57 protein-coding genes (2 of these 57 running past the window's edge) are annotated in these 55,587 nt (G+C 71.1%); 35 read left to right on the forward strand and 22 right to left on the reverse strand.

Annotation, left to right across the window (positions count from 1 at the left end; all coding sequences use genetic code 11):
* The 4 genes from frr to rpsB all read right to left on the reverse strand — a co-directional run.
* A protein-coding gene (gene frr / locus HCU62_RS06420) for a ribosome recycling factor (RefSeq protein ID WP_163299242.1) crosses the window boundary here: on the reverse strand, positions 1-188 show its beginning. It extends 370 nt beyond the left edge of the window; 188 of the gene's 558 nt are visible here — the first part of the coding sequence; the start codon lies at positions 186-188; its stop codon lies off the left edge, out of view.
* Positions 185-919, reverse strand: coding sequence for a UMP kinase (gene pyrH, locus HCU62_RS06425; RefSeq protein ID WP_163299243.1), 735 nt, complete (start codon positions 917-919; stop codon positions 185-187). Before pyrH ends, frr begins: the two co-directional genes overlap by 4 nt.
* A complete protein-coding gene (gene tsf, locus HCU62_RS06430) occupies positions 916-1,521 on the reverse strand; it encodes a translation elongation factor Ts (RefSeq protein WP_163299244.1) in 606 nt (201 codons plus the stop codon). Before tsf ends, pyrH begins: the two co-directional genes overlap by 4 nt.
* Before the next feature lie 172 nt (positions 1,522-1,693).
* Positions 1,694-2,512 (reverse strand): 30S ribosomal protein S2, encoded by an 819-nt coding sequence (rpsB, locus tag HCU62_RS06435; RefSeq protein WP_163299245.1) that lies wholly within the window; start codon positions 2,510-2,512, stop codon positions 1,694-1,696.
* A gap of 251 nt (positions 2,513-2,763) precedes the next feature.
* Between rpsB and HCU62_RS06440 the strand changes: the two genes are divergently transcribed.
* Positions 2,764-3,384, forward strand: a complete 621-nt coding sequence (locus HCU62_RS06440; RefSeq protein WP_163299246.1) for an L-threonylcarbamoyladenylate synthase — start codon at positions 2,764-2,766, stop codon at positions 3,382-3,384.
* Between the two features lie 2 nt (positions 3,385-3,386).
* Here the strand turns inward: HCU62_RS06440 and HCU62_RS06445 are convergent, their stop codons facing one another.
* The 6 genes from HCU62_RS06445 to cmk form a co-directional block, all read right to left on the reverse strand.
* Positions 3,387-3,668, reverse strand: a complete 282-nt coding sequence (locus tag HCU62_RS06445; RefSeq protein ID WP_163299247.1) for an HU family DNA-binding protein — start codon at positions 3,666-3,668, stop codon at positions 3,387-3,389.
* Positions 3,669-3,681: 13 nt separating this feature from the next.
* Positions 3,682-4,629, reverse strand: coding sequence for a signal peptide peptidase SppA (gene sppA, locus HCU62_RS06450; RefSeq protein WP_163299248.1), 948 nt, complete (start codon positions 4,627-4,629; stop codon positions 3,682-3,684).
* 75 nt (positions 4,630-4,704) lie between these two features.
* On the reverse strand, positions 4,705-6,423 hold the full coding sequence (locus tag HCU62_RS06455) for a 30S ribosomal protein S1 (RefSeq protein WP_169755522.1): 1,719 nt from the start codon (positions 6,421-6,423) through the stop codon (positions 4,705-4,707).
* A gap of 351 nt (positions 6,424-6,774) precedes the next feature.
* Positions 6,775-7,161, reverse strand: a complete 387-nt coding sequence (locus tag HCU62_RS06460; RefSeq protein WP_163299611.1) for a hypothetical protein — start codon at positions 7,159-7,161, stop codon at positions 6,775-6,777.
* Positions 7,162-7,264: 103 nt separating this feature from the next.
* On the reverse strand, positions 7,265-7,690 hold the full coding sequence (locus tag HCU62_RS06465; protein ID WP_163299609.1) for a MarR family winged helix-turn-helix transcriptional regulator: 426 nt from the start codon (positions 7,688-7,690) through the stop codon (positions 7,265-7,267).
* A gap of 109 nt (positions 7,691-7,799) precedes the next feature.
* Positions 7,800-8,501 (reverse strand): (d)CMP kinase, encoded by a 702-nt coding sequence (gene cmk / locus HCU62_RS06470; protein ID WP_246325330.1) that lies wholly within the window; start codon positions 8,499-8,501, stop codon positions 7,800-7,802.
* A gap of 164 nt (positions 8,502-8,665) precedes the next feature.
* Between cmk and HCU62_RS06475 the strand changes: the two genes are divergently transcribed.
* From HCU62_RS06475 to HCU62_RS06545, 15 genes are all read left to right on the forward strand, one after another.
* Positions 8,666-9,262, forward strand: a complete 597-nt coding sequence (locus HCU62_RS06475; protein WP_163299605.1) for a hypothetical protein — start codon at positions 8,666-8,668, stop codon at positions 9,260-9,262.
* A 52-nt stretch (positions 9,263-9,314) separates the two neighbouring features.
* Complete coding sequence (locus tag HCU62_RS06480; RefSeq protein ID WP_309474752.1) at positions 9,315-10,673, forward strand: B12-binding domain-containing radical SAM protein; 1,359 nt, start codon at positions 9,315-9,317, stop codon at positions 10,671-10,673.
* A gap of 10 nt (positions 10,674-10,683) precedes the next feature.
* Positions 10,684-11,124, forward strand: a complete 441-nt coding sequence (locus tag HCU62_RS12595) for a 3-hydroxyacyl-ACP dehydratase FabZ family protein (protein ID WP_163297565.1) — start codon at positions 10,684-10,686, stop codon at positions 11,122-11,124.
* Between the two features lie 469 nt (positions 11,125-11,593).
* On the forward strand, positions 11,594-12,673 hold the full coding sequence (locus HCU62_RS06490; protein WP_163297564.1) for a LuxE/PaaK family acyltransferase: 1,080 nt from the start codon (positions 11,594-11,596) through the stop codon (positions 12,671-12,673).
* Complete coding sequence (locus tag HCU62_RS06495; protein WP_246325346.1) at positions 12,670-14,061, forward strand: acyl-CoA reductase; 1,392 nt, start codon at positions 12,670-12,672, stop codon at positions 14,059-14,061. The genes HCU62_RS06490 and HCU62_RS06495 overlap by 4 nt, the downstream gene beginning before the upstream one ends.
* On the forward strand, positions 14,058-14,813 hold the full coding sequence (locus HCU62_RS06500; RefSeq protein ID WP_163297562.1) for an SDR family NAD(P)-dependent oxidoreductase: 756 nt from the start codon (positions 14,058-14,060) through the stop codon (positions 14,811-14,813). The genes HCU62_RS06495 and HCU62_RS06500 overlap by 4 nt, the downstream gene beginning before the upstream one ends.
* A 29-nt stretch (positions 14,814-14,842) precedes the next feature.
* On the forward strand, positions 14,843-16,027 hold the full coding sequence (locus HCU62_RS06505) for a U32 family peptidase (protein WP_163297561.1): 1,185 nt from the start codon (positions 14,843-14,845) through the stop codon (positions 16,025-16,027).
* Positions 16,024-17,613 carry a B12-binding domain-containing radical SAM protein gene (locus HCU62_RS06510; RefSeq protein ID WP_163297560.1) on the forward strand — a complete coding sequence of 530 codons (1,590 nt, stop codon included), beginning with the start codon at positions 16,024-16,026 and terminating at the stop codon, positions 17,611-17,613. Before HCU62_RS06505 ends, HCU62_RS06510 begins: the two co-directional genes overlap by 4 nt.
* Positions 17,614-17,620: 7 nt before the next feature.
* A complete protein-coding gene (locus HCU62_RS06515) occupies positions 17,621-20,071 on the forward strand; it encodes an MMPL family transporter (RefSeq protein WP_163297559.1) in 2,451 nt (816 codons plus the stop codon).
* Positions 20,068-21,168 (forward strand): hypothetical protein, encoded by a 1,101-nt coding sequence (locus HCU62_RS06520; RefSeq protein WP_163297558.1) that lies wholly within the window; start codon positions 20,068-20,070, stop codon positions 21,166-21,168. The genes HCU62_RS06515 and HCU62_RS06520 overlap by 4 nt, the downstream gene beginning before the upstream one ends.
* Positions 21,165-22,091, forward strand: coding sequence for an acyl-CoA dehydratase activase-related protein (locus tag HCU62_RS06525; RefSeq protein WP_163297557.1), 927 nt, complete (start codon positions 21,165-21,167; stop codon positions 22,089-22,091). Before HCU62_RS06520 ends, HCU62_RS06525 begins: the two co-directional genes overlap by 4 nt.
* Positions 22,072-23,052 carry an acyl-CoA dehydratase activase gene (locus HCU62_RS06530; protein ID WP_163297556.1) on the forward strand — a complete coding sequence of 327 codons (981 nt, stop codon included), beginning with the start codon at positions 22,072-22,074 and terminating at the stop codon, positions 23,050-23,052. The genes HCU62_RS06525 and HCU62_RS06530 overlap by 20 nt, the downstream gene beginning before the upstream one ends.
* Entirely contained in the window at positions 23,045-24,538 is a 1,494-nt protein-coding gene (locus HCU62_RS06535) for a phytoene desaturase family protein (protein WP_163297555.1), read from the forward strand. The genes HCU62_RS06530 and HCU62_RS06535 overlap by 8 nt, the downstream gene beginning before the upstream one ends.
* A complete protein-coding gene (locus HCU62_RS06540) occupies positions 24,535-25,458 on the forward strand; it encodes a lysophospholipid acyltransferase family protein (protein WP_163297554.1) in 924 nt (307 codons plus the stop codon). The genes HCU62_RS06535 and HCU62_RS06540 overlap by 4 nt, the downstream gene beginning before the upstream one ends.
* A complete protein-coding gene (locus tag HCU62_RS06545) occupies positions 25,427-26,881 on the forward strand; it encodes a B12-binding domain-containing radical SAM protein (protein ID WP_163297553.1) in 1,455 nt (484 codons plus the stop codon). Before HCU62_RS06540 ends, HCU62_RS06545 begins: the two co-directional genes overlap by 32 nt.
* A 395-nt stretch (positions 26,882-27,276) precedes the next feature.
* Here the strand turns inward: HCU62_RS06545 and HCU62_RS06550 are convergent, their stop codons facing one another.
* The 5 genes from HCU62_RS06550 to HCU62_RS06570 form a co-directional block, all read right to left on the reverse strand.
* Complete coding sequence (locus HCU62_RS06550; protein WP_163297552.1) at positions 27,277-28,155, reverse strand: DUF3034 family protein; 879 nt, start codon at positions 28,153-28,155, stop codon at positions 27,277-27,279.
* Positions 28,156-28,386: 231 nt separating this feature from the next.
* Positions 28,387-29,328 (reverse strand): sulfurtransferase, encoded by a 942-nt coding sequence (locus HCU62_RS06555; RefSeq protein WP_163297551.1) that lies wholly within the window; start codon positions 29,326-29,328, stop codon positions 28,387-28,389.
* Complete coding sequence (locus tag HCU62_RS06560; protein WP_163297550.1) at positions 29,325-30,320, reverse strand: sulfurtransferase; 996 nt, start codon at positions 30,318-30,320, stop codon at positions 29,325-29,327. Before HCU62_RS06560 ends, HCU62_RS06555 begins: the two co-directional genes overlap by 4 nt.
* Positions 30,321-30,376: 56 nt before the next feature.
* Positions 30,377-31,522 (reverse strand): cytochrome c3 family protein, encoded by a 1,146-nt coding sequence (locus HCU62_RS06565; RefSeq protein WP_163297549.1) that lies wholly within the window; start codon positions 31,520-31,522, stop codon positions 30,377-30,379.
* 18 nt (positions 31,523-31,540) lie between these two features.
* Positions 31,541-31,735, reverse strand: a complete 195-nt coding sequence (locus HCU62_RS06570; protein ID WP_163297548.1) for a hypothetical protein — start codon at positions 31,733-31,735, stop codon at positions 31,541-31,543.
* 445 nt (positions 31,736-32,180) lie between these two features.
* On the opposite strand from HCU62_RS06570, the gene HCU62_RS06575 reads away from it, so the two are divergent.
* Complete coding sequence (locus HCU62_RS06575; protein ID WP_246325331.1) at positions 32,181-32,555, forward strand: helix-turn-helix domain-containing protein; 375 nt, start codon at positions 32,181-32,183, stop codon at positions 32,553-32,555.
* 81 nt (positions 32,556-32,636) lie between these two features.
* Here the strand turns inward: HCU62_RS06575 and HCU62_RS06580 are convergent, their stop codons facing one another.
* From HCU62_RS06580 to HCU62_RS06590, 3 genes are read right to left on the reverse strand one after another with little or no spacing between them, the layout of a single operon-like run.
* The gene (locus HCU62_RS06580) at positions 32,637-33,068 is read right to left on the reverse strand and encodes a hypothetical protein (RefSeq protein WP_163297546.1); all 432 of its coding nucleotides are present in this window, start codon (positions 33,066-33,068) and stop codon (positions 32,637-32,639) included.
* 4 nt (positions 33,069-33,072) lie between these two features.
* On the reverse strand, positions 33,073-33,735 hold the full coding sequence (locus tag HCU62_RS06585) for a cation efflux transmembrane domain-containing protein (protein WP_163297545.1): 663 nt from the start codon (positions 33,733-33,735) through the stop codon (positions 33,073-33,075).
* A gap of 6 nt (positions 33,736-33,741) precedes the next feature.
* Positions 33,742-34,410 (reverse strand): HAD family hydrolase, encoded by a 669-nt coding sequence (locus HCU62_RS06590; protein ID WP_163297544.1) that lies wholly within the window; start codon positions 34,408-34,410, stop codon positions 33,742-33,744.
* Positions 34,411-34,552: 142 nt separating this feature from the next.
* Between HCU62_RS06590 and HCU62_RS06595 the strand changes: the two genes are divergently transcribed.
* Complete coding sequence (locus HCU62_RS06595; protein ID WP_163297543.1) at positions 34,553-35,026, forward strand: hypothetical protein; 474 nt, start codon at positions 34,553-34,555, stop codon at positions 35,024-35,026.
* Complete coding sequence (locus HCU62_RS06600; RefSeq protein WP_163297542.1) at positions 35,023-35,370, forward strand: YtxH domain-containing protein; 348 nt, start codon at positions 35,023-35,025, stop codon at positions 35,368-35,370. The genes HCU62_RS06595 and HCU62_RS06600 overlap by 4 nt, the downstream gene beginning before the upstream one ends.
* Positions 35,371-35,479: 109 nt before the next feature.
* Here the strand turns inward: HCU62_RS06600 and HCU62_RS06605 are convergent, their stop codons facing one another.
* Together HCU62_RS06605 and HCU62_RS06610 are read right to left on the reverse strand one after the other, a co-directional pair.
* Entirely contained in the window at positions 35,480-36,298 is an 819-nt protein-coding gene (locus HCU62_RS06605; RefSeq protein ID WP_163297541.1) for an NAD(+)/NADH kinase, read from the reverse strand.
* A gap of 367 nt (positions 36,299-36,665) precedes the next feature.
* Positions 36,666-39,329 (reverse strand): M16 family metallopeptidase, encoded by a 2,664-nt coding sequence (locus HCU62_RS06610; protein ID WP_163297540.1) that lies wholly within the window; start codon positions 39,327-39,329, stop codon positions 36,666-36,668.
* Between the two features lie 530 nt (positions 39,330-39,859).
* On the opposite strand from HCU62_RS06610, the gene HCU62_RS06615 reads away from it, so the two are divergent.
* From HCU62_RS06615 to HCU62_RS06665, 11 genes are all read left to right on the forward strand, one after another.
* Complete coding sequence (locus HCU62_RS06615) at positions 39,860-41,053, forward strand: YeeE/YedE thiosulfate transporter family protein (protein ID WP_163297539.1); 1,194 nt, start codon at positions 39,860-39,862, stop codon at positions 41,051-41,053.
* Positions 41,054-41,122: 69 nt separating this feature from the next.
* Positions 41,123-41,380 (forward strand): sulfurtransferase TusA family protein, encoded by a 258-nt coding sequence (locus HCU62_RS06620; protein ID WP_163297538.1) that lies wholly within the window; start codon positions 41,123-41,125, stop codon positions 41,378-41,380.
* A gap of 57 nt (positions 41,381-41,437) precedes the next feature.
* Complete coding sequence (locus HCU62_RS06625) at positions 41,438-41,770, forward strand: hypothetical protein (RefSeq protein ID WP_163297537.1); 333 nt, start codon at positions 41,438-41,440, stop codon at positions 41,768-41,770.
* Between the two features lie 16 nt (positions 41,771-41,786).
* Positions 41,787-42,125 carry a hypothetical protein gene (locus HCU62_RS06630; RefSeq protein WP_163297536.1) on the forward strand — a complete coding sequence of 113 codons (339 nt, stop codon included), beginning with the start codon at positions 41,787-41,789 and terminating at the stop codon, positions 42,123-42,125.
* Positions 42,126-42,138: 13 nt separating this feature from the next.
* On the forward strand, positions 42,139-42,330 hold the full coding sequence (locus tag HCU62_RS06635; protein ID WP_163297525.1) for a hypothetical protein: 192 nt from the start codon (positions 42,139-42,141) through the stop codon (positions 42,328-42,330).
* A 151-nt stretch (positions 42,331-42,481) separates the two neighbouring features.
* Positions 42,482-42,988 carry a nitroreductase family protein gene (locus tag HCU62_RS06640; protein ID WP_163297535.1) on the forward strand — a complete coding sequence of 169 codons (507 nt, stop codon included), beginning with the start codon at positions 42,482-42,484 and terminating at the stop codon, positions 42,986-42,988.
* A gap of 79 nt (positions 42,989-43,067) precedes the next feature.
* The gene (locus tag HCU62_RS06645; RefSeq protein WP_163297534.1) at positions 43,068-43,550 is read left to right on the forward strand and encodes a hypothetical protein; all 483 of its coding nucleotides are present in this window, start codon (positions 43,068-43,070) and stop codon (positions 43,548-43,550) included.
* Between the two features lie 16 nt (positions 43,551-43,566).
* Positions 43,567-44,808, forward strand: coding sequence for a bifunctional phosphopantothenoylcysteine decarboxylase/phosphopantothenate--cysteine ligase CoaBC (coaBC, locus tag HCU62_RS06650; protein WP_163297533.1), 1,242 nt, complete (start codon positions 43,567-43,569; stop codon positions 44,806-44,808).
* A gap of 55 nt (positions 44,809-44,863) precedes the next feature.
* Positions 44,864-45,478 carry a hypothetical protein gene (locus tag HCU62_RS06655; protein ID WP_163297532.1) on the forward strand — a complete coding sequence of 205 codons (615 nt, stop codon included), beginning with the start codon at positions 44,864-44,866 and terminating at the stop codon, positions 45,476-45,478.
* Complete coding sequence (locus HCU62_RS06660) at positions 45,436-45,708, forward strand: FmdB family zinc ribbon protein (RefSeq protein WP_163297531.1); 273 nt, start codon at positions 45,436-45,438, stop codon at positions 45,706-45,708. The genes HCU62_RS06655 and HCU62_RS06660 overlap by 43 nt, the downstream gene beginning before the upstream one ends.
* Before the next feature lie 288 nt (positions 45,709-45,996).
* Positions 45,997-46,923, forward strand: coding sequence for an HDOD domain-containing protein (locus tag HCU62_RS06665; RefSeq protein WP_163297530.1), 927 nt, complete (start codon positions 45,997-45,999; stop codon positions 46,921-46,923).
* A gap of 27 nt (positions 46,924-46,950) precedes the next feature.
* On the opposite strand, the gene HCU62_RS06670 is transcribed toward HCU62_RS06665, so the two are convergent.
* Together HCU62_RS06670 and HCU62_RS06675 are read right to left on the reverse strand one after the other, a co-directional pair.
* Positions 46,951-47,946 (reverse strand): hypothetical protein, encoded by a 996-nt coding sequence (locus tag HCU62_RS06670; protein WP_163297529.1) that lies wholly within the window; start codon positions 47,944-47,946, stop codon positions 46,951-46,953.
* A 12-nt stretch (positions 47,947-47,958) separates the two neighbouring features.
* Positions 47,959-50,595: a cation-translocating P-type ATPase gene (locus HCU62_RS06675; protein ID WP_163297528.1), complete on the reverse strand. Its 2,637-nt coding sequence runs from the start codon at positions 50,593-50,595 to the stop codon at positions 47,959-47,961.
* A 424-nt stretch (positions 50,596-51,019) separates the two neighbouring features.
* Between HCU62_RS06675 and HCU62_RS06680 the strand changes: the two genes are divergently transcribed.
* The 5 genes from HCU62_RS06680 to prfA form a co-directional block, all read left to right on the forward strand.
* The gene (locus HCU62_RS06680) at positions 51,020-52,012 is read left to right on the forward strand and encodes a ketopantoate reductase family protein (RefSeq protein ID WP_163297527.1); all 993 of its coding nucleotides are present in this window, start codon (positions 51,020-51,022) and stop codon (positions 52,010-52,012) included.
* Positions 52,009-53,340: a TRAM domain-containing protein gene (locus HCU62_RS06685; RefSeq protein ID WP_169755515.1), complete on the forward strand. Its 1,332-nt coding sequence runs from the start codon at positions 52,009-52,011 to the stop codon at positions 53,338-53,340. The genes HCU62_RS06680 and HCU62_RS06685 overlap by 4 nt, the downstream gene beginning before the upstream one ends.
* A 433-nt stretch (positions 53,341-53,773) precedes the next feature.
* Complete coding sequence (gene rho, locus HCU62_RS06690) at positions 53,774-55,021, forward strand: transcription termination factor Rho (protein ID WP_163298962.1); 1,248 nt, start codon at positions 53,774-53,776, stop codon at positions 55,019-55,021.
* Positions 55,022-55,120: 99 nt separating this feature from the next.
* Positions 55,121-55,333: a 50S ribosomal protein L31 gene (gene rpmE / locus HCU62_RS06695; protein ID WP_163298955.1), complete on the forward strand. Its 213-nt coding sequence runs from the start codon at positions 55,121-55,123 to the stop codon at positions 55,331-55,333.
* A gap of 116 nt (positions 55,334-55,449) precedes the next feature.
* A protein-coding gene (gene prfA / locus HCU62_RS06700) for a peptide chain release factor 1 (protein WP_163298956.1) crosses the window boundary here: on the forward strand, positions 55,450-55,587 show its 5' portion. Its footprint extends 930 nt past the window's final position; 138 of the gene's 1,068 nt are visible here — the first part of the coding sequence; its start codon is at positions 55,450-55,452; the stop codon falls past the right edge of the window.

Below are 55,587 nucleotides of genomic sequence, written 5' to 3' on the forward strand. Positions count from 1 at the left end.
CGGCTCTCGGGGACCGACACCGAGGCCACCTGGTTGATGGGCATGGACGAACCGTAGTAGTCCACCGCGATGCCCTCGAGGAGGGCCGGCGTGGCCCGGCCGGTGCGGACCTTGGCAAGGTCCTTCTCGAAGGCGGACGTCGCCTTCTCCATGCGTCTTTCGGAGTCCGAGAGTACCTCGTCCTTCATGACCTGGTTCCTCCTTCCACGAGGGTTCCGATCACCTCTCCCTGCACGGCCCGGCGGATGTTGCCGGGCTGGAGCATGTTGAAGACCACCACGGGCAGGGCGGCCTCCCGGGCCAGGGCCACCGCCGCCGCGTCCATGACCCGGAGCCCCCGGTCCAGGACCTCGTCGTAGCTCAAACGGTCGAAACGGCGGGCCGAGGGATCCCGCTCCGGGTCCCGGTCGTAGATCCCGTCCACCCGGGTCGCCTTGAAGAGCACGTCCGCCCCGATCTCCAGGGCCCGGAGCGCCGCCGCCGTGTCGGTGGTGAAGAAGGGATTCCCCGTCCCCCCGGCGAAGAGCACCACCCGCCCCTTCTCGAGGTGACGCAAGGCCCGGGCCCGCACGAAGGGTTCCACGACCCCTGTCACCTGGACGGCGGAGAGGACCCGGCAGGGGACGCCGTGGCGGCGCAGGGCGTCCTGGAGGGCCAGGGCGTTCATCACCGTGGCCAGCATGCCCATCTGGTCCGCCGCGGCGCGGTCCATGCCCCGGGCCGCGCCGGAGACACCCCGGAAGATGTTGCCGCCGCCGATGACGAGCCCCATCTCCACCCCGAGGCCGTGGGCCTCCCGGAGCTCAGCGGCCAGGACGTCGAGGACCTCCGGGGAGATCCCGTAGGACGCCCCGCCGAGCAGCGCCTCCCCGCTCAGCTTCAGGAGGATGCGCCGGTAGGCGGCGGAGGGCTCGGTCACTGCTCCTCGGCCCCCACCTGGTACCGGACGAAGCGGCGGACGGAGATGTTCTCGCCCATCTTGGCCACCAGCTCGTTCAGGAGGTCCTGGATGGTCACGTCCGGGTCCTTGACGAAGGGCTGCTCGAGGAGGCAGACCTCTCGGTAGAACTTCTCCACCCGGCCCTCGACGATCTTGTCCACGATGTGCTCGGGCTTTCCGGATTCCAGGGCCTGGTTGCGGAAGATCTCCCGCTCCCGCTCCAGGACCTCCGGGGGCATATCCTCGCGGCGGATGCAGACCGGGTTGGTGGCGGCCACGTGCATGGCCAGCTCGCGGGCGAATTCCACGAACTGGTCCGTCTTGGCCACGAAGTCGGTCTCGCAGTTCACCTCGACCATGGCGGCCATCTTGTTGCCGGCATGGACGTAGCACTGGATGACCCCCTCGGAGGTCGAGCGCCCGGCGCGTTTGGCGGCCACGGCGAGCCCCTTCTGCCGGAGCCACTGGACGGCCTTCTCCATGTCGCCCCCGCACTCCTGGAGGGCCTTCTTGCAGTCCATCATGCCGGCATTGGTCCGCTCGCGGAGTTCCTTGACCATTGCGGCGGTGATCTGTGCCATGTCTGTCGTCTCCTTCGCGGGTCGGCGGCCGGGAGCCGGCCGCCCGTTCGTCCACGGGTGGCGCCGGAGCGGGCCGGCGTCACCCCGGTGTCGGATGTCGGAATTCGCCGGGGCACCGGGCGGGCCCTTTTCCCGCCGCGGCGGCGCGGCCGCCCTGCCCCCGGCGGAAGGTTCAGGCGGAGGCGGTGTCCGCGGCCTCGGCCTCGGGGGCGACCTCGCCCGCCACGGCCGCGGCGGCTTCCGGGGCCTCGGCGGCGGCCGCGGCCTCTTCCTCGGCCTTGTCGGCGGCGGCCTGCTGGGCCTCGAGGTACCGCTGCCGCCCCTCGACGCAAGCGTCGGCGACCTTGGAGGTGATGAGCCGGATGGCCCGGATGGCGTCGTCGTTGCCGGGGATGACGTAATCGATCCCGTCGGGGTCGCAGTTGGTGTCGGCGATGGCCACCACCGGGATCCCCAGCTTGTTCGCCTCGCTCACCGCGATGGCCTCCTGCTTGGAATCCACCACGAAGACCGCGGCCGGCAGACCGGGCATATCCTTGATGCCGCCGAGGTTCCGGTGGAGCTTCTGGCGGAGCCGGTCCAGCTGGAGGACCTCCTTCTTCGGAAAGCGCTCGATGGAGCCGTCCTCGAACATGGCCTCGATGCGCTTCAAGCGCTGGATGCCCTTCTGGATGGTGGCGAAGTTGGTGAGCATGCCGCCCAGCCACCGGTGCTGGACGTAGGGCATGCCGCAGCGGGTGGCCTCCTCCACGATGGCGTCCTGGGCCTGCCGCTTGGTACCGACGAAGAGGACCTGCCCGCCGGCGGCGGTGGTCTCGACGACGAAGTTGTAGGCGACCTTGAAGAGCTTGACCGTCTTCTGGAGATCGATGATGTAGATGCCGTTTCGGGCCCCGAAGATGTAGGGCTTCATCTTGGGGTTCCACCTCCGGGTCTGGTGACCGAAGTGGACCCCGGCCTCGAGGAGCTGCTTCATCGTGACGAGTGCCATGGAACGATACCTCCTGTGTGGTTGGTCCTCCGCCCGGGCGTGGCAGCCGCTCCCAGGCCGGCCAATCGCGGCCGGCACCACCGGGGGCCGCCCGGGCGTGCGTGATGGGTGCCGGAGCACCGGTGAAAACCCGATTCTCTTAACACCTGCGGCGTGTTTTGGCAAGCGGTGCCCCGGAGCCCCCCCCTTTACGGGGGCCCGCGCCGGCACTATCGTAACGGGCGGTGCCCGCACGGGTGCCGGGGAACCGCATGCGGATCGAGATCGACCCAGAACGCCCACGCCCGCGGGCCGTCCAACAGGTGGTCCGGGCCCTCGAGGCCGGGGGCGTCGTCGTCTACCCCACCGACACCTGCTACGGGCTCGGGGCCGACATCTTCAACAAGAAGGCCATCGAGCGCATCTACCGGCTCAAGGGGGTCCCCAAGACCGAGCCCTTCAGCTTCGTCTGCGCCGACCTCCGGGAGATCAGCCGCTACGCCCGGGTCACCGACCTCGCCTACCGGATCCTGCGGCGCATGCTCCCCGGGCCCTACACCTTCGTCCTGGAAGGCTCCCGGCAAGTGCCGAAGATGATGCTCACCAAGCGCCGCACCGTGGGGATCCGGGTCCCCGACCACCCCATCTGCCAAGCCATCGCCGCCGCTCTCGGCCGCCCCCTGATCAGCACCTCCGCCACCCTGGCCGGCTCGCCCATCTTCGAAGACCCCCGGGAGGCCGCCGAGGCCTACGGCAAAAACGTGGACATCGTGGTGGACAGCGGGCTGATCCTGCCGGAACCCTCCAGCGTGGTCTCCCTCATCGGTGACGAGCCGGAGGTCCTCCGGGCCGGCAAGGGCGACGTCTCCCTCTTCGAGGCCGCCGGCGCCTGAGATCAGCCGGGCCGGCCGTTGTTCCGGAGTTCCTTGCCGGGCTTGAAGACGATGCGGTAGCCGGGCGGGCACTCCGTGCGGCGCCCGGTCTTGGGATTGACGAAGGTGCGGCCCTTCTGGGGATGGAGGCAAAAGGAGCCCAGGCCCCGGATCTCGATGCGGCGGCCCGCCTTGAGGGCCTCCGCCATGGTCTCGAAGACGACGTCCACCACCGCCTCGATATCCTTCTTGAGGTGTTCCGGGAAGGCCGCATGCAGCGCGGCCACGAGGTCACCCTTCAGCATGCCGGTACCGTGCTCAATGGGCGGGTTCCAGGGTCAGCCGGGGCCGGAGCGAATCGGCCAGCCGGCCGGCCAGCCGGGCGAGGCCCTCGGCCCCCTCCTCCTCGAGGAGCTCCCGGAGCAGCGTCATTCGATCCTTGCGAGGATAGACCAGGGTGGGCTCCCCCTCGATGCGCGCCAGTTCCGCCGCCCGCTGCACCGCGAGGGAGAAGTTGCCCAGCTCGTCCAGGAGGCCGGCATCCCGGGCCTGGCGGCCGGAGAGGATCCGCCCGTCGGCCAAGGGCTCCACGGCGGTCACCTCGAGCCCCCGGCTCCTCGCCACCGCCTCGATGAACTGCCGGTGGATGTCCGACATGACCCCCTGGAGCACCCGCCGTTCCGCGGGGGTGAGATCCCGGGTCACCGAGCCGAGGTCCTTGAGCTTGCCGCTCTTCACCACGGTGGTCCTGATGCCCAGTTTCTGGAGGAGCCGGCCGAGGTTGGGGATCTTGAGGATGACCCCGATGCTGCCGGTCACGGTGCCGGGGTTGGCGATGATCTTGCGCGCCCCGAGGGCGGCGTAGTAGCCCCCGGAGGCGGCCACGGAACCCATGGAGGCCACCACGGGTTTGACGGCATCGAGACGGCGGATCTCCTCGTAGATCTCCTGGGAGGCCCCCACCGCCCCGCCGGGGCTGTCGATCCGGACCACCACGGCCTTGATGGAGGCGTCGAGCCGGAACTCCCGCAGGGCCTTGAGGGTGGGGGCGGGATCGTCGATCACCCCGGTGACGGGGACGACCCCCACCTTGTCGCCGGTTCCGGGCAAGACGGTGCGGGACTCCGAGGCCTGGTGGAGAACCGAGTAGAGGAGGAAGAAGAGGCCCGCCAACGCCAGGAGGGAGAGCCCCCCCACCGTGGCCAGGACCACGAGCACCGGGTTCCAGGCGGAACGCCGGAGTTCTCCGTTCGGGTCGTTGTTCACGGTGGTGCTCCCAGGTTACCGGCTGCGGACAGGCGCCCCCGGGACGCACCCCGGGGCGGCGCGGCCCCGGGTCTCCTACTCGTCGCCCTCGTCCTCCTCGGAGGCCCGGGCCCGGCTCTGCTGCTGGACCAGCTCCTCCTGGAGGAGGCTCCCCAGGGTGGTCCCGCCGTGACCGGCGCCGGTGGCGGAATATTCCTCGTAGTAGGACTGTTCGGCCTCTTCGTCGATCCGCTTGATGGAGAGGCCGATCCGCCGTTCCAGGGGCGCCACGTGGATCACCTTGGCGGTGACCTCCTGGCCCTCCTCGAACATGCCCACGGGGGTCTTGACCTTCCCGGGCCCCAGCTCGGAGACGTGGATCAGCCCCTCGACCCCCTCCTCGAGCTCCACGAAGACCCCGAACTCGGTGACGTTGGTGACCTTTCCGGTGACGACGCTCCCGGCCGGGAACTTCTCGGGGACGCTCTCCCAGGGGTCGGGCTGGAGCTGCTTCACCCCCAGGGAGAACCGCTCCCGCTCCTTGTCCACGTTCAAAACCACGGCCCGGATGGCGTCACCCTTCTTGTAGAGCTCGCCGGGGTGCTTGACCCGCTTGCTCCAGGACAGGTCCGAGATGTGGACCAGGCCGTCGATGCCTTCCTGGATGCCGATGAAGACGCCGAAGTCGGTGACGTTCTTCACGGTCCCCTCGATCACGGTGCCCGCGGGGTAGCGCTCCTGGACCTCTTCCCAGGGGTTGCCCGTCACCTGCTTGAGGCTGAGCGAGATCCGCTTGGCCTCCGGGTCCACCTTGAGCACCGCCGCCTGGATCCGGTCCCCCACGTTCACCACCTGGGAGGGATGCCGCACCCGCTTGGTCCAGGACATCTCGGAGACGTGGATCAGCCCCTCGACCCCCTCCTCGAGCTCCACGAAAGCCCCGTAGTCGGTGAGGCTGACCACCGTCCCCTCGACGGTGGTGCCCACGGGGTACTTCTCCTCGACCCGGAGCCAGGGATCCTCGGCAAGCTGCTTCGTACCCAGGGAGACCTTCTCGGTCTCGGGGTCGAAGGAGAGGACCTTGACCTGGATGGTGTCACCCACCTTGAAGACCTTGGAGGGATGTTCCACCCGGCCCCACGACATGTCGGTGATGTGGAGGAGCCCGTCGATACCGCCGAGATCCACGAAGGCCCCGTAGTCGGTGATGTTCTTCACCACGCCCTCCCGGACCTGGCCCTCGGCGAGTTCGGCCAGGGTCTTGGCCCGCTTCTCGGCGCGGTCCTTCTCGAGGAGCGTCCGCCGGGAGACCACCACGTTCTCGCGGCGCTGGTTGCACTTCAGGATGGCGCACTCGACCTCCTGGTCGATGAAGCTCTCGGGGTCGCGCACAGGCCGGATGTCGATCTGCGAATACGGGAGGAAGGCGGTCACCCCGCCGCGGCCCTCCCCGATCCGGACGGAGAGCCCGCCCTTGATCCGGGCCACCACCGTGCCCTTGATGGGGGCCTCGGCCTCGTAGGCCGCCACGATTTCCTTCCAGACCTTGCGGCGCAGGGCCTTGGAACGCGAGAGCCGGATCATACCCTCTTCCGGGTCCCACCGCTCGAGGAGCACCTCGACGGTGTCGCCGGGCTGGACGTCCACGGTGCCGTCGGGACCGGCGAACTCCCGGACGGGGATCTGGCCCTCGGACTTGTACCCCACGTCCACCAGGACGAATTCCTTGTCAACGCGGACGACCTTCCCCTCGAGCACCTCCCCTTCCTGGAAGGTCTGGAGGCTCTGCTCGAAGAGGTCCTCGAACTGGCTCATGTCCCCGACGTCTTCCGCGTCGTGGTTGTCGGCGGGTGCTGCGTCGGTCGGTCGGCTGGGCCCCTCCCCCGTGTCGGCGGCGGCGGCTGGGTTACGTTCCTGGGTTGCCTCGGTTGCCACTTTTTTTCCATTACCCTGGTTTCCCCCTCGAAAGAATCGCTGAACACTGAAATGACCGACTATAACAGCCCCCCCGGCAAAGTTCAACGGACCCGCGCCGCGCCGGATCCGGCGGTGCCGGCGGACGAAAAGGGGCGTCCCGGCACGGCCGGGACGCCCAGGGAGGAGGGAGGATGGTGGCAGGGAAGCCGCGGGAGAGGCGGAGGCGCACCGCGCCTCCGGGACCCGCTATCAGCCGTAGCCGTGGACGTGGTAGCCGTAGAACTCGAAGGCGCGGATGAGGGAGACCCGGGCGTCGTCGGGCAGGGCATTGAAGAACTCGTAGCAACCCTTCACCGAGCACTTCTCACCGCAGACCAGCTGGTAGAATTCCTCCTGCTGCTCCAGGGAAAGGTCGGACTGGGCCAGGATCTCCCGGAGGTCTCCGCCGCAGAGGCCCCGGTAGACCGGGCAGGAACGGTCGCTGCCGAGAAAGGTCATGCCCTGGTAGTCCTCCCGCTCCTCCGGGCTCCCCTTGGAGACGATGACGCTCTTCTGGGCGCACCCGGAGAGGGAGAAGACCACGGCCAGGACCAGGCCGAGTACGAACGAAGGGACGAAGCGAGGTGTTTTCTTCATGGTTGGAAACCTCCTGGGCAGACCCGCCTCCCGGTTCCTTTATTGTGGGCAAATTTAGTAAACTAACTTTTTGAGATAAAAATAAACCCGCCGGAGCCGGGTGTCAATCGGACAGGTTCTCCCAGATCTTCCGGAGGAAGCGCCGGAGATCATCGGCGTCCTTCTCGGACATGCCCACGGTGGCCACCTCGTGGACCTCGTTCCCGATACGCTCGACGGTATCCCTCAGCTGGCGTCCCTTCTCCAGCAGGTAGATCCGGTAGGCGCGGCGGTCGTCGGGATCGCGCCGGCGTTCGATGACCCCCGCCCGCTCGAGGCGGTCCAGGGTGCGGACCAGGGTGGGATTTTCGATGTAGAGCCGGCTGGCGAGTTCCGTCTGGGTGAGTCCCTCTTCCTCGTAGAGCTTGGCGAGGACACAGAACTGGGCCGAGGTGAGGCCGTAGGGGGCGAGCCGCCGGTCGATGGCCTTCTGGAAGACCTGGACCAGCTTGTTGGCGATGAACCCGAGGCAATCGTCGATCTTGAACATGACCTTTGTGTAGCAAACTTTTCTAACGAAAACAAGTCCCCGTGAATCTTTTTCAGGGAGAGACCTTGAGGACCCAAACCAAGCCCGGGGGAGGCGGGCCGTCCCCGGATCAGGAGGCGGCGGGCCCGCGACCCGTCCTCCCCTGGAGCCGCTCCCGCACCACGTCCAGGAGGGCGGCCAGGGAAGCCTCGAGGTCCTGGCCGGTGGTGTCGATGATCACGGCATCGGCCGCGGGCCGGAGCGGTGAAACCCGCCGCGAGGCGTCCGCCGCGTCCCGATCCCGGATCTGGCGCCGGAGCTCGGCCTCCGGGACATCCCGCCCCTTCTCGAGCAGCTGGCGCCGCCGGCGCGCCGCCCGCTCCGCCACCGAGGCGGTGACGAAGAACTTCACGGCGGCGTCGGGGAAGACCACCGTGCCCATGTCGCGCCCCTCGGCCACCACGCGGCCGCGGGCGCCGAGCTCCCGCTGGAGGCGCGAAAGGCGGCGCCGGACCTCAGGGTTCCGGGAAACGGCGGACGCCAGGGCGTCCACCTCCGGCGTCCGGATCTCCCCGGTGACGTCGACCCCGTCCGCCAGGACCCGCCCGCCCTCCAGCTCCAGCCGGAGTCCCCGGCACAGCTCCTCCAGGGCCGCCGGGTCCGCCGGGTCCACCCCCCGCCGGCGGGCGGCCCATCCCACCGCGCGGTACATGGCCCCGGTGTCCAGGTAGGTCCAGCCGAGCTCGGCCGCCAGCCGGCGGCTGAGGGTGCTCTTGCCCGCCCCGGCCGGGCCGTCGATGGTGATCACCTGCATACTCCGTCCCTTAGCCATGCCGCCCCCGTTCACGTTCCATCCACCCGGGTGCATCCCCGAAACCCGGTCCCCGCCCGGGCGGCGCCGTGGAATTTGTCATCCGCGGTAAAGGATTCGATAAGCATAGTAAGGAAGAACGGTGGGCGAAAGCCTCTCGTCCCTGCAACCCGAAGGAGGCCCCCATGTACACGCCCGACACCGAGCCGAGATACGCCCTGGACCGGCTGGAGAGCGCCATCGACGAGGCCGAGAGCCTCGCCTTCCAGATCGACGTCATCCACTCCTTCGAGGAACGGGGCTGGGCCCTCTACGAGATCGGCATGGCGGCCCCCCTGGCCTCCTTCCTGGAGCTCAAGCCCGTGGTGGAGGCCGGCCGGGCCTGGTACGGCCTCAACTTCCGCTCCCGGTACATCCCCCTGCCCCTGGTGCCGGACGACACCAACTGGCCCAAGGTCCGCGACCTGGCCTTCGCCCTGGTCAGCCAGGGCCGGGGCCCCTACTTCGTGGACCTCGAGGAGACCGACGACGGCCGCATCCAACCCGTGGGCGTCTACCTGGTGGACTCCGTCATCCTGGACCCGCCCCTGCTCCGCCTGGTCATCGACCGGAACCTGTCCCGGATCAAGGACCCCGCCCGGATCCCGGACTTCGAGGGCGAGGCGGGCCTCGAGGTGCCCATCCACCTGGCCGACCTCTGGAAGATCCGCCGCCAGCTCATGCTCGCCTGCCGCGGGCGCCCGCCGGGCGGCGGCCGGTATCTCGCCCCCGCCGCATCCTAGCCCCGGCCCCGCCGCCCCGGGTGGCGCCGCCGCCCCGGAGGCATTATAAAGGGTGGCGCATCAGCCACTCTCTTCCCCGCGGGACCGGACCATGCACATCCTCTTCGTGGTGCCCGGATGGCCCAGGGACAGCTTCTGGGACGTCCTCTGCTTCAAGTTTCCTCCCCTCGCCCTGGCCACCCTGGCGGGGCTGACGCCGCGGCGCCACCGCCTCTCCTACGTGGACGAGAGCCTCGCGCCCGTGGACTTCGACCTCGGACCCGACCTCGTGGTGATCTCCGCCATGACCCCCCTGGCCCCCCGGGGCTACGAGATCGCCGACGCCTTCCGCGCCCGGGGGGCCAAGGTGGTCATCGGGGGGATCCACGCCTCGAACCTCCCCGAGGAGGCCGGCCGGCACGCCGACGCCGTGGTGGTGGGGGAGGCCGACGAGATCTGGCCCGAGATCCTGGCCGACGCCGAGCGGGGCCGGCTCAAGCCCCTCTACCGGCAGGCCGCCTACACCCGCATGGACCGGGTCCCCGCCGCCGACCGCGGCATCTACCCCCGCAAGGGCTACTTCTTCGAGAACATGATCCAGACCACCCGCGGCTGCCCCTACCGCTGCGAGTTCTGCACCGTGACCGCCTTCTTCGGCGGGACCTACCGGTGCCGCCCGGTGGAACGCATCCTCGAGGAGGTGGCGGCGCTCCGCCGGGCGCCGGGCTACGTCTTCTTCTGCGACGACAACCTCATCGCCCGCCGCGACCACGTCCTCCGGCTCCTGGACGGCCTCCGCGGGCACCGCCTCCGCTGGGTCTGCCAGGCGCCGGTCACCCTGGCCAAGGACGACGACCTCCTCCGCCGCATGGCCGAGGCCGGATGCCACGGGGTCTTCATCGGCTTCGAGAGCCTCCGCCCCGAGAACATCGAGGTCATGGGCAAACGCCACAACAAGGTGGAGTTCTACGAGGAGGCGGTCCACCGGATCCACGACCACGGCATCGGCGTCCACGGCTCCTTCGTCTTCGGCTACGACCACGACACGCCGGCGGTCTTCGACCAGTTCCTCGACTTCGCCCACCGGACGGCCCTGGACGGGGCCTTCCTGCCGGTGCTGACCCCCTTCCCCGGCACCCGCATCCACCGACGCCTCAAGGCCGAGGGCCGGATCCTCACCGAGGACTGGCGCCGCTACGACATGGCCACCGTGGTCTACCGGCCCCGGGGGATGAGCGTGGCGGAACTCCAGGAGGGCTTCTGGAAGGTGAACGCGGGCTTCTATTCCCTGGGCTCCACCCTGCGCCGCCTCTTCCGCCCCTCGGGCCTCCGGCGCCGGAGCCACATCATCTTCATGCCCATGAACTTCGGCCATATCCCGGCGGTCCGGAAGGCCCGCCGGGCCTTCACGCCCACGCCCGAGGCGGCCTGACCGCAATCCCATGGAGATCCCCCTCCGGCGCATCCTGGAGATCCTGCCCCACCGGCCGCCCTTCCTGCTCCTCGACGCGGTCCGGGTGGCGGAACCCGGCCGGCGCGGCACGGGGCGAAAGCGCTTCTCCGGCCTCGAGCCCTTCTTCCGGAACGGGCGCCGCCCCGCCAACCCCGGCGGCCTCCTCCTGGAGATGATGGCCCAGGCCGCCGCCGTGGTGGCCGGCACGGGGGCCGGGGGCCAGCCCCGGCCGGCGGGGCCGGGGTACCTGGCGGGGGCCCGGCTCGAGGCGGCCGGCGCCTTCGGCCCCGGGGACCTCGTGGAAGCGGAGGTCGTCATCGTCAAGGCCTTCGGCGGCCTGGTGCGGGTGGAGGGCGAGGCCCGGTCGGCGGGCCGGGCCCTGGCCAGGGCCGACCTCGCCGTGACGCTCCCCGGGCGCGGGGGACGGTAGGACGCGGCCGGCCTTGCCCGGAGAAAATGGAACTTTTATAATCACGCGGTCCGCCGACGCCCGGCCGGCCCGCGGGGCAAGCGAAGCGGGAAAAACTCGCCCCGCTTCGCGGGGCTCGGACAGTTCGCCGCGCGCCTCGCGGCCCCACCATCGTCCCGCCCCGCCAACGGCGTTGGCGGGGGGAGGGACGACAACGGGCCGAAGGGCCGTCTGCCGTTCGAGATCCCTGCGCAAGAAAAACCCTGGATCCGTGGGCGTTCAAGAACGGGCCGGGTGCAAGGCGGCAACGATGTCGATAATATTTGAAAAGTATATCGGCGAGTTGCCAGCGCGGCAGAGGGTCCGTTGTCGGGCACCCCGAAGGGCGGCGGGGTAAGCCCACCACGGGTGGAGAGGATCATGCCTGCCCATGACGTGAAATCCCAGGCAACCCGGGCCAATGCATCTCAAGGCCGCCACGGATCCAGGCATGCCTGAATCCCCCCCGCCGGAAAAGCGCGAGATCCTCGACACCGTGGCGGCGCTCATGGCGCCGGGCGCCGGCGGCCCGGAGGACTTCGAGGCGGCCGCCCTCCGGCTCTTCGCCTACCAGTTCGAGGCCGTGGCCGCCCTCGGCGCCTTCTGGCGCTCGCTGGCGGCCACGCCGGAGACCGTCCGCCGGTCCGCCGACATCCCCCCGGTGCCCCTGGCCGCCTTCAAGCGCCGCGTCATCTACGGGGGCGGCCCGCCCGTCCGGACCTTCCGGACCAGCGGCACCTCGGGCCGAGGCCGCGGCTCGGCGCCCTTCGACGCCGACGACCTCGCCCTCATGGACCGCTCCATCCTGGCCAACGCCGGGGCCCACCTCTTCGCCGACGGCGCCCGGGCCCGGTTCTTCATGCTGGTGCCGCCGCCGGAGGAGGCCCCCGAGGTCATCATGGCCTACGGGATGCGGGTCATCGCCGACCGCTTCGGGCTCGGGGAGCCCTTCTACGCGGTCCGCCGCGGCGTCCTGGAGCTGGAGGCCGGCCTCGAGACCCTGGCGGCCTGGCGGCGCGAGAAGGACCCCGTGTGCCTGGTGGGCGGCAGCTTCGGCTTCGTCAACTTCATGGACGCCGCGGCCGGGCGCCGCCCGGGCCCGCTCCCGGAGGGGAGCCGCCTCCTGGACGCCGGCGGTTTCAAGGGCCGCAGCCGAGAGCTCGACCGCACGGCCTTCGTGGCCGAGGCCAGCGGGTTCTTCGGCCTGGACCCCGACCGCTGCTACAACCTCTACGGGCTCACGGAGCTGGCCAGCCAGTTCTATTCCCGGAACCGCGGGCCCAAGGTTCCGCCCCCCTGGGCCCGGGCCCGCGTGGTGGACCCCCTCACCCTGGAGGAGGTCCTGCCCGGCCGGACCGGAGTCCCCCTGCTCCTGGACCTCGCCAACGTCTCCCGTCCCATGGCGGTCCTCACCGACGACATCGCCGTGAACCTCGGCGGCGGCCGCTTCGACGTCGTCGGCCGGGCCTCCGGGGCCGCGCCGCGGGGGTGCAGCCTGAGCCTCGAGGAGGTCCGCCCGTGCGGACGATGAAGGCCTTCCACATCCCGGGCTTCGACGGCGAGCTCACCCACGCCGACGCCGGCGGGACGCGACTCCTCTTCCCGGTCCTCACCCCGGACGCCGTCCGGGCGGCGGTGGACCGGGTCATGGAGGCCGGCGCCCGCCACCTCGCCGGCTACACCACGGACGACCTCGCCGCCGTCTTCGGGCGCGTGGCCGAGACCTGGATCCGTCCCTCGCCGGAACGCACCGCCCTGGCCGAGGCCGTGGCCGACGTGACCGGACTCTCGCCGGCGGTGGTGGAACGCAGCATCGAGGTGGAACAGGGCAACAGCGGGGCGGGGGACATCCTGGCCGCCCTCGACCGGGACCTCGGCGACCACCGCGTGCTCGACGGCTTCCGCCCCGACCCGCGGCTCCGGGGCCGGGCCCGCGCCTTCGGGCCGCCGCTCGTCGCCGCGGTTCTCACGGCCAACGTCCCGGGGCTGAGCTACCTCCCGGCGGTCCGGAGCCTCATGGTGAAGGCCCCCCTCGCCGCCAAGCTCGCTTCGGGCGAACCCCTCTTCGGCCCGGCCTGGGCCGCCTCCCTCGCCCGGGTGGAGCCGCCCCTGGCCGAGTGCCTGGCCCTCTTCGCCTGGAAGGGCGGCGCCCCGGACCTCGAGGCCGCCCTCTTCGACAAGGCCCCGGTGGTCATGCTCTACGGGGGCCCCCGGGCCCTGGCCGAGCTCCGGGCACGGGTGGGCCCGGGGAAGAAGGTCCTCGAGCACGGCCACAAGGTGGGGGTGGTCCTGGTGGGGCGGGAGGCCCTGTCCGGCCGGCCGGCCGCGGACGTCCTGGCCCGGGCCGTCGCCCTCGACACGGCCATGTTCGACCAGCGGGCCTGCATCGCCCCGCAGCTCGTCTTCGCGGAACGCGGCGGCGGGGTCTCCACGGAGGCCTTCGCGGAACTCGTGGCCGAACGGCTCGCGGACCTGGAGGCGGAGCTGCCGCCTTCGCGCCCGTCCCTCGACACCGCCGCCACCCTGGCCCAGGAGCGCGGGCTGGCCGCCTTCGAGGCGGCCCAGGGCGAGGCCGGGGTCTTCACCCGGGGGACGGCCACGGTGGTGCATCTTGGGGCCGCGGCCTTCGAACCGGTGCTGCCCTGCCGGTTCCTCCGGGTCTGCGCGGTGGACGACCTCCTTGACGCCGTGGCGCTGCTGGGGCAAAACTCCCCCTATCTCCAGAACGCGGGCGTGGCGGTGGGCGCAGACCGCCTCCCCGGCCTGGCCGAGGCCCTCGCCCGGGCCGGGGTCTCGCGGATCTGCGCCCCCGGCCGGATGCACCGGCCCTCCATGCGGTGGCGGCACGACGGCCTGGCCAGCTTCATGGAGCTGGTCCGCTGGGCCGATATCGAGATGATGATCGAGGAGGCGCCATGAACCTTTCCGGGAAGAGGGTGCTGGTGGTCGGCGGGGCCGGGGACATCGGCCGGGCGGTGACCGATGCCGCCCTGGCGGCCGGGGCCGAGGTCACCGTGTGGGACCGGGACGCGGCCGCCTGCCGCGAGGCGGCCGGGCGGGCCGGCGTGGCGGCCCGGGCCCTGGACGCCACCGACGAGGCGGCCGTCACCGCGGCCTTCGAGGCCCTGGCCGGCGAGGCCGGGCCGCCCGACGTCCTGGTGAACGCCGCGGGCGTCTTCACGCATCTCCGCCCCTTCGAGGCCCTGGACCTGGAGGGCTTCCTCGGCGTCCTCCACACCAACGTGGTCTCGTGCTTCCTCACCTGCCGCGAGGCCGTCCGCCGGGCCGCCGGGCCCCTGGCCATCGTGAACCTCTCCTCGGCCCTCTCGGCCCGGCCCGTGCCCATGGCCGCCGCCTACTGCGCCTCGAAGGCCGCCATCGACAGCCTCACCCGGAGCATCGCCGTGGAATACGCCGGGCGCGGCATCCGGGCCAACGCGGTGAACCCGGGGCCCGTGGAGGGCCGGATGCTGGACCGGGGCATGGCCGAGATGGCGGGCGCCCTCGGCGGGCAGCCGGCGGACATCCTGGGCCGCATCCTCGAGGGGATCCCCATCGGCCGCACCCTCGCCCCACGGGAGGTGGCCGCCCTCGTGGTCTTCCTGGCCGGCGACGAGGCCGCCGGCATCACCGGCCAGTGCATCAACGTCTGCGGGGGCTACGCGCTCTAGCCGCCCCCGCCGGGAAAGGACCCGCCTCCATGGAAATCCGCGTCTCCACCAACTGGGATCCCGCCCTCCCCGGGCGGCTCAAGGACTACCCCGTCAGCCACGTCTACGGGAAACTCCCCCACGACGTGATCGGCGGGGTGCGCCCCTCGTTCCTGCTGCCCCAGGTGGGCCGGGAGGAGATCGCCGCCCACGTCCGGGCCGTTCACGAGGCGGGGATGAAGTTCAACTACCTCTTGAACACCGCCTGCATCGGAAACGTCCACTACTCGCCGGAGGGCTACGCGCAGATCCGGGAACTCCTGGACTGGCTGAGCGAGATCGGGGTGGACACCCTCACCGTGGCCTTCCCCTATCTGGTCCGCCTCGTTCGGCGCCACTACCCCCACTTCGAGGTCAAGGTCTCCTCGGTGGCGCGCATCAACACCGTCACCCGGGCCCGCCAGTACGAGGACCTCGGGGTGGACGAGCTCATCCTGGACGAGATGCTCAACCGCGACTTCGAGACCCTCCAGGCCATCGCCGAGGCGGTGGAATGCGGGATCGAGCTCATCGCCAACCCCTGCTGCGTCTGGGAGTGCGCCCAGCAGATCGAGCACGTCAACCACGACGGCCACGCCTCCCAGACCCACAGCCACGACAACTACTGCTACCTCCAGTTCCCCTACGTCAACTGCACCGCCCAGAAGCTCCTCGACCCGGTCAACATCCTCAAGGCCCGGTGGATCCGGCCCGAGGACCTCGCCGCCTACGAGGCCATCGGCATCACCCGCTTCAAGGTGGTGGAGCGGTTCAAGACCTCGGAGGCCCTGCTGCTCGCGGTGGAGGCCTACGCCCGGCGCAGCTTCGACGGGAACCTGGTGGAGCTCCTCACCCTCCCCAACCGCGGGGCCTTCCTCCGGCCCAACGCCGACTACTTCTTCAAGCCCCACCTGGTGGACATGGAGAAGGTGGCCGTGGTGGCCGGGCTCATGGACTTCTCCTTCCGCGACGTGGTCCAGATCCCCAACAAGGCCCTGGACGGCTTCCTCGACTTCTTCCGGGAAAACGACTGCCGCCGCACCTCCTGCGACCGGTGCGGCTACTGCGCGCGGACCTTCGAGCGGGTGGCCACCTACGACCGGGCGGCGGCGGAGCGGCTGGCGGCGAATCTCGCCGCCTTCTCGGACCAGATCCTCGACGGCGCCATCTTCCCGGCGGGGAGCCCGACCCCATGAAGGTCCTCTTCCTCCACGTCCCCAAGTTCAACAACTTCTACAAGCCCATCGGGGACTTCATCTGGATCAACTACATGCCCATGGGCCTCCTGGCCATCGCGGACTTCGTCCGCCGCCACGGCTTCGAGGTCGAGGTGATCCACCTCGGCGTGGAATGGGTGGAGGACCGGGGCTTGCGCCTCGAGACCCTCCTCGACGACCCGGCCGTGGCCGCCGTGGGAATGAGCCTCCACTGGCACTACCAGGCCTACGACGTCATGGCGGCGGCCCGGCGCATCAAGGAGGTGCGCCCGGACGTCTTCGTCTTCGCCGGGGGCTACACCGCCTCGTTCTTCCACGACGAGATCGTCCGCGACTTTCCCCAGGTGGACGCCGTGGTGCGGGGCGACGGCGAGATCCCGGTGCTCCGCCTCCTCGAGACCCTCCAGGACGGCGGAAGCCTCGAGGACGTCCCGAACCTCACTTGGCGGGAAGGACCCGGGGTCCGGACCGCCGAGGCCTGCTACGTGGGCGACGCCGAGACCGTGAGCGGGCTGAACTACACGAACTTCTCCCTCCTCCGCCACGCCCCGACCTACGTCCGCTACATCGGCCTCCCCTTCTTCTACGCGAAACACTTCTCGCCCGAGGAGAACTTCCGGCGATTCACCATCCGCTCGCCCCTGCTGCCCCTGGCCGTGGGGCGCGGCTGCCCCTTCAACTGCACCTGGTGCGGGGGGGCCCAGGTCCCGCAGCAGCGCCGCATCAGCCGCCGGACGGGCTTCGTCTGGCGCGACCCGGCCGCCGTGATCCAGGACATCAAGCGGGGGCTGGCCGCCGGGTACCGGACCCTCCACACCGCCACCGACCCCGAGCCCGTGGAGCAGGAATACTTCGTGGACCTGTGGCGGCGCATCCGCCGCGAGGGCATCGAGGCCGACTGGATGTTCGAGTGTAACGGCCTCCCCTCCGACCGCTTCATCGACGAGTTCCACAAGACCTTCCCCGGGCCCGACTCCATCATCGCCGTCTCGCCGGAGTGCGGGAACGAGGACCTGCGCTTCCGCCACAAGGGCCCGGCCTTCACCACCGAGGCCTTCTTCGAGAAGATGGACCGGATCGACCGGATGGGCATCTCCACGGAGATCTTCTTCTCCTACGGCCTGCCGGGCGAGAACGAGGACCTCCTCGAGGACACCGTCCGGATGCGCCGGCGGATCATCCGCCGCTACCGCCACGTCCGGGGCCTGCGCACCCTCTCCATCGAGATGGAGCCCGGGGCGCCCTGGCAGATGGAACCGGAGCGCTTCGGCATCGTGACCGACCGCCGGACCTTCCGCGACTTCCACGACGCCCACGCCGACGCCGACCGGGGCACCTACACCACATTCGGCTACTACATCCCCGACTACTTCGAGCGGCCCCTCGACCCCGAGCGGCCCTACGACGACTTCGCCCGCCGCCTCCAGCGGATCAAGTGCCGGCGGCTCTGCTTCCTCCATCCCAACCCCAAGAAGTACGGGAAACCCTGGCAAGGACGGCTGCTCTGCAGCGTGGCCTCGCGCCTCCTTCGGCTCAAGGGCCGGGACCTGTCCCGCCCCTTCTAGGGCGCCCATGGGCCGCTCCCTCTACCGGCTCATCGCGCGGCGGCCCGGGGCGGCGCTGGCGGCCTTCGCCCTCCTGGTGGCGGCCTCGGTGCTGGCCACGGGACGCCTGCGCTTCGAGCGCGACATCTTCGACGCCCTCCCGGCCGAGGGGCCCGTGGCGGTGCTCGTCCACGCCGCCCGGACCTCGGGCGGCCCGGACCGCCTCTACCTCCTCTTTCGTGACGAGCGGGATCCCGACGGGCTCGTGGCCCGGGCGCGAGGGGTGGTGGACCGTCTCCGGGCCCTCCGGATCGAGGGCCGGCCCGCCTTCCGCTCCGTGACCCTGGAAAAGGCCGAGGCGGCTGGAGCAGGCGACCTCCCGGCCATCCTCGAGACCTACCTCCGCCGCCCCCGCCTCTTTCTCACCGGCCGGGACGCCGAGGCGCTCCGGGCGCGGCTCGCCTCGCCGGCGGCCCTCGACCGGGAACTCCACCGCTCCCTGGCCTTCCTGGCCGCCCCGGGGGCCGACGCGGCGGCGGCGATCGCCGCCCGGGACCCCTTGAACCTCCGGGCCCTCCTCATGGACAAGCTCCGGGGCCTCCAGGCGGGACTGGCCTTCGCCCCGGGACCCCTGCTCCGTTCCACGGACAAAACGGCCCTCCTCGTGGCGTGCGTCCCGGCCCTCGCGCCGGAGAGGCGGGCGGCGGCGCGGCGGCTGCTCCGGATGACCCGGACGGCGGCGGCCGGCCTGGGCCCCGCCTTCCGGGGAATCACCGGGGGCTTCGCCGTGGCCGTGGAGGAAGAGGCACTCCTCCGGCACGACCTCCTCGCCTGCCTCCTGGGGTCCGGGATCGGGATCTCGCTCCTCTTCCTCCTCGCCTACCGGAGCCCCGCCGTCCTGGCCTTCGTGCTGCTGCCCCTGGGGGTGGGGCTCCAGCTCGCCCTGGGGGCCCTCGCCCTGGTGGCGGGCCGGGTGCACCTCATGGCCGCGGCCTTCTCGGCGGTGGTCCTCGGTCTCGGCATCGACTTCGCCATCCACGTCTACGACCGCTACCTCGTGGAAAGGCAGCGGGGCCGCGCCACCGCCGCCGCGGTGGAGGCCGCCGTCCTCCGGACCGGCCCCCCCGTGGCCGTGGGAGGGCTCACCACCGCGGCCGCCTTCGCGGTCCTCTTCTGCTCCGGGATCCCCGTCCTCCACCAGGTGGCCTGGCTGGTGGACCTGGGCCTCCTCTTCTGCCTTGCGGCCATCCTGTGGGCCCTGCCCGCCTGGCTCCTCTGGCGGGCCCGGTCCGGGGAGCGGCCCGCCGGGCACCTGGGCCGCCTGGGGATGGACCGCCTGGGCCGCCTGGTGGCCGACCGGCCGCGGGCCGCGGCCGCGGCCTCCGCCCTGGTGCTCGCCGCCGCCATCCCCGGCCTCTTCCGGGTGGGTATCGAGCACGACCCCAGGTCGCTCCACCCGGCCGACCTCCCCTCCATCCGGGTCCAGGAGGAGATCCGCGCGGCCTTCGGCGCCGGCGCCGGCGCCTTCGTGACCTGGACGGCCCGGGACCCGGCCCGTTTCTGGGAAATCGGGCGGACCGTGGACGGGGTCCTCGAGGACCTCCAGGCCGAGGGCCGGATCCGCTCCTGGGCCTCCCTCACCCGGATCACCCGGGGCCGGCCCCCGCGGCTCCCCCCGGCCCTGGCCGCCAACGCCCGGGCGGCCCTGGCCCGCGCCGGTTTCCGGCCGGGGGACTTCCCCCTGACCGAGGCCTTCCTCGAGGCGCTCGCCCGGCCGGATGACACGGAGACGCTCCTCGGCCCCGGGGACCTCGAGAAACTCCCCCGCCCCTTCCACGCCTTCTTCCGCCGGACCCCGGGCGGGCTCCAGGGCATCGCCCGGGTCGCGCTGCGGACCCCGTCAGGGCTGGGGGACCTGTCCCGGCGGCTGGCCGATCGGGCCCCGGGGGCCGAGGCCTTCGACCCCGACACGGCGCTTCGGGGCCTGCTGGGCTCCGTCCGGGGCGAGGTCCGGGACTCGGTGCTGCTCGCGGCGGCCCTCATCCTGGGCCTGCTCTTCGCCTTCTTCCGACGGCCGGGCCCCGTGGCCATGGCCGCGGTGCCGGTGACCCTGGCCTCGGTGGTGACCCTGGGCCTCATGGGCCTTGCCGGCATCCCCTTCAACCTCTTCAACTTCATGGTGGTGCCCCTGGTGCTGGGGATCGGCCTGGACGACGGAATCCACGTCCTTCGCCGCTACGCCGAGGAAGGCGACGTGGCCGCGACCCTGGCCACCACCGGGCGCTCGGTGCTGCTGACCACCCTCACCACCTGCCTCGGCTTCGGGAGCCTCGCCCTGGCCTCGCACCCGCTGCTCCGCGGCATGGGACTGGTCACCATCGCCGGCATCCTGGCGGCCTGGTTCTTCTCGGCGGTCACCCTCCCCGCCCTCCTCCGCCTGCGGGAAGCGGCGGGCGCCCGCGGAAGGGGGCCGAGATGAGGATCACCTTCCCCAACCTGGGCAGCATGCACATCTTCTGCAAGGCCATCGCCGAGGCCGCGGGCATCCCCTACGTCCTGCCCCCGCCCACCACGGAGCGCACCCGGGAGCTCGGCGAGTTCCACACCAACGAGTCCGTGTGCCTCCCGCTCAAGATCATCCTGGGCAACTTCGTCGAGGCCCTGGAGGCCGGGGCGGACACCATCGTCATGGTGGGCAGCGGCCCGCCGTGCCGCCTCGGCCTCTACGACCGGGTCATCAAGCTCACCCTTCGGGACCTCGGCTACCGCTTTCGGTGGCTCACCATCCCGGGCGTCTTCAACTGGCAGGCCTTCCTCCAGAACCACGACGAGGCCCGGCACCTCAAGCACGAGCTCCGGCCCTCGAACTACGCCCGCTTCCCCGGGGCCCTGCTCCTGGGGTGGGAAAAGATGCGCCGGTGCGAGGAGATGGAACGCGCCGCGGCGCGCAAGCGGGCCGTGGCCGCGGCCCCCGCCGAGGTGGACGCCCGGCTCGCCGCCGGACTCCGGGAGCTGGACCAGGCCCGGACCCGGCGGGAATCGGCCGCCGCCGCCCGGCGGACCCTCGAGGCCCTGGACCGGCTCCCCGAGACCGGCCGACGCCCCCTCCGGGTGCGGATGGTGGGGGAGGTCTACACGGTGCTCGAGCCCGGGATCAACATGGACATCGAGCGCCGCCTGGGCCACCTCGGCGTGGAGGTGCACCGCTCGTCCTACTTCAGCACCCACATCCGCCGCGGCTCCCGCCTGGACCCGTCGGTGAAACGGGAGCGGGCCCGGCTCCTGGAGCTGGCCCGGCCGTGGCTCAAGGCCGACGTGGGCGCCGAGTGCAACTTCTCCGTGGCGGAGGCCGTGGACGCCCACCGGTCCGGCTTCGACGGGGTGGTCCACGTCTATCCCTTCTCGTGCATGCCCGAGACCAACGCCGCCACGGTGCTCTCGGCGGTGGGGGCGGAGCTGGGCCTCCCCGTCCTCGGTCTCGTCCTCGACCGCCAGGACATGGGGCCGCGCCTCGACACCCTGGCCGAGGCCTTCGTGGACGTCATGCGCTTTCGCCGGGAGGGCCGGATGGCATGATCGTGGGCCTCCCCGGAGAACTCCTCGGGTTCCCGTGGGCCCGGGAACTGGAGCGGCGCCTGGAGGCGGCCTTCCCGGGGGCCCGGATCCGCCGGGCCCCGGCGCGGGCGCCCGCCGCCCCCCCGCTCTCGGAGGGCGACGCCTGCTACCCCTACAAGCGGATGATCCGTTCCGCCCTGGGGCTCCTGGCCGAGTCGGACGCCCTGGTCCTGCCCCGGCTCCTCCGGCTCGACGGTCACCTCATGTGCCCCAACTTCCGGGCGCTGCCGGACATCGTGGCCCTCAACTGGCGACGCCTCCACGGGGAGGAACCGCCCATGGCCGCCCCGGCGGTGGAGGTGGCGGACGGCCGGGACGCCGAGGCCGCCTTCGAGGCCGTGATCCGGGAGCTCCGCCGGCTGCCCGGGGGGCGGCGCGCCGAGGCGGCGCGGGCGCAGCCGCCCCGGCCGGCACCGGGGACGGCCCCGCCCCGGGCCGAAGACGGCCGGCGCCGGGCCATCGCCCTGGTGGGGCACCCCTACATCCTTTCGACCCCGGCCCTCCACAAGGGGGTGCCGGACCTGGTCCGGCGGGCGGGGTTCCGGGTGGTGACCCCGGAGGGCCTCCCCTTCCGGACCCTTGACCGCCTGGCCCGCGACCGGGATTATTACGCCAAGGTGCTCTACTGGCGGGGGGCCCGGGAATGCCTGGGGGCCTTCCGCCACTTCACCGAGGTCCGGCCGGCGGCCGGGCTGATCTACCTCATCGCCTTCAACTGCGGGGTGGACGCCCTGCTCCGCCTGGAGCTGGCCGCCCTGCACAAGGATCTGGCGCGGCGGGTCCCGTTCATGGTGCTGGTGGTGGACGAGCACACCCAGCACGAGCACGTGGCCACCCGCGTCGAGGCCTTCCTGGACATCGTCGATGGCACCGCACACGCCTGAGATCCACCTCGGCATCGACGTGGGGTCGGTGACCACCAAGGTGGTGGCCCTGGAGGCCGGAACCGGGGCGCTGCTGGCCGGCTACTACCTGCGCACCCACGGAAACCCCCTGGCCGCCCTGCGCGAAGCCATGGGGCGGCTGGCGGCGGACCTCGGCCGGCCCCGCGTCCTGGCGGCCGCCACCACCGGGAGCGGCCGGGCCCTGGCCGCGCGTCTCGTCAACACCGACATCGCCAAGAACGAGATCACCACCCACACCCTGGCGGCCGTCCGCATCAACCCGGCCGTTCGGACCGTGGTGGAGATCGGCGGCCAGGACTCGAAGATCATCCTGGTCCGGGAGGGCCTCGCCGTGGACTTCGCCATGAACACCGTCTGCGCCGCGGGAACGGGCTCGTTCCTGGACCAGCAGGCCGGGCGCCTCGGCCTCCGGGTGGAGGAGATGGGAGCCCTCGCCCTCGCCTCGGAGAACCCCGCCCCCATCTCCGGCCGCTGCACGGTCTTCGCCGAGACGGACATGATTCACAAGCAGCAGATCGGCCTCCCGGTGGCGGACATCGTGGCGGGCCTCTGCCGCTCCCTGGTCCGGAACTACCTGGCCTCCGTGGCCCGAGGCAAGGCCCTGGAGGCCCCCGTGGTCTTCCAGGGCGGGGTGGCGGCCAACGCGGGCATCGTGCGGGAGTTCGAGCGCCAGACGGGGCTTTCCTTCGAGGTCTCGCCCCACCACGGCGTGGCCGGGGCCTACGGCGCCGCGCTGCTGGCCGCGGCCGCCGACGGGGAGCGGCCCCCCTTCCTCGGCTACGAGCTCCTGGAACGAGAGTTCCGGGTGGACAGCTTCGTCTGCCGCCGGTGCGAGGAGGCCTGCTCGGTGCTCCGCCTCCACCGGGACGGGCGGCCCGTCTCGTTCTGGAACGACCGGTGCGGGCGCTGGTCCGGGGCGGTGGAGGGCCCGCGTGGCTGACCGGCGCGTCGCCGTGATCGGGGCCGGCGTCTCGGGGCTCGCCGCCGGGGCCGTCCTGGCCCGGCGGGGTTTCGAGGTGGACGTCTTCGAGGCGGGGGAACGGCCGGGAGGCTACGTCACCGGGTTCCGGCGCCACGGATTCTACTTCGACGCCACCGGGGCCTTCCTCGCCGCCTGCGGCCCGGGCGGGGCCCTCACCCGGGTCCTCGAGGCGGCCGGCGCCCGGGACGAAGTCGCCTTCCTTCCCATCCCGGAGATCCGGAACGTCTACCCCGGCTTCGACCTGCGCCTCGATTACCGGAGCCCCCGCGCCTACCTCGAGGGCGTCGCGGCCCGGTTCCCGGGGCACCGGGAGGCCCTGGCCCGCTACGCCCGGCTCACGGAGCGGCTCGGCCGGGAGCTGCTCGCCCTCGACGAGGCCCCGGGGTGGAAACGCGCCCTCTTTCCCCTCTTCTTCCCCCGGATCCTCCGCTACGCCCGGGCCTCCCACGCCCGGGTCCTCGGCCGCCTCTTCCCCGGGGCCCCGGACCTCTGGCTGGCGCTCTCGGCGCTGCCCACCACGTTGCCGCCGAGCCGCCTCTCCTACCCCTTCGTGGCGGTGCTCTGGGCCAAGGTCCTCCGGGAGGGCGTCTTCTACCCGCGGGGCGGGATGGAGGCCCTGTCCGGGGCCCTGGCCCGGGCCCTGGCCCGGGCCGGCGGGCGGCTCCACCTCGGGGCCCGGGTCGCCGGGATCCGGCTCTCCCCGGACGGGCGGCGCGCCGCGGGCGTTCGCCTCGCCTCGGGCGGGACGGCGGACGCCGACTGGGTGGTGGGGGCCTCGAACCTCTTCGCCGCCCGGCGCCTGCTCCCGGGGGGGCGGCATCCCTACGGCCGGCTCCACCGGGCGAAGCGGCTCCGGCCCTCCGCCTCCGCCCTCCTCTTCTACCTGGGGCTCCCGTCCGACGCCCTTCCCCCGGACTGGCCCTACTTCGTCTCCATCCAGACGGACGCCGACCTCGAGCGCGCGGCGGCGGCCCTGGCCGAGGGGTCCATGGAAGAAGGGCTCCACGTGGTGATCACCACGCCCTCCCTGCTCGATCCGGGGCTTGCGCCCCCCGGCCACCACTCGGTGAAGGTCCTCGTCCACGCCCCGCCGGCCGGCCGCTTCCGCCACCGGTACGGCGAGGCGGCGGCCCTGTCGCGGCTGGAGGACCGGATCTTCGGCGAGATCCGGTCCCTGGCCGGGGTGGACCTCAGGGGCCCGGCCCGGTTCGTGGAGCGGGCCACCCCCATGACCCTGGAACGCCGGACCGGCAACGAAGAAGGCGCCATGTACGGCCTCGACGCCGCCGTGGACCAGGTGGGCCCCCTCCGCCCCCCGAACCGGACGGCCCTTGACCGGCTCCTCTGGGTGGGCCACTATACCCACCCGTCCCACGGCATCGTGGGAAGCGCCCTGTCCGGGCTCTTCGCCGCGGACACCATCACCGAGGCCGCCGGAAGATGATCCTGCCGAGGAAGTTCTACCTGCTGCTCTTCTACGTCTTCGCCCGGACCACGCCCCGGTTCTGGCAGGTCTGGCAGAACCGCGCGGTCTCGAAGCTCTTCTTCCTGGCCTGGGGCCGGATGCGCCGGATCGTGCAGGGCAACCTCGCCGTCGTCCTGGGTCTCCCCCCGGACGCCCCCCGGGTGCGCCGCCTCGCCCGGAACGTCTTCCGGAACTACGGCCTCTACCTCGTGGACTATGTGCGGATCAGCTGGATCACCCCCCGGACCCTCCCCCGGGTCATCGCCGAGGAGGCCGGTACCGCCCACATCCGGGCGGCCCTCGACCGGGGCCGGGGCGCCATCCTGGTGACCCCCCACCTGGGCCACTGGGAGCTCGGGGGGCTGAGCCTGGCCTTCCGGGGCCTCTCCGTCACCGCCCTCACCCTCACCGACCACGAATCCCGCGTCCAGGAATACCGCGACCGGGTCCGGGGCCGCCTCGGGATCGAGACGGTCCACATCGCCCCCGACGACCCGGGCACGGTATTGAAGCTCGCCCGGCTGCTCCGGGAGAACAAGGTGGTGGTGATGCTGGGCGACCGCTGGGAGGGAGGCAAACGCGTCCCGGTCACCTTCTTCGGCCGGCGGACCTTCTTCCCCGCCGGCGCGGCGGCCCTGGCGCTCGCCACCGGGGCCCCCATCATCCCGGTCTTCGTGGTGCTCCGGCCCGACAACCGCTACCGGGCCTGGATGGAGACGCCCGTCGAGGTCGTCCGCCGCCCCAACCAGCGGGGCGAGGCGGTGCTGGCGGAAAAGACCCAGGAACTGGCCGCGGCCTTCGAACGCGTCATCGCCCGCCACCCCGACCAGTGGTACCACTTCTTCGATTACTGGAGCCGATACGGTTGTGAAGACCCTGCTGCTCGACCCACCCCATAAGATCTTCGGCGCCCTCCGCCTCTGGATGCCCTCGCCGGGGCTCATGGCGCTCACCGCCTACCTGGAGCGCGAGGGGGAGGACGTGCACCTCCTCGACGCCACCACCCTCCCCCACCCGTGGACGGACCTGGCCGCCCGGCTCCGGGCCGGGGCCTACGACGTGGTGGGCGTCACCTGCCAGGCGGCCACCTTCCACCACGACGCCTGCGCCGCCGTCCGCCTGGTGCGCCGGGTGCTCCCCCGGGCCGTCATCGTGGGGGGCGGCGGGCACTTCACGCTGAACGCCGACCTGGTGCTGGAGACGGTGCCCGAGCTCGACTACGTGGTCCTGGGGGAGGGCGAGGTCACCTTCCTGGAACTCCTCCGGTGGCTCCGGGGAGGCGGCAACGGCGCCTGCCCCGTGGCCGGCGTGGCCTACCGGGACGGCGGCGGGGTGACCCGGACGGGGCCCCGCGCCCCCATCGCCGACCTGGACGCCCTTCCCATGCCCGCCTACCACCGGGTGGACCTCGACGCCCCCACCTACAACCTGCACGGCATGGGCCGGCGGGCGGTGGGGATCTCCACCAGCCGCGGCTGCGGGGACCACTGCGCCTACTGCTCCGAGTCGGCCCTCTGGCGGGCCACCTGGCGGGGCCGGAGCGGCCCCCTGGTGGTGGAGGAGATGCAGGAGCTCCACCGCCGGTACGGAAAGTCGCTCTTCGTCTTCAACGAGAACTCCTTCAACCAGAGCCGGGAGCGCAACGAAGCCTTCCTGGAGAGCCTGGGGCGCTCGGGCCTCAAGTGCGACTTCTGGTTCCAGTCCCGCGTCAAAGACATCCTCCGCGACCGGGACCTCCTGGCCGACTACCGGCGCCTCGGCCTCTACGAGGTCATGCTGGGCATCGAGAGCATCGACCCGGACACCCTCCGGAACTACACGAAGAACCAGGACGCGGAACAGATCCGGGAGGCCGCCTCGCTCCTCCGCTCCCACGGGATCATGGTGATGACCAACGTGATGTTCGGCGACGTCCACGACACGGAGGCCTCGCTCCGGGCCATCTGCGACTTCGTCTCGGAGATCGGCGACTTCCTCGTCCTGTGCATCACCACCCCGCTGCCCGGGACGCGCTACCACCGGGCCGCCATGGAGCAGGGCCGGATCGAGGAGCACGACTTCTCGCGCTACGACTTCATGCACCCCGTGATGTCCAACGCCGCCTACAGCCGCGACGAGATCCTCGCCCTCCAGAAGAAGTACCTGCGGCGCTACTACACACGGCCGGTGATCTTCCGCAAGATGCTCTTCTCTCCCAATCCCTTCATCCGCATGGCCTACCGTCTCATCATGCGCTACGCCTGGTACGAGGCGCGCCGAAGGGAATGGGTGCAGCCCAACTACGAGCCCCCGCCGCCGGACCTCCTCGCCGCCGCCCCCTGAGACGCGCCAACGTGCCCTTCGGTCTCCCCTTCTGGGATCGAGGGTCGGCCCCCGGCCCGCGCGGAAAGGGGCCTTCGGTGGTGGTACTCTTGGAATTCGGTTCTAGGATGGCGTCGCCAAAAGTCGCGGGCTGCGGCGCTCTTCGGATGTTCTCGTCATTGCGGCGGAGCTCGGTACGACTCATTCCTCGATATCCTCGCGCCGTGCATTTGGCGATTTTTGCCGAGCCATCCACTCGGAGGGCTTTTTACGGGGCCATCTTCTATAATCCTCTATGCCGCAAGCGTCCCGCTTGGTGATGCCCGCGGCGCCATCATCGAAAAGGCCTCCCCCGGTGCGGGGGAGGCCGAGGGAGGCGGGACTCCTGGCCGGCCCGCCAAAGGTCGACGCCATCTTCAGAAGGCGTACTGGATGGAGAGGACGTAGGCCCTCCCGAAGGCCGCCCGCTTCTGGAGCGGCGCGGTCTTCCGGTAGGTCCGGTCGCCCGTGTCCGCGTAGGAGGCCACCAGCGTGAGATTCGGGTTCGGCATGTAGGCCGCGTGGGCCTCCCAGATGGAGTGGGTCGTGTACCGGGTGGCATCCCCCTCGATGACCCTGCCCACGTCGGCGTCCTGCTGGTACTCCCAGCCCACGATGAACCCGCCGGGGAGCACGGTCTCGACGTTGCCGAAGAAGACCGTGTCCCGGTCGTCGCCGAAGCCCAGCACGCCCCGGACGTAACCCTTGGTCCAGAGGAGGCCGGCGTTCAGGATCACCGGGACGGGAAGGGCGCCGAACATCTTGGTGGCCACGACGTAGCCGTCGACGTCGGTGACGTCGCGGGCCGGCGCCGCGCTGAACTCGGTATGCTTCCAGATGGCGCCGGCGGAGACGGCGGGCAGGAGACCGATCCCGAACCCGCCCTCCTGCACGAGGTTGACCTTCAGGGAGAGGTTGTCCTTGTCCACGTTCTCGATGCCCTCGATATCCACGAACTCGTGGCTGTAGCCCAGCTCCAGGCGGTTGAAGAAGGCGATGTTCGCCCCCACGGACCACCAGTCGATGTCCGACTCGGTGAGCCCAGCGGTCCAGACCCCGACCTGGGGCCGGGAGACCGCCCGGCTCCCGAGCAGCCCGCCCGCCTCCCCCTTGACGGGGTTGGCGACGTAGGCGAAGGGATTCAGGGCGCACCCGCCCACGCCCTCGAAGTTGGTGAGCGGGGCGCCGGCCAGGGCCGCCCCCTCCAGGCACCAGCAGAGCCCCAGGAACAGGGACAGGGACACGATCTTTCTCATGGGCTTCCTCCTCTCCGATGGGTTGATGGCCTCGTAAAAAGTCCTCTGATGTGGACGGCTCAGCAAGAATCTCCAAATGCACGGCGCAAGGATGTTGTGGAATGAGGCGTAGTTGAGCTACGCCGAAATGACGGGAACATCCGGAGCAACACAGCAGCCCGCGACTTTTGGCGACGCCATCATGGGTTGTCGATGGGCCTCCCCCGGGCAGGCGGGGCGGCCGCAGGCGCCTCAGCGCTCGTAGAAACCGAAACCGTTGACCGCCATGGGGACCGCGGTGTCGGAGGCGACCTCGAGCACCGATCCGTCATAGAGCCGCACCCGCCGGTAGCCCAAGAGGTCGCGCAGCACGAAGTAGCCGAGGGCGGCCCTGAGGCCGTGGTCGCTGTAGACCACGATCTCCGCGGAGCGATCCTCCGGGAGGCCGATCCCCCGGGCGATGGCCTGGAGTTCCTCCCTGGGCCGGAAGACGGATGGGCTGAAGGCCTGGCCGCCGAGGGTGAGATAGGCGGCCGGCATGGGGATGGCGCCCCTCAGGTGCCCGTAGCGGGCGACGTGGGCCTTCTTCTCGTGGCCGATGTAGGCGTCCATGTCCCGGAGGTCCACGAAGACCGCCGTGCCGGAACGCAGCCGCGCCTTGACCTCGTCCAGGCCGATGCGCCGGTCGGCCGCGACGGCGGGGACGAAGTCTCCCGGCTCCGGCACGGCGGGGCGCTTCGTGACCGGGAGTCCGGCCTGGCGCCAGGCCTCGAAACCGCCGTCCAGGAGGGCGGCCTTCCCGTGGCCCAGGGTCTCCAGTGTCCACAGGACCCGGGCGCTCCGCGCCGTATCCTCCGCGGTGACGCCCTGGTCGTAGATCACCACGAAGGCGTCGTTTCGCACCCCATAGGAGCGCAACCTCGCCGCCAGTTCCCCCACCGGCGGCATCATGAAGCCCCGGAACCGTTCATCCATGGTCTGCCAGGGGCCGAAGGCCTGCACCGCCCCCGGAATGTGGCCCTGCCCGTACCGGGAGAAGGTCCGCACGTCCAGGACGACCACCCCGCGGTCCTCCCGGTGCTTGGCGAGCCACTGAGCCGTGACCAGCGGATCGTGGGCCGGGGCGGGCCCGGCGCACGAAAGGAACACGGCGGCGCAGGCGGCCGCGATCAGGGCATGGATCGTCGTCTTCATCTCCGTCGCCTCCTGTCGTCATCCGGGCCGGCGGCCCGGCCGGAAGGCCGCCCCCACGAGAAGCGTTCCAGGGGAAGGTCCCCGCGCCGCCGGCAGTACTCCAGCATGGACCCGTCATAGACCCGCACGTTCTCGTAGCCGAGGACGTCGTGGAGCACGAGGTAGTCGATGCCCGCGAACTGGGCGGTGTTGCAGTAGACGATGATCCCGGCCCCCTTGTCCGCGGGGAGCCCCACGCCGCGGGCCAAGGCCTCGAGGACGGCCTCGTCCTTCAGGGTGGCTGGCGCCCGGTTGCGCCCGGCATTCGTGAGATAGGCCGCCGGCAGGCTCACCGACGAGGGGATGTGCCCGTAGCAGGCGACGTCGGCGCGCTTCGTGTGGCCGAAGTGCTGGTCCGGGTTCCGGGCGTCCACGAGGAAGGTGCGCGGATCGGCGATGGCGCGCCGCACGTCGTCGAGGCCGGCGATCGCGCGCGGGTCGCGCCGGGCGACGAAGTCCCCCCTGCGCGGCGCCGGCTCGTCCTTGACCACCTTCCGGCCCTCGAAGGTCCACTTCGTGAAGCCCCCGTTCAGCATGGAGACCCGTTCGAGCCCGTTGGCCTTGAGGATCCAGTAGACGGCCCCGGCCTTGGAGGCGTCGCTCACCGTGTTCCCGTGGGCATAGACCACCACGTGGGAGTCGCGGTTCACCCCGGCCTCCTGGAGGAGGTCGGTGAGTTCGCCCTCGGGCACCATGAGGAGCTCGCCCTCGTCCCCCGGTGGCTCCATCTCCCCGTAGGGCACGCTCACCGCCCCCGGGATGTGGGCGAAGGCGTAGTTGGCCTCGGTCCGTACGTCCATCACCACGAGGCCCTTTCGGCCGAGGTGCCCGGCGAGCCAGGCCGTGTCCACGAGGGGCGGGGCCCCGCCCGCGGCCGCCCCGGGGGCCAGGCCCATGGCCAGGCACACCAGCCAGCCGATCACGCCGCTTCCGAATCCGGTCCTTTTCTTCATGTCCACTGCGCCGCCTCCTTCACCCGGTCCACCCGTTCGCCCGGTCCGCGCCGCCATCATCTTCTGCCCTCGATCCGCGCCGGGACCGGGTCCACGACGATCCGGCGGTTGGCCGCAGGGTCCCCGGGACGGAGATCGTCCCCGGTCAGGAAGAGTTCCCGCTTCCCGTGGCAGGCGTTGCACGACCGGTTCTGCGGGGTCCGCCTCTGGATGCTGTGCACCGCCGCGGAGTTCCATGTGGGGAGGGCGTCGTAGTTGGCGACGAGATCCTCCGGTCCGGGTTTGCCGGTGAGGGTGGCCTGGAACCACCGCAGCGAGGCGAGGGAATCCTTCCGCATGGGAGTGTGCCGGACGAGGTTGTACCGGTACGGGTTGGCCGGGCTCCGATCGATGTTCCTGCCGATCTTGAAGGTGAAGAGCGGCTCGGACGGGAAGATGACCTCGACCTTGCCCTCCTCCTTGACGTCCAGGGACACGTGGCAGTCCTGGCAGTTGAAGTACCGGTTCGCGTGGCAGACCTGGCAGGCCAGCTCGTTTTCCCCGTGGGCGTTGTGCATGGCCACCTTGGATCTCCCGGGCCGGGCGTCCGGGTGGCAGTCCTCGCACCGGGGGGTCTCGGTGGCGTAATAACGCTTGGCGTCCCCGGGCCGCGTGTGGTGGAGCTGGGAGCCCCGGTGGCAGTCGTCGCACTCCATCTGGCCCTTCTCGTAGTGGACGTCCGCGGTGGTCCCCAGGAAGCCCACGTATTCGCCGGCGAACCTGGAGCCGTGGCAGCCGAAGCAGGTCTTTTCCATGGGGGGGCGCCTCTGGAAGCGATGCCGGTCGATGAGGCCGCCCTTGGACACCTTGGGCCAGGCCACGTGGCAGCTGCCGCAGCTGGCGTGACAGTTGGCGCAATCGAGGCTCCAGGCGGCCGGGAGGAGGGTCTCCTGCATCTCGTGGGGCCTCGTGATGGTGCCCACGATGTCGAGGATGCCCTTCAGGGTGTAGTGCATGGAGTCCTTGAAGGTGGCGGCGATCTCCTCGTGGCACTCGGCGCACACCCCGCCGCCGCCCGCCTCCGACGGGTCCTTCACCAGGCCCTCGTGGGCCGCCTCCTTGTCGCTCGCATTGGTCCCCTTGTGGCAGTAGCGGCAGCCGAGCTCCCCGTGGGGGGTCTCGAGAAAGTCCCTGGCCACCCCGTAGGTGTCCCTGCCCCTCAACTGGGGGGCGGATACGCCTCAGCCGGCCACCCCGGCGGCCGCGGCCGCCGCCTTGGCCCCGAACTCGTCCATGCGCTCCAGGTCGGCGTGACAGGCGATGCAGGCCCCGGAGTCGGCATCGCCGGCCTGGACCGCCCGGACTGGGGCCGGAAGCCCGGCGCCAAAGAGCATCACCGCCAAGGTCACGAGTGATTTCATCATGTTGCGTTCCATGGGCACGTCACCTCCTCTTGGCCGTCGGGCCGTTAATACCACGTTGTGGTACTCAACTGGGATTTTCATAAATGAACGCGGTTTTTATGTCAAGAATTTTTATTTATCTGGATTTACCGTTGTTTTATGAAAATATTTATACTTTTTTATCTTTTTATTGTTTTTTTATCGCTGGATGCCGTGCCGCCCTCGCAAAAAGGCTCCGGGGGGATGGCCGGGCAGAGATCCCGGATGCCGGCGCGAGGACGTCGGGGAACGGGGCGGGCCGCGGGCCGCCGAACGGGCGAGGTCACCCGGATCATCCCGGGTTTCGGTGCATTCTCGCAGCGCCACCATGCGCCGGGACGGGAAGAGGGCTTCCGCGCCTCCCCGATTCTGGTATCCTGGATCCCCGGACCGGCGACGGCCCGATCGAGGCCCGGAGACAATGGACGGCACTCACTTCATGAGGGCCCGGCGGCTCCTCGGAAAGACCCAGAAGCAGATGGCGGAGCTCCTCGGGATCTCCCTGAAGGCGGTCTGCAGCTACGAGCAGGGCTGGCGGCGGGTCCCTCCCCACGTGGAGCGGCAGGTCTACTTCCTCATCGCCTCCAGGCGGGGCCTCGCGGAGGGCATGACTCCCTGCTGGGAGGCCAAGGACTGCCCCGACGAACGGCGGCGCTGCTGCCCCGCCTGGGAGTTCAACGCGGGGCGGCTCTGCTGGTTCATCAGCGGAACGGTCTGCGAATGTAACGCCCACCGAAACTGGGACGAAAAGATGCGCATCTGCAAGGAGTGCCACGTCCTGGGGCAGATCCTGGACATGTTCGCGGAGCCCTGAGGCCGAAAGGGAGGGGCCGCCGAGGCGCCGGACCGACGCGGGGAGACGGGCGCCGCCCCGGCGAGGGAGGGGAGGCCGCCGTCAGAAGGTGGCCGGGTCCTCGGGCGGAAGCGCCGCCTCGTCGAAGGGCAGGACCCCGAGCCGATCCAGTTCCCCCTCCACCGCGGCCAGCCACCCCTCTGGGTCGATACCCGGGGGGAGCCGTCCCTCCAGGGCCTGCTCGGTAAGGCGGGCCAGCCCCTCGAAGTCGAACCCCGGCGAGACGGCGCCGCGGGCGGCGAGGTGGCGGAAGAGGGCCGCGTCGTCCTCGAGGTCCAGCCCGGCGGAGGCCCCGTGCACCCGGGCATGCCACTGCATGGCGTGGATCAGGGTGTCGTAGAGGGTGGACACCCCGGCCGCGAGCTTGCCCTGCCGGATCCGGCGCCGCGCCCCGCGAAGGTGCAGGCGCGAGCGCTGGAGGAGGGCGGCCGCGGGGTCCATGTGCCGTTCGTCGAGGAGCCCGAAGTGCGGCATGGCCCTACCCGGTTTCCCCGCTGCAGCCGCAGGCGGCGCAGCGGCAGGTGGCGGCGCCCCGGGCCTTCCCGAAGGCCTCCCGCCCCTCCCGGAGGGCGAAGGCGGCGATGAGAAGCGCCCCGGCGGCGTCGAGCCCGCCCACCCCGGTCCATTCGGTGCCGAGGCTCGCCCCCAGGAGGACGAAGGAGAGGTAGAGACAAGTCCGGGTACAGGCGGCGTCGGCCAGGATGGCGTCGGAGTCCAGGGCCCGCCCCACCCGGACCTTGGCCCGGATGAGGGCCCACATGGTGACGATGGAGACCAAGGCCACCACCACGCCCCAGAAGGTGGTCACCGGGGCGTGCCCCGAGGCGAGGCTGGCCGCAGCCCCGGCCGCGAGGCCGGCCGCCAGGAGGTAGAAGGCCGTCCCGGTGATGCGGAGGGCACGGCGTTCGAAGGGGTCGGGGGAGCGGTCCGGGTTCCGGCGGATGCGCCGCGCCATGTGCCAGACCCCCACGCCGGAGATCACCTCCACGAAGGAATCCACCCCGAAGCCGAAGAGGGAGAGGGTCTCGTCCTCCAGGCCGAAGAAGACGGACACCGCCCCCTCGGCCAGGTTGTAGACCGCGGTGAAGGCGGCCAGCCAGGCCGCCCGGGCGTAGAGGGCATCGCGCGCGCCGGGGGTCACGACCCGTCACCCGCGCGCGGGGAGCGACACCCCGATGCCGCGCATGACGGCCTCGAAGCCGGGACGATCCCGGTAGAGGTGGGCGTGCCATCCGCGGGAGCGGGCCCGGCCCACGTTCCCCGCGTCGTCGTCCACGAAGAGGAGCCGGTGGGGCGCACGGCCCAGTTCCGCCGCCACGTCGTCGAAGAGCGATGCATCCCGCTTCCCCTTTCCCATCCGGTAGCTGTTGAAGACCCGGTCGAACTCCCGGCCGAAACCGGCGGCCGCATCCAGGCGTTCGAGCCAGTCCGTCTGGTCGCTCAGGAGGACCGCCGCCAGGCCGCGGCGGCGCACCGCCCGGACCCAGTCGAGCATCCAGGGACGCAGCACGAACCGGGAGAGGATCTCTCCGGAGAGGTCCGAATCCCGGCCGGGGATGCCCCACCGCCCGCGGAGCGCCGCCCAGAAGTCCGCCTCGGCTCCCCGGCCGGTCACGTAGCCCGTCTCGTAGACCGCGTCCGCCGCCGACCGGGCGAAGGCCTCCGGGTCCAGGCCGAACCGGCGGGCAATGGCCCGGAGCCCCTCCCGAAATCCCTCCTCGGCCAGGACGCCGCCGAAGTCGAAGAGGACCGCCCGGACGCCGGCATGCCCGCAGGCGTCGGAACAGGCGGCGGGCGGGATCGGCGGTCCGTTCATGCGGGGATTATAACCGCGGGGGCCCGCCGGGGGCCACCCCGCCCCGTGGTCCTTGTCTTTCCCCCGGGGTCCGCGTATCCTTGGGGAGAGGCCGGGCCCGGCCCGGCCGGCGCCGCCCCGAGACACTGGAGGACCGCTTCCCATGGGCGCACACGTCAGCGACATCCTGCTCCTGGTCATCGCCCTGTCCGTGGCCGTGCTCGCCGCGGCGGTGGCCGTCCTGGCCCTCCGACTCCGCGACACCCTGAAACGGGTTGACGAGCTCACCTCCAGCACCCAGATTCTGGTCGAGGAGACCGGCCGCCGGCTGAACGACCTGGTGGACTCCGTGGAACGGCTCTCCCGCCTGGTAGAGGAACAGATGGAACGCAACGTCGCCCCCCTCCTCGAGGGCCTCGCCGAGCTGGCCGGGCAGGTCAACCGCAGCATCGCCCAGACGCGGGGCTTCTTCGACGCCTTCCAGGAGGTGGGCGACACCGTTCGACTGGTGAGCCGGATCACGCGGGGGGGGCTCTCCCACTTCGCCGTCCAGGTCGCCAGCATGGCCATGGGGGCCAAGCGCTCCCTGGAGGTCGTCTCCGAAAAGTTGACCGGTAAAGGAGGGAAAGAGACATGAGCTGCAACGAGGGACACTACACCGCGGGATCCGTCACCCTGGCCTTCCTGCTCGGGGGGGCCGTCGGCGCCGCCCTGACCGCGCTGCTCAGCCCGCGGTCGGGCCCCGAGAACATCGACGCCATCCGGACCCAGGCCGACACGCTCCGGCGCGAGGCCCAACGCATGGCCGAAGAGGTCCGCGAGCGCACCGAGGAGATCGTCGGCAAGGGCCGGGACCTCGTGGAGACGAAGAAGGCCATCCTCGAGTCGGCCCTCGAGGCCGGACGCGAGGCCATGGAGCGCGAGAAGGAACGCCTGCTCGGCAAGCTGCGCAAGGAAGGGACCCTGGAGGAAGAGGCCTAGCCGGCCGCCCCCGGGGTGGCCGCCCGCCCGGCCCCGCCCCGGAAGGACGGCGCCCGCCGGGGCGCTTCGCCGCTTCGGCGGGCGGATGCGCGGCCTGGCCCGCGTGTGGCTATTCCCCCGGCCCCTTGGCCCAGCCGAGCTTTTCCCGGAGGATGGTGAAATAGTCGCGCAGGGGGGACCGAACGAGCCCCAGCGGGCGCGACGCCTTGGTGACCCGCAGCCGGTCGCCCGGCGCGAAGGTGCGGCGTACCTGGCCGTCCACCACCAGGCTCACCCCCTCCTCGGGCCGGGCGAGCCCCACCGTCACCTCGAGGCCGCCCGGCACCAGGATGGGCCGGGCGCTCAGGGCGAAGGGGCAGATCGGGGTGAGGACGAGCGCCTCGATCTCCGGGTGGACCAGGGGCCCCCCGGCGGAGAGGTTGTAGGCCGTGGACCCGGTTGGGGTCGCGAGGATGAGCCCGTCGCCCCGGTAGGTGGTGAGGAAGTCGCCGCCGGCCCAGGTATCCAGGGTGATCATCCGCTCCACGGGGCCCTTGGCCACCACCGCCTCGTTGAGCGCCCGGAACCGGGCCGCCTCGCCGCCGCCGCTCTCCACCCGGGCGACGAGCACCATCCGGTCCTCCACCTCGCACTCCCCGCGGACCAGGGCCTCGAGGGCGGCGGCCATCTCCTCCAGCGGGATCTCCGTGAGGAACCCGAGCCCGCCCATGTTGACCCCCAGGATGGGCACGCCGAGCTCGTGGGCCCGGGCGGCCACGTGGAGGAGCGTTCCGTCGCCGCCGAAGACCACCACCGCCTCGCACCCGGGCGCCACCCGCCCCTCGGTGACCTGGACCCCCATCTTCCGGAGAAGGGCCGCGGCCGCCTCGGCGGCCCGGGCCGGCGCCTCCTCGGCGCCGCGCTTGCGGATGAGGCTGACGTGGCGCATCAGGCTCGCCCTCCCGGAAGGCCGCCGGAGAAGACGACGGCCGAGTAAGCGCCGCCGAGGACACGGCACACGGATGCCGCGGAACCGGGCGGAGCTGGATACGCCGCCATGACGAGGGCGTCCGGAGTGCCGCCGCAGCCCACGACTTTTGGCGACGTCATCAAGAGAGATGGCCGCTTAAAACGGCCAATCGGAAAAAATCGCCACCTGCACAGCGCGAGGATGGATAGGCGAGAATCGCCGAGGACAAGGCGCGACCATCGCGAGGAACGAGGCCTTCCCGGAGACTCCGGGGAGGCCGAGGGGTTTGAAGCACCGCCGCCGAGCGCCCCGCTTGGCGATTGTCGCCACGCCATCGGCGCCATCGTCAGGGGCCGACCCGGACCAGGACGTAGGCGTCGGGGTCGAGCAGCCGCCGGGCCACGGCCTGCACCGCGGCGGCGTCCACCCGCCGGATCTCCTGGACGTAGCGTTCCCCGAAGTTGTAGCCCAGCCCGTAGAGCTCGTTGAGCGCCAGGTCCATGGCCTGGGCCCCGTTGGTCTGGAGACCGATCTCGTAGTTGCCGGTGATCCACTCCTTGGCGCGGTCCAGCTCCTGCCGGGAGACCGGCGCGCGGGCCACCTCCAGGAGCTCGGCCCAGAGGGCCTTCACGGCCGCGTCCCGCTTTCCGGGCGCCGTGGCGATGTAGCAGGCGAAGGAGCCGTAGTCCACGCCGAGGCCCACGAAGGAGGTCACGGCGTAGGCGAAGGACTGCTCGTCGCGCAGGTGGCGGAAGAGGCGCCCTCCCTGGCCGGAGAGCACGGCGCTCAGGACCTCGAGGGGGAATCGATCCGGGCTCCGGAAGGTGGCGCCCGGAAAGCCGAGCACGATGTGGACCTGCTCCTTGTCGCGCTTCAGGGTCACGGTCCGGGGCTTGGTGAGGGGCTCCGGCGCCGGGAGCTCGGGGGGCGGCTTCTCCGCCCCGCCGCCCCACCCCCCGAAGAGGGCCTCCACCTCGGAGAGCACCTCGGCGGTACGGACGTCACCCACGATGGAGAGCACGCCCCGGGACGGAACGGCGAATTCCCGGTAGGCCTTTCGCAGCCGTGCGGCGGTCACGGCCCGGACCACGGCCGGGCGCCCGACGGGGTCGAGCCCGTAGGGATGGGGGCTGAAGAGGAGGCGGCGGAACTCGCGGATGGCCACACTGGGGAGGTAGTCCTCCTGGCGGCTGATCTGGGAGAGGATCTGGGGCCGGAGCCGCTCCACCTCCTCCGGCGAGAAGGCCGGGGCGAGCACCGCCTCGGCGAAGAGGGAAAGGCCCTTGTCCAGCCCGCTCGCCAGGAAGTCGGCCTGGAGCCCGAAGGTGTTCCACCCGGAGAACCCGCTGACGGACCCGCCGAGCCGTTCCACCGCCTCGGCGAAGCCGCGGGCGCTGCGCCCCTCGGTCCCCCGCGTCCAGCACCGGGCGAGATAGGTGAAGAGCCCGTTGGTGCGCTTCGTCTCGTAGCGGGTCCCGCCGGGGAAGACCAGCCGAACGGAGACGGAGGGCACCTCGTGGGCCTCCCGCACCAGCACGGTGAGCCCGTTGGGGAGGACGCGGCGTACCACCGGGTGGGCCAGGCCCTCCTTCGGGGCCGGCCCCTCGGCCCGCACCCGGTCCTCGGCGTCGGCGGCCAGCGCCCCGAGATCCGCGGCGGAGAGGGCGGGGACGTCGGCCCCCTTGGGAAGCACCATGGCCACGTTGAGGTGCCGGCGGCGGAAGTACTTCTCGGCCAGGCGGCGGATGTCGTCCGGGCCCACCCGGTCCACGGCCTCGAGGTAGCGGCGCTCGGCCGCCGGGTCGCCGGCCAGGGTCTCGAAGAGCCCGAGGTTGCGGGCCTCGCCCTGCATGGTCTCGTGGTCCTTGACGAAGTCGGTTCGGACCCGGACCTTGGCCCGCTCCACCTCTTCGTCGAGGACCTTCTCGGACTTCAGCCGGAAGAGCTCTTCGAGGAGGCGGGAGAGGGCCTCCGGGACCTTCTCGGGATCCAGGGCCGCTGTGACCTCGAAGAGCCCGGGGCCGGCGGGGGTGAAGGCGGAGGCGTCCACGGCGTGGACCAGCTGGTCCCGGTCCCGGAGGCGCACGTTGAGGCGTGAACTCTCCCCGTCGGCCAGCAACGCCGCCAGTACGTCGAGGGCCGGGACGTCCGCCGCGTTGAAGCCGGGGATACCGGAAAACCCGAGGGCCAGGTAGCCCTCCTGGATGTCCATCTCCTCGCGGGCCAGGCGCGGCTCGGCCTGGGGCAGCTCGTCCGGGATGGACGCCTCGGCCGGGGGGGCGGCGGGCGCCCGCCCGAAGGCGGCGTCGATCCGGGCCAGGGTCCGGGCGGCGTCCACGTCGCCGGCCACCACCACGGCCATCTGGGAAGGCCGGTAGCGCCGGGCCCGGTAGGCCAGGATGTCCGCCCGGGTGAACCGCCGGACCGTCTTCGGGAAGCCGATGACCGGCCGTCGGTAGGGGTGCACCCGGTAGGCGGTGGCCAGGAGCAGCCGGGAGAGCCGGGTGCGCGGCTGGTCCTCGCGCATGTGGATCTCCTCGAGCACGACCTTCTTCTCCCGCTCCAGCTCCGCCGGGTCGAACTTGGCGTGGAAGACGGCGTCGGCCAGGACATCCAGGGCGGCGTCGAGGTGTTCCCGGGGCACCACGCAGTGGTAGACCGTATAGTCGAGGGAGGTGTAGGCGTTGATACTGCCGCCCACGGACTCGATCAGGCGGGCCAGTTCCCCGGGGCCGCGCCGCTCGGTCCCCTTGAAGATCATGTGCTCGATGAGGTGGGTGATCCCGGCCTCGGCGTCGGACTCGTAGGCGCTGCCGGCCTTGACCCACACCTGGACCGCCGCCACGGGGGCCCGGCGGCTCTCCTGGACCACGGCGGTCAGGCCGTTGGCGAGACGCACCTTCTCGACCCCCGGCATGACCTCAAGACCCCAGGCGGCGGGGGCCGCGGCCAGCAGCCCCGCTGCCAGCACCACCCCCGCCGATACGCGACACCAGCATGGAAGGTTCATGTCCACCCCCTGAACGACGCATGGATTGATGGCCCCGTAAAAAGGCCTCTGGATGGATGGCCAAGCAAGATGCAAAGCGCGAGGATATCGAGGAACAAAGAGCACTTAGGCACGCCGCAATGACGAGGACATCCGAAACAATGCCACAGTTGGTGACTTTTTGCGACGCCATCAAGAAATCGCCGCCTCCCGTGAACAGAGTCCCGGCATCGGCACGGACGGCGAAGCGAGAACCGCCACGGACGAGACGCGGCCACCGCGAGGAACGAGGCGCACCGAACTCCGCCGCAACGACGCGAGCATCCGGGGCATCACGGCCGCCCAGGCGTTTTGCGACGCCATCACGAATTTATCTGGAATTTCCAATAGTCATATATGGAGAACCGAATGAATGCCCATTCATGCCGGGCTTGACACGCCCTATATATTTTGGTAGAGACGAACCGTTTCCTTCGGGGAAAGCCGCCGAAACACCGGTGTTTCCCGGTCACCGGGTCCTTCAAGGGTAACCTTCTTGCAGGGGGGATGCAATGAGTACCATTTCAGACAAGGTCAAGGAAGTTTACGAGGGCTTCTTCAAGAAGACGTGGTCCCCCATGACCGGCGGCATCCTGCTGGCGGTCCTGGCCATCTACATGTTCGCCTGGCACCGCCCGTGGGGCATCGTGGGCGGCCTCCGGAACTGGGGCGACTGGGTCCTCTACTCCCTGGGCCTCCTCGACCTCGACGAGGCGCCGGCCCATCCTCTCTTCTACTCGTCGTCGGTCATGGACCTCGGGCTGCTCGCCGGGGCGTGGATCTCCGCCGTCATCGCCAAGGAGTTCGCCATCCGGATCCCGCCGATGTTGGAGATCTGGAAGGGCCTCGTGGCGGGTATCCTCATGGGCATCGGCTCGGCCCTGGCCTTCGGCTGTAACGTGGGCGGGTTCTACAGCGCCCTCCAGAACCTCGCCGCCAACGGCCTCACCATGATGGTGGGCCTCATCATCGGGGTCATCATCGGGCTCAAGTACCTCTACTGGGAGATGGAGCACCTCACCCCCGGCCCGGCCGGCCCCACCTGGCTCGACAAGAAGATCCCCGCCGTGGTCGGTTTCATCGCCTTGGCCGCCCTCATCTGGGCCGCCTACGCCTACGGCGGCTCCGACATGGAAGACGCCGACCTCATGCCCGGCTACCTCCTCATCGGCGCCGGCATCGGCTACGTCTTCCACCGCAGCCGCCTCTGCATGGTGAACGGCTTCCGCGAGCCCTTCATGACCGGCGAGGCCGCCATGGGCAAGGCCGTGGCCGTCAGCGTCATCATCGGCACCCTGGGCATCGCCATCATGAAGTACATGGACCTCCGGCCCGAGGGCATGTACGTGGTGCCCGCCTTCTGGTGGGGCTCCCTGGTGGGCGGCATCGTCTTCGGCGCCGCCATGGTGGTGGCCGGCGGCTGCGGCAGCGGCTCCCTCTGGCGGGTGGCCGAGGGCCAGGTGAAGCTCTGGGTGGTGGTGATCGCCTTCGCCCTCAGCAACTCCGCGGTCCGCTACTGGTTCGACCAAAACGACTGGCTCTACACCAACGACGAGTACACCGTCGGCATGCTGGGCAAGGCCATCTACCTGCCGGACTACCTGGGCTACGGCGGCTCCATCCTGCTGGTCATCGCCGCCATGCTGGTCTGGTATATCGTGATCGACTGGAACGAGGACAGCAACAAGCTGGTCATCGAAATGTAGGACGAGCGGAGGCAACCGGGCACATCCCCTGCCCAGAATTCGACACACAAGATCGAAAGAGGAGGAGACATGAGCGACTACAAGAAAGCACCCGACGGTCTCACGGTGGCGCGGACCCTCGACGCCAAGGGGCTCAGCTGCCCCATGCCGCTCCTTCGGACCAAGAAGGAGATCGAGAAGATCAACTCCGGGGAGATCCTCGAGGTCCTCGGCACCGACCCGGGCTCCCGCAACGACATCCCCGGCTGGTGCGAGCGGGCCGGGCACGAGTACCTCGGGGAGAAGGAAGACAGCGGCTTCATCCGCTTCTACGTGAAGAAGAAGTAGTCACCATCCGCCGGCGGCCGAAACGCGGCCGGCACAACCAACGGGAGGACACATCGGATGTCTGCCGATCCGAACAAGCTGGGAATCTTCGTCACCTCCCCGCAGCACATGGACCATCTCATCGGGATCGCCCATGCCGCCGTGCGGGCGGGGAAGAAGGTCATGGTCTTCCTGACCTTCAAGTCCGTCCACCTCACCAAGCACAAGGACTTCATCAAGCTGGCCAACCTCTGCGACGTCGGGGACCTCGCCATCTGCGCCGACAGCTACACCTGCGAGGGCTACGACCCGGAGGCCGACATCCCCAAGGGCCTGGTCCCCTCCCAGATGCGGACCCAGGCCTACCACGGGGCCGTTCTCGAGGAGTGCGGCAAGTACCTGGTGCTCTAGAGGAGGAGCTATCATCATGGCATCCAAGAAGATCTACATACTCCTGCCGAACCGCATGTACGCCGGCGACGGGGTCCGCTCCGCCCTCGGCCAGGCGGTGGAGAATCACTACGCCTACCCCGTCTTCATGCACGGCGAGTACCCTCGCTTCAGCGAGTACGTCACCGAGAACATCGATTGGATCAAGGACATGGAGGGAGACGTCCTGAACGTGGGCGGCGAGCCCCCCGAGGGCGTCGAGCTCACGAGCCTCACCCTCGAGGAACTCGGCGAGCGGCTTCGCGAGGCGGACGTCATCATCCCCTACGGTCTCAAGAAGCAGACCAAGGCCCCGCCCCCGGCCTGCGCGGACTAAGGAGGACCGTCCCATGAGCGAAGAAAAACCCATGAAGATCCTGCACGTCTACCGTTCCGAGCCCTCCGACGACGTGAAGACCCTGGTGAACATCCTGAACCGGGACCGGGAGGCCAAGGAATTCAAGCTCTACCTGGGAAAGCCCAACTACGACATGCTGGTCCAGATGATCTTCGACGCCGATCAGACCGTCAGTTGGTGGTAACCCCCTGCCACCTCGCTCACCGGGGCCCGGCCTTCCACGTGAAGGCCGGGCCCTTTCTCTTCCCCGGAGGGTTTGACACCTCCGCCGCGATCGGGTAACAGGGACGTGACGGGCCGTTCCGGCCCGCCGCCACAGGGAAAGGAACCGTCCCGTGCACCCCGTCCTCCAGGCCATCCGCGAACGGCGAAGCGTCCGGCACTTCCGGCCCGATCCCGTGGACCCCGAGACGGTGCGCCAGATCCTCGAGGCCGGCGCCTGGGCCCCCTCCGGGCTGAACAACCAGCCGTGGCGCTTCGCGGTGGTGCGGGACGGGGCCACGCGGGAGGCCCTGGCGGCACTCACCCGCTACGCCCGGGTGATCCGGGAGGCGCCGGTCCTCTTGCCCGTCTTCGTGGACCGGTCGGTCATGTACCACGAGGTGAAGGACCACCAGGCCGTGGGCGCCTGCCTCCAGAACATGTTGCTGGCGGCCCATGCCCTGGGCCTGGGGGCGGTCTGGCTGGGCGAGATCCTGAAGAACGCCGACCGGGTCCGGGAGATCCTGGGCCTGGAGCCGAACCTCGAACTCATGGCCGTGGTGGCCGTGGGACACCCGGCCCGGCGGGACCAGGCCTCCACCCGGCGGCCCCTGTCCGAGCTGGTGGTGAAGGAGATCTGATGACGGCGCCGCGGGAATCACCAAGCGGGGCGCTTGGTGGTTCCGGCCGAACCGTCCACTTCTGGAAGGAGTCCCTGTCATGACGAAGATGCGTGAACCGGCTGCTTCCCCCCGCCTCCTCCCCTTTCTGGCCGCGGCGATCCTGGCCCTCTCCGGCTGCGCCCGGCTCACCGGCGGCGACGCGGCCGCTCCCGGCGACACCGGCGAGCCGGGCGCCCGGCCGCTCCCGGCGGCCCCCCAGGTGACCTACGAGTTCCCCGACCTCCCCTTCCCGGTGGAGCTCGAACGCGTCCCCGGCGACAGCATGATGAGCCGGACCCCGGACTTCCAGGGCGGCCTCCTGGTACTCCAGGGGCGGGTGACCCCGAAGTCCCTGGTGGAGTTCTTCGCCAAGACCCTTCCGGAGCACGGCTGGAAGCAGGTGGGCTCCCTCTACCACAGCCGGAGCCTCCTCGCCTTCACGAAACCCGGTGACGCCTTCTGCTTCATCCAGATCTCCGAGCCGCGGCTGAGCCTCCAGACCCGGGTGGAGATCTGGGTGAACGAGCCGCGGTCGCAATAGGCCGCCCCCCGCGTCCATGACCGGCCCCGGCGATACCGACCGCTGCCCCGCCTGGCGCCCCCTGGAGGGCCGGACCGTGGTCTTCGGCCTCACGGGGGGCATCGCCGCCTCGAAGGCCGTGGAATACGCCCGGGGGCTGCGCGGCCTCGGGGCCCGCGTCGTTCCCGTCCTGACCCCCGCCGCGGTGCACTTCGTGACCCCCCTGGCGGTCGCGGCCCTCACCGGCGAGCGGGCCCGGACCGACCTCCTCGATTCCCGAGACGCCGCCGAGGTACCCCACATCCGGCTCGCCCGGGAGGCGGACATCGTGGTGGTGGCGCCGGCCACGGCGGACTTCATGGCCAAGGCCGCCGCGGGCCTGGCGGACGATCTCCTCGGTGCCGTCCTCCTCTCCACCCGGGCCCCGGTGCTCTTCTGCCCCTCCATGAACCCGGCCATGTTCGACCACCCGGCCACCCGGGCCAACATCCGCCGCCTCGAGTCCTTCGGCCACCAGGTCCTCGAGCCCGGCGAGGGCGGCACCGCCTGCGGCGAAGAAGGCCGCGGCCGCCTGGCCGCCTGGCCCGCCTTCGAGGACGCGGTCCTCGCCTGCCTGGCCCCCAAGGACCTGGCCGGCCTCGCCGTGCTGGTCACCGCCGGCCCCACCCGCGAGCCCCTGGACCCGGTGCGTTACCTCTCCAACCGCTCCTCCGGTCGGATGGGCTTCGCCATGGCCCGATCGGCCCGGCGCCGGGGCGCCGACGTGACCCTGGTGGCCGGCCCCACCACGGAACCGCCGCCCCCCGGCATCCCTTGCCACCGGGTGGAGACCGCCGCCGAGATGGCGGAGCGGGTCTTCTCCCTCGCCCCGGCGGCGGACGTCATCGTCATGGCCGCGGCGGTGAGCGACTTCGCCCCTTCGGCGCCGTCGGACCGGAAGATCAAGAAGTCGGACACCGAGCACCTGGAGCTCCGGCTGGAGCGCACCACCGACATCCTCGCGGACCTCTCCCGCCGCCGGCGCCCCGGCCAGACCCTCGTGGGCTTCTGCGCCGAGACCCACGACCTCGAGGCGGAGGCCAGGGAAAAGCTCCGGCGCAAGGGCCTCGACCTCCTGGTGGGCAACGACGTCACGGACCCCGAAAGCGGCTTCGACGTCCCCACCAACCGGGTCGTCCTGGTGGACCCGGAGGAACGGGTGGAACATCTCCCCCTCATGCCGAAGACCGCCGTGGCCGAGGCGGTCTGGGACCGGATCGCCGCCCTGCGCCGGGTCTGACCGGCTTGACAGCCCGCCCGCCCCTCACTACCTTTCAACTGCACCGGAGGGGCCCATGGCCGAGCGCTTCTTCACACGAGCCGCCCTGCGGACGCTGGACGAGGCGGCCCGGGTCGCCGAGGACCTCACCAGCGACCACTTCCGGCTCACCAGCCGGGACTGGCGGCACATGCCGTACGAGATACGGACCCTCCGGGAGCTGGCCGCGTGGGAACACCCGGGGCGTGCCTTCGCCCACCTCGTCCGCTACGACCGGCCCCTCGAGGCCAAGGGATCGGGCGGGGACGCCCGGCACTTCTACCGGATATGCCTGCACGACGGCAACATACTGGCAGCCGCCGGCGGCGGACACAAGGCCCGCCTCCTGCCCTTCCTGGTCTACGTCCTGACCCACGAACTGGTCCACGTGGCCCGGTTCGGGAAGTTCGCCCACGGGTTCCTCTCGAATCGCCACCTCGAGGAAGAACGCCGGGTGGACAGGCTGACGCGGGAGATCCTGGCTCCCTGCCCCATCCCCGGGATGGGAGGAGTCCTCGGCCGTTTCTGCCCCGAGGAGGCCGGAGCCACCCGCCGGGAAGGTGACCCTCGAGGGCGCCAGATCCTTCCGATGCAAGGAGGTCGCAGTCCATGCCCATCTACGAGTACGAATGCCGGAAATGCCACAAGGTGACGGAGCACTGGCAGCGGATCTCGGATCCCCCGCTGGAGACCTGCGAGGCCTGCGGCGGGACCCTCACCAAGCTGATCTCCCACTCCTCCTTCCACCTCAAGGGAAGCGGGTGGTACGTCACCGACTACGCCGGAAAGAAGAGCGGCTCGAGCGCCCAGGCGGAAGGCGGCTCCAAGTCCGAGGCCAAGTCGGCGACCAAGTCCGGCGCCTCATCGTCGGACGACGCCTGAGCCCGGCATCGGGCCGAAGCAACGGAGGGGGGGCGGCCCGCCCCCTCTTTTTGATGGCCTTAAAAAGCCCTTTGAGTAGATGGCTCGGCAGAAATCGCCAAATGCAAGGCGCGCGGATGGAGAGGCGGGAATCGTCGAGGGCAAGGTGCGACCATCGCGGGGAACGAGGCGTCACCGGGGACTGCGAGGGGCCGAGGGGCTTGAAGCACCACCGTCATTGGTGATTCTCGCGACGCCATCCTTCTTGGACGTTGCGCCCAGTCCACCGGGCCCTCCCACGGAGCCGACGTGAGCCACGATCCGCCAACGGAAGCCACCGGACCCGGCGCCTCTCCGGGCGGCGGGATATCGGACCTCAGCGCCAGCCGGCGCCGATACGAGATCGTCCGCCGCCTCGAATCCCTGCCCCCCTTCCCGGTGGTGGCCCAGCAGCTGCTCGCGGTCCTGGCCGACGACCCCAACAGCGTCAGCCGGCTGGAGCAGATCATCCGGCACGACCCCACCCTCGCCTCCCAGATCTTGAAGGTGGCCAACTCCGCGGCCTACGCCCCCACGGTCCCCATCGACACGGTGCACCGGGCCATCGTCTACCTCGGCTTCTTCGAGATCCGGAACATCGCCCTGGGGCTCGCGGTCTTCAGCGTCTTCAAGCCCGGCCGCGCCGTCCGGGGCTTCGACGTCCGCCGTTTCTGGCACCACTCCATCGCGGCGGCCATGGTGTCGCGGATCCTGGCCACCGAGACGGGGGAGGCCGACCCGGAGGTCTTCTTCACCGCCGGGCTCCTCCACGACATCGGCCGCCTGGCCATGAACGCCGCCTTCCGGGAGGAATTCCGGGAGATCCTCGACGAGGCGCGGGACCGGGAATCGTCCCTCCTGGCGGCGGAGAAGCGGGCCGGCCTCTCCCATGCCGTGATCGGCGCCTGGCTCGCCAGGAACTGGGGGCTCCCGGAGGTCTTCGTCCGGACCATCGCCGGGCACCACCTGCCCCCGGACCACCCGAAGTCCTCCCGCCAGGCCGCCCTCATCCAGATCGCGGACCAGGTCTGCCACGCGGCGGGCTTCGGCCTCTTCAAGCCGCCTCCGTGCCGTCTCGCGCCGCTGGCCGCCCACGTCGGCCTGGAGATGGAGGCCCTGGAACACATCCAGGAGGAGATCGAGGCCCTGGAAGAGATCTCCGAGACGGTGACGGACCTCATCGGGTTCCTGCAATGAGGGTGCCGCCGGGGGCGCCCCCGGCGCCTAGCTCCCCGTCCACCCCCGCAGCCGGCGCAGCAGGAGGAAGGCCTTCCGGAGACGGATGAACGCCTCGTGGGCGCCGCCGGTGTCGGGATGCGCGGCCCGGGCCTTTTGCCGGAAGAGCCGGGAAAACTCCCGGGCGGTCATGGCCTCGAAGCGTTCCCGGTCGAGTCCGAAGACCGCGAGCGCCGCCCCGGCCTCGTCCCGCGCCGGGGCCCCGCCCGCCGGGGCCCCGCCCCGGGGCGTGGCGTAGGCCACGTCGAACCAGAGGACGAGGTACTTCAAGAGGAAGGGCGGCAGGCGCCCGGCCGGGGTCGAGTCGGCCGGGTCCCTGAGGGCAGGCTCCTCCGCCAGCCGACAGATCGCCTCCAGGACGTAGCGGTCCATGAGGGCCGGATCCTGGGCGCCGGGGACGAACCGGGTGGGGCGGGGGGCGAACCGGGCCGGGAGATCCATCACCGCGTAGAGGTAGTCCTTGAGCTCCCAGGGCCGCAGCTCGGCCTCCATCCGGTCGAGCCGCTGCTCGATCTCGTCGCGGGACTTCTCCAGGAGGAAGTTGTAGAAGGCCATGGGCCGCCGGAGGAGCGCCTCCATGTCGATCCGGCCGAACTTGAGGAAGCAGAGGCGGCGCCGGTCGAAGGGATGGATGCGGGCCTGGGCAGCGGCGAGCTCCGCCTCGGAGGGCCGGGGCGCCCGCCCCCCCGACCGCCGCCGGCCGGTGAAGTGGGCCACCGCGCGGCGCACCACAGGGTCGATGAAGACCTCGAAGACCTCCTCGAGTTCCTCGTCGCGGGGATGGACGCCAAGGGCCGCCAGCGCCTCGGTGACCCCGGGATCCACGTAGAATCCGTAGGCGCCCGTGTAGACGATGAACCGGCCGGGGTCCTCCCCGAGGTCGAAGAGATCCCGGCTCACCCACCGCCCGTCGGGGGCCCGGACGGACTCGCGGATGTAGTAGTGGAACGTCCCTCCCGGCCGCCGCTCGCGCGCAAGATACATGGGGGTCCCTCCCTACCGGTACCGGATCCAGCCCCGCCGCAGGGCGGCCTTCTCCGCCTCCACGGCCAGGAACACCACGGTGGAGAGGGCCAGCGTCACCCCGAGCTCCACGGGGGTGAGGGCCCGGGTCCGGAAGAGGCCCTGGAAGAAGGGCAGGTAGACCACGAGGAGCTGAAGGGCCGTGCTCCCGGCCACGGTGGCGGCGAGGAACCGGTTGGAGAAGGGCCCCCAGGAAAAGAAGGAGGCCCGGTCGGACCGGATGGCCAGGGCGTGACCGAACTGGGAGAGGCAGAGCACCGTGAAGACCATGGTCTGCCAGTGCCACCCCTGTCGGATCGCCAGGGCCTGGGTCGTCAGGCAGACGCCGCCCATGAGCAACCCCACCACCAGGAGGTGCTGCCAGAGGCCGCCGGCGAAGAGGCTCTCTCCCGGGGGCCGCGGCGGCCGCCGCATGACGTCGGGCTCCGCCCGTTCCAGGCCCAGGGCGAGGCCCGGCAGCCCGTCGGTGATGAGGTTGACCCACAGGATGTGGACGGGCAGGAGCGGCACCGGCAGCCCCAGGAACGGGGCGAGGAAAACGGTCCAGATCTCGCCGGCGTTGCTGGTGAGGGTGTACTTGAAGAACTTGCGGATGTTGTCGTAGATGCGGCGCCCCTCTTCCACCGCGCCCACGATGCTGGCGAAGTTGTCGTCGAGGAGGATCATGTCCGCCGCTTCCTTGGCGACGTCGGTGCCGACCTTCCCCATGGCCACACCGATCTCGGCCTGTTTGAGGGCGGGGGCGTCGTTCACGCCGTCCCCCGTCATGGCCACGGCCTCGCCCCGGCGCTGGAGGGCCGCCACGAGGCGGAGCTTCTCCTCCGGCGCCACGCGGGCATAGACCTGGACTTCCCCGGCCAGGGCCTCGAATTCCGCCTCGGACCGGGCCGCCAGCTCCGCGCCGGTCACCACGGCGTGCGTGGCCCCGCCCCGGACCAGGCCGATCCGGCGGGCGATGGAGAGGGCGGTGAGCGGATGGTCGCCGGTGATCATCACCGGCCGGATGCCGGCCTCGTGGCACCGGGCCACCGCGTCGGCCGCCTCGGGGCGGGGCGGATCCAGGGCGGCCGCCATCCCGAGGAATTCGAGCCCCTGCTCCACCACCCCGGGGGAGAGGTCGGCCGGCCGCTCCGCCCACCGCCGGCAGGCGAAGGCGAGGACGCGAAGCCCCTCGGCGGCCAGCGCCCGGTGGACACCGTCCGCCGCGGCCCGGTCGAGGCCCGGGCACATGGCCGCCACGGCCTCGAAGCCGCCCTTGGTGAGGGAGAGGAAACCGCCGCCGGGGACGGCGTGCACCGTGGTCATGGCCTGCCGTTGCGAATCGAAGGGGATCTCCCCGACCCGCGGGTGGAGGGCCTCGAGGTCGGCCTTCCGGCACCCGTGCACCGCCGCCCGTTCCACCAGGGCGGTCTCCGTGGGGTCGCCCGCGAGCCCCCCGGCCTCGTCCACGCCCACGTCGTTGGAGACGGCGAGGGCGAGACCGAGCCACCGCGCCGCCTCCGGCGTGTCCGGGCCGCAGAGGGGCCGGTCCGCCGGGATCTCGCGAAGGTCCGGGCCCACCAGGCGCTCCACGTGCATCCGGTTCTGGGTGAGCGTCCCGGTCTTGTCCGTGCAGATGGTGGTGACGGAGCCCAGGGTCTCCACCGCCGGCAGCCGCCGGATGAGCACGTGGCGCCGTACCATCTGCCGCGCCCCGAGGGCCAGGGAGATGGTGACCACCGCCGGGAGCGCCTCCGGGACCGCGGCCACGGCGAGGCTCACGGCGGTGAGGAACATGAGCACGGGCTCCTCGCCCCGCCACAGCCCCGCCGCGAAGACCACCGCGCAGATGACGAGGGCCGCCGCCGCCAGGTTCCGCCCCACCCGGACGAGCCGCTTCTGGAGCGGGGTTCGGAGTTCCTCCGCCCCCTCCAGGAGACGGGCGATGTGCCCCACCTGGGTCGCCATGCCCGTGGCCACCGCCACGCCGCGGCCGCGGCCGTGGGTGACCCGGGTCCCCTTGAAGGCCATGTTGACCCGGTCGCCCAGGGGGGTCCCGGCGGGAAGGACCACCTCCGCCGCCTTCTCCACCGGCTGGGACTCCCCGGTGAGGGGGGATTCGTCCACCTGGAGGGCGGCGGCCTCGACGAGCCGCAGGTCCGCCGGGACCACCTGGCCCGCCTCGAGCGCCACCAGGTCGCCCGGGACCAGGTCGGCGGCGGGGATGCGCCGGAGGACGCCCCCCCGGACCACCGTGGCCTCCGGGGCCGCCATGGCCCGAAGGGCCTCCATGGCGCGCTCGGCCCGGTACTCCTGGACGAACCCCACCACGGCGTTCAGGCAGACGATGACCAGGATGACCACGGTGTCCCGGGCCTCGCCGATGAGGCCGGAGACCACGGCGGCGACGAGGAGTAGCAGGATCATGGCGTCCCGGAACTGGTCGAGGGCCATTCGGACCAGGGACCGGCCCCGGGAGGCCCGGAGGCGGTTGGGGCCGTGGCGGGCCAGCCGCCGGGCGGCCTCCGCCTCGGCCAGGCCGCCCTCGGCGGCGCCGAGGCGCCGGAGGACCTCTTCCGGCGGCATCCCGTGGGCCGGCCGGGCCGGGTCGGTCTCGGGCACAGCTGTCATCCCGGTTTCTTCCATGAGCGAAGGCGCGCCACGGCACCGATGCGAAGGCAGGTGAGTGCCGTAGGCACTGCCATCCAGGCTATCACCTGGATCCGTAGACGTAAGAACAGATGATGGCGTCGCGGGCATCGCCAAGCGGAACGCTTGGCGGCGTTGTTTCCCATCGCATCGTCACTGCGGCGTACTTCGAGTACGCCTCGTTCCTCGCGATGGCCGCGCCTTGTGCTCGGCGATTCCCGCTGAGCCATCCGTGCCGTGCATCCGGCGATCTCTGCTCAACCATCCACTCAGAGGCCTTTTTACGAGGCCATCTTGTAATGGCTGGCACCGCCCTCCAGGCTACCATGCTTTCAGACCCTTGGCAGCCGCTCCTCCCGGCGGTAGGCTTCACGTTGAGCGGGGTCCCGGGTCCCCGCCGCCGTCCATGGAACGAACCGCCGCCGACAGCCATCCCGCCCCCCGCATCGCCGTTGTGGGCCCCGGGGCGGTGGGGTGTCTCCTCGCCGCCTCCCTCCACCGGGCCGGCTTCCAGGTGGCCCTCCTGGACCACCGGCCGGACCGGGCCGCCCGACTCGCCGCCGGCCTCCGGGTCGAGGATCCCGGGGGCGGCCGCTGGGAGGCCGCGCCGGCCGTCTCGGCCGACCCCGCCCGCCTCCGCCCGCGGGACTGGATCGTGATCGCGGTGAAGCAGCCGGACACCGAGCGGGCGGCGGAGGCCGCCCGCGCCCTCTCCGCCCCAGGCGCCCTGGTGATCTCGCTCCAGAACGGGCTGGGACACGAGGCGGTGCTCGCCCGGGCCTTCGCCCCGGAGCGGGTCGTCCTCGGCGTCACGGCCCAGGGGGCCACCCTCGTGGGGGAGGGACGGGTCCGGCACGCCGGCCGGGGCGAGACTCGGATCGGTCCCCTATCCCCGGAGGAGATGCCGGCGGCCGGCCTCGCCCCCCTGGCGGCGGCCTTCTCCCGGGCGGGCTGGCCCACCCGGGTGGAGGCCGACATCCGGCCCCTCGTCTGGCGGAAACTCCTCGTCAACGTGGGGATCAATGCCGTGACCGCCCTCACGGGCCTCCCCAACGGCGCCCTCCTCGACCACCCGGAGACCCGGCGCCTCCAGGAGCTGGCCGTGGAGGAGGCCCGGCGGGTGGCCGGGGCCCTTGGAGTGCCGCTCGGGCTCACGCCCGAAGCGGCGGCGGAGCTGGTCCAGGACGTCTGCCGGCGGACGGCCGCGAACCTCTCTTCCATGCTCCAGGACCGGCTCCGGGGCCGGGACACGGAGGTGGAGGCCATCAACGGCGCCGTGGTCCGCCTCGGGTGCGAGGCGGGGGTCCCCACCCCGGTGAACGAGGTCCTCTGCCACCTCGTGACGATCCAGAGCCGTCTCGGGCACCCGCCCCCGGGCCGGCCCGCTCCGCCCGCGTGAGGCCCGTCACCGTCCGGATCGAGCGGCTCGTCCCGGGGGGCCGCGGGCTGGCGCGGCTCCCGGACGGCCGGGTGTGCTTCGTGGAGGGGGTGTTGCCCGGGGAGCGGGTGGCGGTGCGGCCCCGCCGGGCGGTGGGAGACTGGACCCCGGCGGACCTCGTGGAGGTCCACGCGCCCTCTCCGGACCGCCGCCCCCCGCCCTGCCCCCATGCCCATGCCTGCGGCGGCTGCCCCCTCTCCCACGCGCGGGAGGCGGCCCAGCCCGGGCTGAAGGCCGAGATGATCTCCGACGCCCTCCGGCGTATCGGCGGGATCCCTCCGGACGCCCTCGCGGCCTTCCACCCCGCCCCGGAACCCCTCGGCTGGCGGCACCGGGTCCGCCTCCAGGTATCGGAGACCGGGGCGACGGGCTTCTTCCGCCGGGGCAGCCACCAGGTCCATCCCGTGGAGGCCTGCCGGCTGGCGATCCCCGCCGTCCAGGGGGCCCAGCGGCGTCTGTCCGCCCTCGCCGCCTGGCGCCGGCTGGCCCGGATCTGCCGGAGCGTCGAGATCGTGGGCGACCCGGCCGACCCATACGGCGCCCCTTGCCACCTGGTCCTCCGGGGCCGGGGGCGGGCCCGGCCCCGCCGGCGGGATCTGGAGGCGCTTTCGGCCGAGGGGGGCTTCCGCGGGGTGGTCTGGCTCCCCGGCGGCCCGGCCCCGGCCCTCTCGGCCGGGGCCCCGACCTGTTCCTGGCCCTACCGGGAGATCCCCGGCGTCCCGGCGCCCTTCGAGATCCTCGCCTCCCCCGCCTGCTTCACGCAGGTCAACTGGCCCATGAACCTCGTCCTCGTCCGCCGCCTGGTAAAGGTGATCCGCCGCGCCGGGGCCCGGACCGTCCTGGATCTCTACTCGGGCATCGGGAACTTCTCCCTGCCGCTGGCCACCGCCGGGCTCCGCGTCCAGGGCGTGGAGACGGACCCCGCCGCGGTGGCGGCCGCCCGGGAGGCCGCCCGGCGGCTCGGCCTCGACCCCCGCGCCGCCTTCCGGTGCGCCCGGGCGGAGGATGTCGCCCGGGAGCCCCTTGAACCGCCGCCGGACGTCCTCCTCCTCGACCCCCCGCGGCGCGGCGCGGGGGAGATCCTCCCGGCCCTGGCCCGGGGCCGCCCCCGCCTCGTGGCCTACGTCTCGTGCGACCCGGCCACCCTGGCCCGGGACCTGCGCCGGCTCCTCGCCGAAGGCTACGCCCTGGGCCGGGTGGAGGGGTTCGACCTCTTCCCCCAGACGGCCCACGCCGAGTGCCTGGCCATCCTCTACCGGGACGGCGCCGAGGACGCCCCAACCGCTTGACACCGGAAGCCCCGCCGTCTATCTTGTGCGTGTCCGGACCGATATACCCCTGGTGCGGACATCCACTGCTCGAAACTGAGACCTGAGGTCCCTCCCAGGCGATTTCTTTTTCCAACAGTCCTGATCGGTCCAGGACCCTCCCGCGGGGGGCACCTCTTCGCGACACGCAGTCTCCGCCGTTACCTATCGTGAACCATCGAACCCCCACCGGTCCTTCCGCCCGCCCGGAAGGCCGGCAAGACTGAACCCATCCCGGCGGCGGCCGCACGCCGCCGGGAGTCCATTCCACCCGCCAGCCGAATCCCCGCGCCGGCAAAGGGACGAACTCATGCCACGAAGACCCAAGGACCGAAACGCCAACCGAACGGAAAACAAGGGCCACAAGACCGCCTCCGGGGGCTCGAAGGAACCCAGCCCCGCGGCGCAGACACCGCTGAACCTGGCCGAGCTCAAGAAGAAGCAGGTTTCCGAGCTCTACCAGATCGCCAAGGACCTCGGTGTCGAATCCGCCAGCGGCCTCCGCAAGCAAGAACTCATCTTCTCCATCCTCCAGGCCCAGGCCCGCCAGAACGGGGCCGTCTACGGCGAGGGGGTCCTGGAGATCCTCCAGGACGGCTTCGGCTTTCTCCGCTCCCCCGACTACAACTACCTCCCCGGGCCCGACGACATCTACGTGAGCCCGTCCCAGGTCCGCCGCTTCAACCTGCGGACCGGCGACACCGTCTCCGGGGAGATCCGGCCCCCCAAGGAAGGCGAGCGCTACTTCGCCCTCCTCAAGGTCCACTCCATCAACTTCGAACCGCCCAGCGCGGCCTTCGACAAGATCCTCTTCGACAACCTCACCCCGCTCTATCCCAACGAGGCCTTCAAGCTCGAGACCGACCCGGACAACTACTCGGGCCGGATCATGGACCTGCTCACCCCCATCGGCAAGGGCCAGCGCGGGCTCATCGTGGCGCCCCCCCGGACGGGGAAGACCATGATGCTGCAGAGCATCGCCAACAGCATCGCCCGCAACCACCCGGAGGTGGTCCTCATCGTGCTCCTCATCGACGAGCGCCCCGAGGAAGTCACCGACATGCAGCGCTCGGTGAAGGCCGAGGTCGTCAGCTCCACCTTCGACGAGCCTCCCCAGCGCCACGTCCAGGTGAGCGAGATGGTCATCGAGAAGGCCAAGCGCCTCGTGGAGCACAAGCGCGACGTGGTGATCCTCCTCGACAGCATCACCCGCCTGGCCCGGGCCTACAACACCGTGGTGCCCCCCAGCGGGAAGATCCTCTCCGGCGGCGTGGATTCCAACGCCCTCCAGCGCCCCAAGCGGTTCTTCGGCGCGGCCCGTAACATCGAGGAGGGGGGCAGCCTCACCATCATCGCCACGGCCCTGGTGGACACCGGCAGCCGCATGGACGAGGTGATCTTCGAGGAGTTCAAGGGGACGGGCAACATGGAGATCTGCCTGGACCGGAAGCTGGTGGACAAGCGGATCTTCCCCGCCATCGACATCAACCGCTCCGGCACCCGGAAGGAAGACCTGCTCTTGCCGCCCGACGTCCTCGCCCGGGTCTGGATCCTTCGCAAGCTCCTCTCCCCGCTCAACCCGGTGGATTCCATGGAGTTCCTCCTGGACAAGATGGAAGCCACGGAGAACAACGCCGAGTTCCTGGCCTCCATGAACCGGTAGGCCGAGCGGGCGTGTCCGCTATTGACGCCGGCGCGCCGAAGTGATTTCTTGTCTCCGCACCCGGCGCATCCTTGCGACGCCACCAGGAGAGCACGACAAATGAAAAAGGACATCCATCCCCCCTATCACACCGCCAAGGTCCGCTGCGCCTGCGGCAACGAGTTCGAGGTGGGCTCCACCCTCGAGGAGATCCGGGTAGAGATCTGCTCCAACTGCCACCCCTTCTTCACCGGCAAGCAGAAGCTCGTGGACACCGCCGGCCGGGTCGAGAAGTTCCGCAAGAAGTACGGGCTCGACAAGAAGGACGCCTGAGAACGGCGGCGCCGGAACGGAGCGGCGGCGCTTCCCCCGGCGCCCGGCGCCCCGCCGGGCGGGCATGACCCGCGGGGGCCGATGTCCCCTTCCCCCGCTCCGCCGGCCCGACCCCCATGCACGACAAGCTCGAGGAACTGGAACGCAGATACGAGGCCCTCGAGGCCCGGATGGGCGACCCGGAGGTCTTGAAGGACCCCGCCGCCTACCGCCGCGTGGCCAAGGAACACGCGGATCTCCGGGAGGTGGTGGAG

Origin of the sequence: Dissulfurirhabdus thermomarina, assembly GCF_012979235.1 — a bacterium.
Taxonomy (GTDB): domain Bacteria; phylum Desulfobacterota; class Dissulfuribacteria; order Dissulfuribacterales; family Dissulfurirhabdaceae; genus Dissulfurirhabdus; species Dissulfurirhabdus thermomarina.

Bases quoted from the DNA above. Each gene is read 5' to 3' on its own strand.
- tsf (WP_163299244.1), bottom strand. From the start codon at position 1,521: ATGGCACAGATCACCGCCGCAATGGTCAAGGAACTCCGCGAGCGGACC.
- rpsB (WP_163299245.1), bottom strand. From the start codon at position 2,512: ATGGCACTCGTCACGATGAAGCAGCTCCTCGAGGCCGGGGTCCACTTC.
- HCU62_RS06440 (WP_163299246.1), top strand. From the start codon at position 2,764: ATGCGGATCGAGATCGACCCAGAACGCCCACGCCCGCGGGCCGTCCAA.
- HCU62_RS06445 (WP_163299247.1), bottom strand. From the start codon at position 3,668: ATGCTGAAGGGTGACCTCGTGGCCGCGCTGCATGCGGCCTTCCCGGAA.
- HCU62_RS06455 (WP_169755522.1), bottom strand. From the start codon at position 6,423: ATGAGCCAGTTCGAGGACCTCTTCGAGCAGAGCCTCCAGACCTTCCAG.
- HCU62_RS06460 (WP_163299611.1), bottom strand. From the start codon at position 7,161: ATGAAGAAAACACCTCGCTTCGTCCCTTCGTTCGTACTCGGCCTGGTC.
- HCU62_RS06465 (WP_163299609.1), bottom strand. From the start codon at position 7,690: ATGTTCAAGATCGACGATTGCCTCGGGTTCATCGCCAACAAGCTGGTC.
- cmk (WP_246325330.1), bottom strand. From the start codon at position 8,501: ATGGCTAAGGGACGGAGTATGCAGGTGATCACCATCGACGGCCCGGCC.
- HCU62_RS06475 (WP_163299605.1), top strand. From the start codon at position 8,666: ATGTACACGCCCGACACCGAGCCGAGATACGCCCTGGACCGGCTGGAG.
- HCU62_RS12595 (WP_163297565.1), top strand. From the start codon at position 10,684: ATGGAGATCCCCCTCCGGCGCATCCTGGAGATCCTGCCCCACCGGCCG.
- HCU62_RS06490 (WP_163297564.1), top strand. From the start codon at position 11,594: ATGCCTGAATCCCCCCCGCCGGAAAAGCGCGAGATCCTCGACACCGTG.
- HCU62_RS06495 (WP_246325346.1), top strand. From the start codon at position 12,670: ATGAAGGCCTTCCACATCCCGGGCTTCGACGGCGAGCTCACCCACGCC.
- HCU62_RS06500 (WP_163297562.1), top strand. From the start codon at position 14,058: ATGAACCTTTCCGGGAAGAGGGTGCTGGTGGTCGGCGGGGCCGGGGAC.
- HCU62_RS06505 (WP_163297561.1), top strand. From the start codon at position 14,843: ATGGAAATCCGCGTCTCCACCAACTGGGATCCCGCCCTCCCCGGGCGG.
- HCU62_RS06510 (WP_163297560.1), top strand. From the start codon at position 16,024: ATGAAGGTCCTCTTCCTCCACGTCCCCAAGTTCAACAACTTCTACAAG.
- HCU62_RS06515 (WP_163297559.1), top strand. From the start codon at position 17,621: ATGGGCCGCTCCCTCTACCGGCTCATCGCGCGGCGGCCCGGGGCGGCG.
- HCU62_RS06520 (WP_163297558.1), top strand. From the start codon at position 20,068: ATGAGGATCACCTTCCCCAACCTGGGCAGCATGCACATCTTCTGCAAG.
- HCU62_RS06525 (WP_163297557.1), top strand. From the start codon at position 21,165: ATGATCGTGGGCCTCCCCGGAGAACTCCTCGGGTTCCCGTGGGCCCGG.
- HCU62_RS06530 (WP_163297556.1), top strand. From the start codon at position 22,072: ATGGCACCGCACACGCCTGAGATCCACCTCGGCATCGACGTGGGGTCG.
- HCU62_RS06540 (WP_163297554.1), top strand. From the start codon at position 24,535: ATGATCCTGCCGAGGAAGTTCTACCTGCTGCTCTTCTACGTCTTCGCC.
- HCU62_RS06550 (WP_163297552.1), bottom strand. From the start codon at position 28,155: ATGAGAAAGATCGTGTCCCTGTCCCTGTTCCTGGGGCTCTGCTGGTGC.
- HCU62_RS06555 (WP_163297551.1), bottom strand. From the start codon at position 29,328: ATGAAGACGACGATCCATGCCCTGATCGCGGCCGCCTGCGCCGCCGTG.
- HCU62_RS06560 (WP_163297550.1), bottom strand. From the start codon at position 30,320: ATGAAGAAAAGGACCGGATTCGGAAGCGGCGTGATCGGCTGGCTGGTG.
- HCU62_RS06570 (WP_163297548.1), bottom strand. From the start codon at position 31,735: ATGGAACGCAACATGATGAAATCACTCGTGACCTTGGCGGTGATGCTC.
- HCU62_RS06575 (WP_246325331.1), top strand. From the start codon at position 32,181: ATGAGGGCCCGGCGGCTCCTCGGAAAGACCCAGAAGCAGATGGCGGAG.
- HCU62_RS06580 (WP_163297546.1), bottom strand. From the start codon at position 33,068: ATGCCGCACTTCGGGCTCCTCGACGAACGGCACATGGACCCCGCGGCC.
- HCU62_RS06590 (WP_163297544.1), bottom strand. From the start codon at position 34,410: ATGAACGGACCGCCGATCCCGCCCGCCGCCTGTTCCGACGCCTGCGGG.
- HCU62_RS06595 (WP_163297543.1), top strand. From the start codon at position 34,553: ATGGGCGCACACGTCAGCGACATCCTGCTCCTGGTCATCGCCCTGTCC.
- HCU62_RS06600 (WP_163297542.1), top strand. From the start codon at position 35,023: ATGAGCTGCAACGAGGGACACTACACCGCGGGATCCGTCACCCTGGCC.
- HCU62_RS06605 (WP_163297541.1), bottom strand. From the start codon at position 36,298: ATGCGCCACGTCAGCCTCATCCGCAAGCGCGGCGCCGAGGAGGCGCCG.
- HCU62_RS06610 (WP_163297540.1), bottom strand. From the start codon at position 39,329: ATGAACCTTCCATGCTGGTGTCGCGTATCGGCGGGGGTGGTGCTGGCA.
- HCU62_RS06615 (WP_163297539.1), top strand. From the start codon at position 39,860: ATGAGTACCATTTCAGACAAGGTCAAGGAAGTTTACGAGGGCTTCTTC.
- HCU62_RS06620 (WP_163297538.1), top strand. From the start codon at position 41,123: ATGAGCGACTACAAGAAAGCACCCGACGGTCTCACGGTGGCGCGGACC.
- HCU62_RS06625 (WP_163297537.1), top strand. From the start codon at position 41,438: ATGTCTGCCGATCCGAACAAGCTGGGAATCTTCGTCACCTCCCCGCAG.
- HCU62_RS06630 (WP_163297536.1), top strand. From the start codon at position 41,787: ATGGCATCCAAGAAGATCTACATACTCCTGCCGAACCGCATGTACGCC.
- HCU62_RS06635 (WP_163297525.1), top strand. From the start codon at position 42,139: ATGAGCGAAGAAAAACCCATGAAGATCCTGCACGTCTACCGTTCCGAG.
- HCU62_RS06645 (WP_163297534.1), top strand. From the start codon at position 43,068: ATGACGAAGATGCGTGAACCGGCTGCTTCCCCCCGCCTCCTCCCCTTT.
- coaBC (WP_163297533.1), top strand. From the start codon at position 43,567: ATGACCGGCCCCGGCGATACCGACCGCTGCCCCGCCTGGCGCCCCCTG.
- HCU62_RS06655 (WP_163297532.1), top strand. From the start codon at position 44,864: ATGGCCGAGCGCTTCTTCACACGAGCCGCCCTGCGGACGCTGGACGAG.
- HCU62_RS06660 (WP_163297531.1), top strand. From the start codon at position 45,436: ATGCCCATCTACGAGTACGAATGCCGGAAATGCCACAAGGTGACGGAG.
- HCU62_RS06670 (WP_163297529.1), bottom strand. From the start codon at position 47,946: ATGTATCTTGCGCGCGAGCGGCGGCCGGGAGGGACGTTCCACTACTAC.
- HCU62_RS06675 (WP_163297528.1), bottom strand. From the start codon at position 50,595: ATGACAGCTGTGCCCGAGACCGACCCGGCCCGGCCGGCCCACGGGATG.
- HCU62_RS06680 (WP_163297527.1), top strand. From the start codon at position 51,020: ATGGAACGAACCGCCGCCGACAGCCATCCCGCCCCCCGCATCGCCGTT.
- rpmE (WP_163298955.1), top strand. From the start codon at position 55,121: ATGAAAAAGGACATCCATCCCCCCTATCACACCGCCAAGGTCCGCTGC.